This is a genomic window from Variovorax sp. FG153 (genome assembly GCF_057809595.1).
Window position 1 is genome coordinate 1 of the sequence record NZ_JBMDKG010000048.1, and the last position, 57,671, is coordinate 57,671.

At 69.7% G+C, this 57,671-nt stretch carries 45 protein-coding genes (1 of these 45 running past the window's edge); 22 read left to right on the forward strand and 23 right to left on the reverse strand.

Annotation, left to right across the window (positions count from 1 at the left end):
• On the forward strand, nucleotides 1-359 hold a 359-nt coding region (locus tag ACODT0_RS34205; RefSeq protein ID WP_489043300.1), incomplete at its 5' end, for a hypothetical protein.
• Nucleotides 360-474: 115 nt separating this feature from the next.
• Here ACODT0_RS34205 and ACODT0_RS34210 read toward each other — a convergent pair.
• From ACODT0_RS34210 to msrA, 4 genes are all read right to left on the reverse strand, one after another.
• Nucleotides 475-1,425 carry an AEC family transporter gene (locus ACODT0_RS34210; RefSeq protein WP_261214409.1) on the reverse strand — a complete coding sequence of 317 codons (951 nt, stop codon included), beginning with the start codon at nucleotides 1,423-1,425 and terminating at the stop codon, nucleotides 475-477.
• A 61-nt stretch (nucleotides 1,426-1,486) separates the two neighbouring features.
• A complete protein-coding gene (locus tag ACODT0_RS34215; RefSeq protein WP_261214407.1) occupies nucleotides 1,487-3,586 on the reverse strand; it encodes a TonB-dependent receptor in 2,100 nt (699 codons plus the stop codon).
• Between the two features lie 79 nt (nucleotides 3,587-3,665).
• Nucleotides 3,666-4,007, reverse strand: coding sequence for a hypothetical protein (locus ACODT0_RS34220; RefSeq protein ID WP_057596282.1), 342 nt, complete (start codon nucleotides 4,005-4,007; stop codon nucleotides 3,666-3,668).
• 102 nt (nucleotides 4,008-4,109) lie between these two features.
• Entirely contained in the window at nucleotides 4,110-4,661 is a 552-nt protein-coding gene (msrA, locus tag ACODT0_RS34225) for a peptide-methionine (S)-S-oxide reductase MsrA (RefSeq protein ID WP_057596283.1), read from the reverse strand.
• 99 nt (nucleotides 4,662-4,760) lie between these two features.
• On the opposite strand from msrA, the gene ACODT0_RS34230 reads away from it, so the two are divergent.
• Genes ACODT0_RS34230 through ACODT0_RS34245 form a run of 4 tightly spaced genes read left to right on the forward strand, consistent with a single transcriptional unit; the run spans nucleotide 4,761 to nucleotide 8,109 of the window.
• Nucleotides 4,761-5,474, forward strand: coding sequence for a TetR/AcrR family transcriptional regulator (locus ACODT0_RS34230; protein WP_057596284.1), 714 nt, complete (start codon nucleotides 4,761-4,763; stop codon nucleotides 5,472-5,474).
• Nucleotides 5,475-5,516: 42 nt separating this feature from the next.
• On the forward strand, nucleotides 5,517-6,194 hold the full coding sequence (locus ACODT0_RS34235; RefSeq protein WP_057596285.1) for a protein-L-isoaspartate O-methyltransferase family protein: 678 nt from the start codon (nucleotides 5,517-5,519) through the stop codon (nucleotides 6,192-6,194).
• Between the two features lie 14 nt (nucleotides 6,195-6,208).
• Nucleotides 6,209-6,547: a rhodanese-like domain-containing protein gene (locus ACODT0_RS34240; protein WP_057596286.1), complete on the forward strand. Its 339-nt coding sequence runs from the start codon at nucleotides 6,209-6,211 to the stop codon at nucleotides 6,545-6,547.
• Nucleotides 6,548-6,570: 23 nt separating this feature from the next.
• Nucleotides 6,571-8,109: a TolC family outer membrane protein gene (locus ACODT0_RS34245; protein WP_057596287.1), complete on the forward strand. Its 1,539-nt coding sequence runs from the start codon at nucleotides 6,571-6,573 to the stop codon at nucleotides 8,107-8,109.
• Nucleotides 8,110-8,113: 4 nt separating this feature from the next.
• Here the strand turns inward: ACODT0_RS34245 and ACODT0_RS34250 are convergent, their stop codons facing one another.
• Both ACODT0_RS34250 and ACODT0_RS34255 read right to left on the reverse strand, forming a co-directional pair.
• Nucleotides 8,114-9,544: a 3-deoxy-D-manno-octulosonic acid transferase gene (locus ACODT0_RS34250; protein WP_261214398.1), complete on the reverse strand. Its 1,431-nt coding sequence runs from the start codon at nucleotides 9,542-9,544 to the stop codon at nucleotides 8,114-8,116.
• A gap of 9 nt (nucleotides 9,545-9,553) precedes the next feature.
• Nucleotides 9,554-10,936, reverse strand: a complete 1,383-nt coding sequence (locus ACODT0_RS34255; protein WP_413762793.1) for a phosphomannomutase/phosphoglucomutase — start codon at nucleotides 10,934-10,936, stop codon at nucleotides 9,554-9,556.
• Nucleotides 10,937-11,047: 111 nt separating this feature from the next.
• On the opposite strand from ACODT0_RS34255, the gene ACODT0_RS34260 reads away from it, so the two are divergent.
• The 3 genes from ACODT0_RS34260 (at nucleotide 11,048) to ACODT0_RS34270 (ending at nucleotide 14,156) form a co-directional block, all read left to right on the forward strand.
• Entirely contained in the window at nucleotides 11,048-12,655 is a 1,608-nt protein-coding gene (locus ACODT0_RS34260) for a DNA-3-methyladenine glycosylase 2 family protein (RefSeq protein WP_489043301.1), read from the forward strand.
• Nucleotides 12,656-12,661: 6 nt separating this feature from the next.
• A complete protein-coding gene (locus ACODT0_RS34265) occupies nucleotides 12,662-13,159 on the forward strand; it encodes a methylated-DNA--[protein]-cysteine S-methyltransferase (protein ID WP_489043302.1) in 498 nt (165 codons plus the stop codon).
• Between the two features lie 64 nt (nucleotides 13,160-13,223).
• Nucleotides 13,224-14,156 carry a DMT family transporter gene (locus ACODT0_RS34270; RefSeq protein WP_057596291.1) on the forward strand — a complete coding sequence of 311 codons (933 nt, stop codon included), beginning with the start codon at nucleotides 13,224-13,226 and terminating at the stop codon, nucleotides 14,154-14,156.
• Nucleotides 14,157-14,163: 7 nt separating this feature from the next.
• Here ACODT0_RS34270 and ACODT0_RS34275 read toward each other — a convergent pair whose 3' ends face one another.
• On the reverse strand, nucleotides 14,164-14,826 hold the full coding sequence (locus ACODT0_RS34275) for a DUF1345 domain-containing protein (protein ID WP_057596292.1): 663 nt from the start codon (nucleotides 14,824-14,826) through the stop codon (nucleotides 14,164-14,166).
• A gap of 190 nt (nucleotides 14,827-15,016) precedes the next feature.
• On the opposite strand from ACODT0_RS34275, the gene ACODT0_RS34280 reads away from it, so the two are divergent.
• The 3 genes from ACODT0_RS34280 to ACODT0_RS34290 all read left to right on the forward strand — a co-directional run bounded on the left by ACODT0_RS34280 (nucleotide 15,017) and on the right by ACODT0_RS34290 (nucleotide 18,163).
• A complete protein-coding gene (locus ACODT0_RS34280) occupies nucleotides 15,017-15,766 on the forward strand; it encodes a c-type cytochrome (RefSeq protein ID WP_489043303.1) in 750 nt (249 codons plus the stop codon).
• Between the two features lie 10 nt (nucleotides 15,767-15,776).
• Entirely contained in the window at nucleotides 15,777-17,069 is a 1,293-nt protein-coding gene (locus tag ACODT0_RS34285) for a c-type cytochrome (RefSeq protein WP_261214388.1), read from the forward strand.
• Nucleotides 17,070-17,332: 263 nt separating this feature from the next.
• Nucleotides 17,333-18,163: a hypothetical protein gene (locus tag ACODT0_RS34290; protein WP_057596294.1), complete on the forward strand. Its 831-nt coding sequence runs from the start codon at nucleotides 17,333-17,335 to the stop codon at nucleotides 18,161-18,163.
• Nucleotides 18,164-18,208: 45 nt separating this feature from the next.
• On the opposite strand, the gene ACODT0_RS34295 is transcribed toward ACODT0_RS34290, so the two are convergent.
• Genes ACODT0_RS34295 through ACODT0_RS34305 form a run of 3 tightly spaced genes read right to left on the reverse strand, consistent with a single transcriptional unit; the run spans nucleotide 18,209 to nucleotide 21,763 of the window.
• On the reverse strand, nucleotides 18,209-19,762 hold the full coding sequence (locus ACODT0_RS34295) for an AMP-binding protein (protein WP_413762790.1): 1,554 nt from the start codon (nucleotides 19,760-19,762) through the stop codon (nucleotides 18,209-18,211).
• A 5-nt stretch (nucleotides 19,763-19,767) separates the two neighbouring features.
• Nucleotides 19,768-20,904, reverse strand: a complete 1,137-nt coding sequence (locus ACODT0_RS34300) for a DUF5938 domain-containing protein (protein WP_489043304.1) — start codon at nucleotides 20,902-20,904, stop codon at nucleotides 19,768-19,770.
• Nucleotides 20,905-20,959: 55 nt separating this feature from the next.
• Nucleotides 20,960-21,763, reverse strand: coding sequence for an SDR family NAD(P)-dependent oxidoreductase (locus tag ACODT0_RS34305; protein ID WP_057596297.1), 804 nt, complete (start codon nucleotides 21,761-21,763; stop codon nucleotides 20,960-20,962).
• Between the two features lie 213 nt (nucleotides 21,764-21,976).
• Between ACODT0_RS34305 and ACODT0_RS34310 the strand changes: the two genes are divergently transcribed.
• On the forward strand, nucleotides 21,977-22,660 hold the full coding sequence (locus ACODT0_RS34310) for a TetR/AcrR family transcriptional regulator (RefSeq protein WP_489043305.1): 684 nt from the start codon (nucleotides 21,977-21,979) through the stop codon (nucleotides 22,658-22,660).
• Nucleotide 22,661: 1 nt separating this feature from the next.
• On the opposite strand, the gene ACODT0_RS34315 is transcribed toward ACODT0_RS34310, so the two are convergent.
• From ACODT0_RS34315 to ACODT0_RS34330, 4 genes are all read right to left on the reverse strand, one after another.
• A complete protein-coding gene (locus ACODT0_RS34315) occupies nucleotides 22,662-23,624 on the reverse strand; it encodes a LysR substrate-binding domain-containing protein (protein WP_093340148.1) in 963 nt (320 codons plus the stop codon).
• Between the two features lie 92 nt (nucleotides 23,625-23,716).
• Entirely contained in the window at nucleotides 23,717-25,339 is a 1,623-nt protein-coding gene (locus ACODT0_RS34320) for a tannase/feruloyl esterase family alpha/beta hydrolase (RefSeq protein WP_489043306.1), read from the reverse strand.
• A gap of 35 nt (nucleotides 25,340-25,374) precedes the next feature.
• Nucleotides 25,375-26,790: an FAD-binding oxidoreductase gene (locus ACODT0_RS34325; protein ID WP_489043307.1), complete on the reverse strand. Its 1,416-nt coding sequence runs from the start codon at nucleotides 26,788-26,790 to the stop codon at nucleotides 25,375-25,377.
• 74 nt (nucleotides 26,791-26,864) lie between these two features.
• The gene (locus ACODT0_RS34330; protein ID WP_489043308.1) at nucleotides 26,865-28,181 is read right to left on the reverse strand and encodes an MFS transporter; all 1,317 of its coding nucleotides are present in this window, start codon (nucleotides 28,179-28,181) and stop codon (nucleotides 26,865-26,867) included.
• Nucleotides 28,182-28,378: 197 nt separating this feature from the next.
• Between ACODT0_RS34330 and ACODT0_RS34335 the strand changes: the two genes are divergently transcribed.
• Nucleotides 28,379-29,335 (forward strand): TIGR03571 family LLM class oxidoreductase, encoded by a 957-nt coding sequence (locus ACODT0_RS34335; protein ID WP_479670459.1) that lies wholly within the window; start codon nucleotides 28,379-28,381, stop codon nucleotides 29,333-29,335.
• A gap of 3 nt (nucleotides 29,336-29,338) precedes the next feature.
• Here the strand turns inward: ACODT0_RS34335 and ACODT0_RS34340 are convergent, their stop codons facing one another.
• Together ACODT0_RS34340 and ACODT0_RS34345 are read right to left on the reverse strand one after the other, a co-directional pair.
• Nucleotides 29,339-30,580, reverse strand: coding sequence for a glutamate carboxypeptidase (locus ACODT0_RS34340; protein ID WP_261214358.1), 1,242 nt, complete (start codon nucleotides 30,578-30,580; stop codon nucleotides 29,339-29,341).
• 115 nt (nucleotides 30,581-30,695) lie between these two features.
• Complete coding sequence (locus tag ACODT0_RS34345; RefSeq protein WP_261214349.1) at nucleotides 30,696-31,547, reverse strand: IclR family transcriptional regulator; 852 nt, start codon at nucleotides 31,545-31,547, stop codon at nucleotides 30,696-30,698.
• A 170-nt stretch (nucleotides 31,548-31,717) separates the two neighbouring features.
• Here ACODT0_RS34345 and ACODT0_RS34350 point away from each other — a divergent pair, with 170 nt between their 5' ends.
• The 8 genes from ACODT0_RS34350 (at nucleotide 31,718) to ACODT0_RS34385 (ending at nucleotide 46,480) form a co-directional block, all read left to right on the forward strand.
• Nucleotides 31,718-32,695, forward strand: coding sequence for a Bug family tripartite tricarboxylate transporter substrate binding protein (locus ACODT0_RS34350; protein WP_093340161.1), 978 nt, complete (start codon nucleotides 31,718-31,720; stop codon nucleotides 32,693-32,695).
• 26 nt (nucleotides 32,696-32,721) lie between these two features.
• Entirely contained in the window at nucleotides 32,722-35,079 is a 2,358-nt protein-coding gene (locus ACODT0_RS34355; protein WP_261214346.1) for a cytochrome P450/oxidoreductase, read from the forward strand.
• 221 nt (nucleotides 35,080-35,300) lie between these two features.
• Complete coding sequence (locus tag ACODT0_RS34360; protein WP_261214344.1) at nucleotides 35,301-37,520, forward strand: type I secretion system permease/ATPase; 2,220 nt, start codon at nucleotides 35,301-35,303, stop codon at nucleotides 37,518-37,520.
• On the forward strand, nucleotides 37,517-38,983 hold the full coding sequence (locus tag ACODT0_RS34365) for an HlyD family type I secretion periplasmic adaptor subunit (protein WP_261214342.1): 1,467 nt from the start codon (nucleotides 37,517-37,519) through the stop codon (nucleotides 38,981-38,983). Before ACODT0_RS34360 ends, ACODT0_RS34365 begins: the two co-directional genes overlap by 4 nt.
• Nucleotides 38,984-39,029: 46 nt before the next feature.
• Nucleotides 39,030-39,881, forward strand: coding sequence for a hypothetical protein (locus ACODT0_RS34370; RefSeq protein ID WP_261214340.1), 852 nt, complete (start codon nucleotides 39,030-39,032; stop codon nucleotides 39,879-39,881).
• Nucleotides 39,882-39,884: 3 nt separating this feature from the next.
• Nucleotides 39,885-45,845, forward strand: coding sequence for a calcium-binding protein (locus ACODT0_RS34375; protein ID WP_489043309.1), 5,961 nt, complete (start codon nucleotides 39,885-39,887; stop codon nucleotides 45,843-45,845).
• A gap of 43 nt (nucleotides 45,846-45,888) precedes the next feature.
• The gene (locus tag ACODT0_RS34380; protein ID WP_489043310.1) at nucleotides 45,889-46,023 is read left to right on the forward strand and encodes a hypothetical protein; all 135 of its coding nucleotides are present in this window, start codon (nucleotides 45,889-45,891) and stop codon (nucleotides 46,021-46,023) included.
• Between the two features lie 64 nt (nucleotides 46,024-46,087).
• A complete protein-coding gene (locus ACODT0_RS34385; RefSeq protein ID WP_489043311.1) occupies nucleotides 46,088-46,480 on the forward strand; it encodes a hypothetical protein in 393 nt (130 codons plus the stop codon).
• Nucleotides 46,481-46,490: 10 nt separating this feature from the next.
• Here the strand turns inward: ACODT0_RS34385 and ACODT0_RS34390 are convergent, their stop codons facing one another.
• The 7 genes from ACODT0_RS34390 to ACODT0_RS34420 all read right to left on the reverse strand — a co-directional run bounded on the left by ACODT0_RS34390 (nucleotide 46,491) and on the right by ACODT0_RS34420 (nucleotide 57,242).
• Nucleotides 46,491-48,986 (reverse strand): penicillin acylase family protein, encoded by a 2,496-nt coding sequence (locus ACODT0_RS34390; protein ID WP_261214332.1) that lies wholly within the window; start codon nucleotides 48,984-48,986, stop codon nucleotides 46,491-46,493.
• A gap of 88 nt (nucleotides 48,987-49,074) precedes the next feature.
• Nucleotides 49,075-49,317 (reverse strand): hypothetical protein, encoded by a 243-nt coding sequence (locus ACODT0_RS34395; RefSeq protein ID WP_057596710.1) that lies wholly within the window; start codon nucleotides 49,315-49,317, stop codon nucleotides 49,075-49,077.
• A gap of 71 nt (nucleotides 49,318-49,388) precedes the next feature.
• On the reverse strand, nucleotides 49,389-50,867 hold the full coding sequence (locus tag ACODT0_RS34400; protein ID WP_489043312.1) for an efflux transporter outer membrane subunit: 1,479 nt from the start codon (nucleotides 50,865-50,867) through the stop codon (nucleotides 49,389-49,391).
• Nucleotides 50,868-50,909: 42 nt separating this feature from the next.
• Nucleotides 50,910-52,865, reverse strand: a complete 1,956-nt coding sequence (locus tag ACODT0_RS34405; protein ID WP_261214328.1) for a MacB family efflux pump subunit — start codon at nucleotides 52,863-52,865, stop codon at nucleotides 50,910-50,912.
• Nucleotides 52,862-54,028: an efflux RND transporter periplasmic adaptor subunit gene (locus ACODT0_RS34410; protein WP_314733654.1), complete on the reverse strand. Its 1,167-nt coding sequence runs from the start codon at nucleotides 54,026-54,028 to the stop codon at nucleotides 52,862-52,864. The genes ACODT0_RS34405 and ACODT0_RS34410 overlap by 4 nt, the downstream gene beginning before the upstream one ends.
• A 180-nt stretch (nucleotides 54,029-54,208) precedes the next feature.
• Nucleotides 54,209-55,519, reverse strand: coding sequence for a lysine N(6)-hydroxylase/L-ornithine N(5)-oxygenase family protein (locus ACODT0_RS34415; protein ID WP_057596706.1), 1,311 nt, complete (start codon nucleotides 55,517-55,519; stop codon nucleotides 54,209-54,211).
• Nucleotides 55,503-57,242, reverse strand: a complete 1,740-nt coding sequence (locus tag ACODT0_RS34420; protein ID WP_261214325.1) for a cyclic peptide export ABC transporter — start codon at nucleotides 57,240-57,242, stop codon at nucleotides 55,503-55,505. Before ACODT0_RS34420 ends, ACODT0_RS34415 begins: the two co-directional genes overlap by 17 nt.
• A gap of 201 nt (nucleotides 57,243-57,443) precedes the next feature.
• On the opposite strand from ACODT0_RS34420, the gene fhuF reads away from it, so the two are divergent.
• Nucleotides 57,444-57,671 carry the start of a siderophore-iron reductase FhuF gene (gene fhuF, locus ACODT0_RS34425; RefSeq protein ID WP_261214323.1) on the forward strand. 549 nt of this gene lie beyond the right edge of the window, so the window shows 228 of its 777 coding nt (coding positions 1-228); it begins with the start codon at nucleotides 57,444-57,446; its stop codon lies beyond the right edge, outside the window.

Below are 57,671 nucleotides of genomic sequence, written 5' to 3' on the forward strand. Positions count from 1 at the left end.
TTTTTATCTCGGTGCAGCGCTTCGTCGGCGCCGGCCGGCGCGCGGGGGCGGGCCGGTCGGCCTCCTGTTCCGCCACGCGGGCCGGCGGCGCCTCGGCCGGCGCGCGCGGCTTCGGCGACGGCCGCGCGGCCGCCCTCTCGCTCGGCCGGTCGACCGCTGCCGGCGGCTTCGCCGGTTCGGGCGCCGGTTTTTCCTCCGGCCTGGGCACGGCGAGACAGGGCGTGCGGCATGGCTTGGCCTGCGCCGCCGCCGGAGTGGCCGCGCCCAGCAGCAGCCACGGCGCGATCGCCGTCGCGACCAGCACCATCGCAACAACGGGCATGGATCGCGTCTGGCAAATCATCAGCGGGGAAATGTAGAGCGGCGCGCGGCGCTCCACATCTCGCCAAACGGCCACCCTGCCGAACGGCATAGGGGGCACGAGGCGGCGAGAAAGATCGAAGGGCTACGGTTTCGCGTGGCCCGCGGCGGATGTCAGGGCAGCCACTGCACCCAGAGCATCACCAGCGTGAGCGTGACCAGCGCGAGCAGCGTGGAGACCGCGACGCTGGCGGTCACCAGGTCCTCGGCGCTGCGGTAGCGCTGCGAGAACAGGAACACGTTGGCGCCGATCGGCAGCGCGGCCGCGACCACCATCACCATGAGCGGAATGCCGCGCACGCCGAGCGCCCAGCCGATGATCGCCACCAGCAGCGGATGCAGCAGGTTCTTGACGCCGGCCTGCACCAGGGCACTGCGCCAGTGGCGCCCCACCGGCGTGAGCGCCAGCGTGATGCCCACCATCACCAGCGCCACCGGGCCGAAGGCCTGGCCCAGCAGCTCGATGGTGCGGTCGACCGGCTGCGGCATGACCCAGCCGCTCTGCGCGAACAGCAGGCCCGCGATGATCGGCAGCGGCACCGGATGGATGATGGCGTTGCGCAGCGCGCGCAGCACGGTGCGCAGCATCGAGCGCTTCTCGGTGCCGCCCAGCATTGCATGCTCGCGCGCCACCGCGAGCTCGAGCACCACGGTGGCGCTGGTCATCAGCACCAGCGAATGCAGCGAGATCAAGGTCAGCAGCACCACCATGCCGGCCTCGCCATAGGCCAGGCCGACCAGCACGATGCCGATCATCACGGTGTTGCTGTAGGTGTTGGCGAGCGCGAGCACCGCGCCCGTGCGGTTGAAGCCGCGCAGCGCCAAGGTGGCCGCGAACAGCAGCCCCGAGGCGATGAAGTAGGCCGCCACCGGCTTGAAGCGCAGTTCCTCGACATGCACGCCGCTCATCGCGCGGAACAGCAGCGCCGGCGCGAGCAGCAGGAAGATGAGATTGGAGAGGTCCTTGACCGCATTGCCGCCGATCCAGCGGCGCCTCCCGGCCAGGTAGCCCGCCGCGATCAGCAGCACGACGGGCAGGAGGGATGAGATGACGAACGAATTCACCGGTCGAGGATAGCCGAGCGATTGCCGCCCTCCCCCGCGGGAAAGGGCGGCACATGCACGCTCAGAAGGTCACGCGCACGCCCACCTTCAGCGAGCGTCCCGGCAGCGGCGCGGCCGGGTACACCGTCGTCGTCAGGATCGAGGTCGGGCTGTAGGCCAGCTTGTTGCCGATGTTGTCGATGCGCGCATACCAGGTGAGGTTGGCGCGCTGCACCTTCATGCGGTAGGCGATCGAGGCATTCCACAGCGTGTAGGCATCGGTCTCCCGCGCGCCGACGCCGGGCACGCGGTGCTGCGCGGCGTTGTAGTCGAAGCCGACGCGGCCGCTCCACGGGCCGTTGCCGTAAACCAGCGTGGCGCCCAGGCGCAGCGGCGCGATGCGCGGCAGCGGTTCGCCGGTGTCGGTGTTCTTCGCGCGCACCAGGTCGCCGCGCCACTCGAGGTCGAGCGTGCCGGCGTCCGCCATGCGCGCGAAGCCGTCGCTGCCCAGCAGGCGCAGGTTGCCGCTGGCCTCGATGCCGGTGAAGCGCGCGCGCACGCCGTTGTAGAGGTACTCGGCCAGCGTGTCGGTGACCTCGGGATCGGTCACGACCTGGCCCTCTCCGTCGAGCGTTCGGCCCGAGGCGGTCAGGCCGATGTAGTTGCGAAAGCGCGTGACGTAGGCGTTGACGCGTGCCGTGTTCGGCCCCGACTTCCATTGCGCGCCGAGGTCGAAGCCGGTCGATTGCTCCTTGCTGAGGTTCGGGTTGCCGACCTCCCACGCGGCCGTGGCCACGTGCGGGCCGTTGGCCAGCAGCTCGTAGTCCTTGGGCGCGCGCTCGGTGTAGGCGATGTTCGAGGTCAGCTGCCACTGCGGCGCGAGGTTGACCAGGGCGCCGAAGGCGGCGCTGTTCGGGTTGAAGGTGCGCTCGCCGATCGCGAAGCGGTCGATGCTCGGATCGTCGGGATAGCCGAGCGATCGCACGGTGACGCGCTCGGTGCGCGCGCCGAAGCTCAGCTTGCCCCACGAGGTCCCCATCTCCTCGTAGAGGAACAGCGCGCGCGAGCGCGTGCGGCTGTGCGGCGCGAAGGCCTCCTCGCCGTCGGCGGCGAAGCGGTTGGTCTCGGCGCTGAAGCCCATCAGACCTTCCAGCGGCCCGATCTTCTCGTGCCGCACCTCGACGCGCAGGTCGTTGCTCATGTTCGAGAAGGTGGTGCCGGCTTCGGCGCCCTCGAACTCGGTGTGGCGGTAGTTGGTGTGGCTGAGCTTGGCGTGGACGCTGCGGATGATGCCGCCCGGGCGCCACTCGCCCTCGATCGCGTAGCGGTCGGACTTCATCGCGATGGTCACGTCGTCCTCGGCCACGGTGCCGTAGTTGCTGCGGTAGGTGCTGGCCGAGGCGCCGATCCAGCCCTGGTCGAAGAACAGCGTGCCGCCGATCGCGCCGCCATGGGCCTCGTTGGCCGAGTTGCAGATCTTGCGCGCGCGCCAGGGCGAGCCGGGCTTCTCGCAGTTCAGGTCGATCGGCACCGAGACGTCGCTCGAGTCGCGCTTGAAGGCATCGGCATGCAGCGCGAAGCGGCCGTTGCCGCCCTCGAGCATCACGGCGCCGTTCTTCTCGCGGTTGCCGGTGGCGTAGCCGAGGTCGGCACGGCCGCCGAAGCCCTCGATCGGCTCGCTCGGGATGCGGTTGTCGATCAGGTTGACCACGCCGCCGACCGCGCTGCCGCCGTACTGCAGCGCCGACGGGCCGCGCAGCACCTCCACGCGCTCGGTGACCAGCGCGTCGACCGGCACCGCGTGGTCGTAGCTCAGCGCCGAGGCGTCGGGCGCGCCGCCGCCGTTCTGCAGGATGCGGATGCGGTCGCCGTCCTGGCCGCGGATGATCGGGCGGCTGGCATTGGGGCCGAAGTAGGTGCTGCTGACGCCGGGGATGTTGTCGAGCGTCTGGCCCAGCGTGGACTGCGAGCGCAGCAGCAGTTCATTGCCCGAGAGCGTGGTGGTGGGCGCGATCAGGTCGCTGGCGCCCAGCGGATTGCCGGTGACGGTGATCTCGCGCAGGCTGGTGGTGGGTTGCGGGTTCGGCGAGGGATCGGCGGGTGCGGTCTGGGCCAGGGCCGCGGCCGAAGCGAGCGAGAGGACGGCAGCGCCGATGGCGTTGCGACGGAATTGGGGGGTCATGAATGAAAACTCGTTGAATCGATGAACGACCGCCGGCCACCCGTGCGCGACGGGTGGCGGCGAATCGGAAACGGGGGATTCAGCGAGCCGGAGGCGGGCCGCGCGCGTCGAACAGCGCGACCCAGCGCGCCAGCGCCTCGCCCTGCAGCCAGGCAAAGGTGGCCGCGGGCAGCAGCACCGGCAGCACCACCAGCGGCACGCCGGGCGCGCTGGCGCCGTGCGCGAGCTGGTCGTAGAGCCGGCACTCGGCATCGGTGTGCAGCCCGAACAGGCTGGCGATGCCATGCGGATGCACATGGGCCTGCGCGGCGGGTGCCTGGACCGCGGCCGCCGGCGCGGGCAGGCCGGGCACGTGCAGCGTGCGGTGCATCAGCCCGAGCGTGCCGGACAGCCACAGCGCCACCGCCAGCACGACGAGCATCGCGCGGGCGGAAACGGGGACGGGACGGCGAAGCGTGTGCACGAGGGAAAAGCTGGCAGGAATCGGGCCAGGGCGGCCCGGAGCGGCAGGGTCAGTCCTTCTTCACTTCTTCACGCGCGCGGCGAAGGTCTTCTGGAACTTCTCGACCTTCGGTCCCACGACGAAGGCGCAGTAGCCCTGGTTCGGGTGGTTCAGGAAGTAATCCTGGTGGTAGGCCTCGGCGGTCGAGTAGTTGTCGAGCGGCTTGACCTCGGTCACCACCGGCGAGGCGTAGGTCTTGCCGGCCTCGATCTCGCGGATGACCTCCTCGGCCACCTGCTTCTGCGCCTCGGTCGTGTAGTAGATGCCGCTGCGGTACTGGGTGCCGACGTCGTTGCCCTGGCGGTTGAGCGTCGTGGGATCGTGCACCACGAAGAAGATCTCGAGGATCTCGCGCAGGCCGATCTGCGCCGGGTCGAAGCTCAGTTTCACGACCTCGTTGTGGCCGGTGCGGCCGGTGCAGACCTGCTCGTAGCTGGGGTTGACCGTCTGGCCGTTCGCATAGCCCGATTCCACGTCGACCACCCCCTGCACGCGGTCGAACACCGCCTCGGTGCACCAGAAGCAGCCGCCGCCGAGCACGATGGTTTCGGTGGTGGAAGGCGAAGAGGACATGGGAAGGCTCCTGAGGAACTGACAAGCGAACCCGATATTGTCGCGGCTTGACGCATCCGATGCGGCTCACTACATTACTAACCCGCGAGTCATTAAACAATGCCCACTCCCCGATTCCTTGCCGACAAGATCTGCCCGGTCCGCGCCAAGCGCGAACGGCGCAAGGAGGCGCGCCCCGGCGAACTGCTGGCGGCCGCCCTCGATCTGTTCGTCGAGAAGGGCTATGCCGCCACCCGCTCGGAGGAAGTGGCGGTGCGCGCCGGTGTCTCCAAGGGCACGCTGTTCCTCTATTTTCCGAGCAAGGAAGAGCTGTTCAAGGCCGTGGTCATCGAGAACCTCGGCGGCCGTTTCACGGAGTGGAACCAGGAATTCGAGACCTTCGAGGGCACCACGGCCCAGATGCTGCGCTACTGCATGCGCGTGTGGTGGGAGCGCGTGGGCCTGACCCAGGCCTCGGGCCTCACCAAGCTGATGATGAGCGAGGGCGCCAATTTCCCCGAACTGGCCGCTTTCTACCGCCAGGAGGTGGTGCAGCCGGGCCATGCGTTGCTCCGGCGCATCATCCAGCGCGGCATCGACCGCGGCGAATTCCGGCCGGTCGACGTCGACCACACCATCTACTCGGTGGTCGCGCCGATGATCTTCCTGATGCTCTGGAAGCACTCGGCCAACCTCTGCGTCGACGAGGGCGGCAACTTCGACCCCCTGCGCTACATCGAGGCGCAGGCCGACGCGGTGCTCTACGGCCTCAGCACCCGGCCGCGGGCGCAGGCCGAACCCGACGAAGCCGCTGGCCCGTCGGGTGCCGCCTAAAATTGAAGGTTTGTCCTGACCCGCCCCCCAGAAGGAAAACCCATGAGCACCGCCCCCACCCTCGAGCGCTTGCGCTTCAACATGATCGAACAGCAGATCCGCCCCTGGGATGTGCTGGATATGGAAATCCTCGACCTGCTCGCGGCCATCCGCCGCGAGGACTACGTGCCCGAGGCGCACCGCGCGCTGTCCTTCTTCGACATGGAGCTGCCGCTGCTCGACGGCTCGGTGCCCGGCGAATTCATGCTGTCGCCCAAGGTCGAGGCCCGCACGCTGCAGGACCTGCACGTGCAGAAGCACGAATCGGTGCTCGAGATCGGCACCGGCTCCGGCTTCATGGCCGCCCTGCTCGGCGCCCGCGCCGCCAAGGTGCTGTCGCTCGAAATCAACCCCGAGCTGGCCGCCCGCGCCGCCGAGACGCTGCGCCAGAACGGCGTGACCAACGTCGAGGTGCGCCATGCCGACGGCGCCGTGCCGCTGCCCAGCGGCCCGAGCTTCGACGTGATCGTGCTCAGCGGCTCGGTCGCGCGCATTCCGCAGAACCTGCTCGGCTCGCTCAAGGTCGGCGGCCGCCTGGCGGCGATCGTCGGCGACGAGCCCATGATGCGCGCCCACTTCGTGACCCGCACCAGCGAGAGCAAGTGGGACACGATCCAGCCCTGGGACACGGTGGCGCCGCGCCTCCTGAACTTCCCCGAGCCGTCGCGCTTCGCGTTCTGATCCGGGTCCACCGCATGATCGATCAAGTCCGCCCCGCCGACCTCGCCGCCTGGTTTGCACAGGACGCCGACGCACCCGCCGTGCTGCTCGACGTCCGCGAGCCCTGGGAGCTGCAGACCGCGAGCGTCGCCCCGGCGGGCTTCACGCTGCTGGCGATCCCGATGAACGAGATCCCCGCGCGCCTGTCCGAGCTCGACGAGAACCAGCGCATCGCCTGCCTGTGCCACCACGGCGCCCGCAGCCAGCGCGTGGCCGCCTTCCTGCACCAGAACGGCTTTGCGCAACTGGCCAACGTGGCCGGCGGCATCGACGCCTGGTCCGCGCAGCACGATCCCGCCGTGCCGCGCTACTGATTCTTCTCCCCCAAGGACTTTCAATGCCTCCCAGGCCCCGGCTCCTGCCTCTTTCCGCAGCCATCGCAAGCCTTCTTGCCACGCTGCTCGCATCGCCGGCCCAGGGCCAGACACTGAACGAACTCTATGAATCGGCGCGTGGCTTCGATGCCACCTACCAGGGCGCGCGCGCCCAGTACGACGCCACCGTGGCGCGCGCCGCGCAGGCCAGGGCCGGCATCCTGCCGGCCGTCGGGCTCAGCGCGGGCGTGAACCGCAACAACCTCGACATCGACGTCATCACGGGCAACCAGCAGGGCAGTTCCTCGCGCGACTTCACGCAGCAGAACATCGGCATCAACGCCACCCAGCCGCTGTACCGGCCCGCCAACTGGGCCACCTGGGAGCAGGGCAAGCGCCAGGCCGAGATCGCGCAGTCGGTGTTCACCATCGCCGAACAGGACCTGATCGTGCGCGTGAGCCAGGCCTACTTCGACGTGCTCGCGAGCCAGGACAGCCTGGCGCTGGTGCGCGCGCAGAAGGCGGCCGTGTCCGAGCAGCTCGCCTCGGCCAAGCGCAACTTCGAGGTCGGCACCTCCACCATCACCGACTCGCGCGAGGCCCAGGCCCGCTACGACCTCGTGGTGGCGCAGGAGATCGCGGCCGAGAACGACCTGCGCGTGAAGAAGATCGTGCTCGACCAGCTGGTGGGCCGCCCCGGCAGCGTGCCGGTGCCGCTGGCGGTGCCGGTGGTGCTGCCGACCGCGCAGCCGGCCGACATCGAGGCCTGGGTGGCGCAGGCCGACGCCGGGCATCCGGCGATCCGCCAGGCGCAGCTCGGCGTCGACGTGGCGGGCCTCGAGATCGAGAAGGCGCGCGCCGGCCACAAGCCCACGCTGGACGCCAACCTCGGCTACAACGTCACGCGCAACCCCAACGGCACCAGCACCAGCAGCGTGGGCACGCGCATCAACGCCGCCACGGTGGGCGTGACCTTCAACCTGCCGCTGTTCGCGGGCTTCGCGACCGAGAACCGCATCAAGGAAACGCTGGCCCTCGAGGACCAGTCGCGCAGCGTGCTCGACGGCACGCGCCGCAACGTGGCGCAGGCCACGCGCGCGGCCTACCTCGGGCTGGTCTCGGGCGCGGGCCAGGTCAAGGCGCTCGAGGCCGCCGAGGCCTCGAGCCAGAGCGCGCTCGACGCCAACCGCCTGGGTTACCAGGTGGGCGTGCGCATCAACATCGACGTGCTCAATTCGCAGAGCCAGCTCTACCAGACCAAGCGCGACCTCGCGCAGGCGCGCTACAACGTGCTGCTGGGCAACCTGAAGCTGCGCCAGGCCAACGGCACGCTGAGCGTGGCCGACATGGACGCCATCAACGCCACGCTGGCGAAGAACGGCAGCGTGCCCGCGGTGCCGGCCCCATCGACCGCGCCGGCCGATCCGAACGCCGTGGCCGTGCCGCCCGCGCGGCCCAGCGTGCCGGTGGTGCCGCCGGTGCCGGTGGCGCCGTTCAATCCGCCGCCGCCCGCGATCCCCGTGGCACCGCCTCCGCCGCCGGTGCTGAACCCGGGGCGCTGAAACCCTAATCGAGCGTCGGTTCCGCGCGCTCGCGCGGACCTTCCGGCGCGGGCTGCGCGGCCTGGACCGGCGGCTTCGCGGGCTCGTCGGCCAGCGCGGGCTCCACCGCTTCCTCGGGCTCGGCCGCCATCGCGATCGCGAGCACCGCAGCCGCCGTGCGCTCGGCCGCGCCGCGATTGGAGGACGAGAAAGCCTGCGCGGCCTGCGACATCGCCTCGCGGCGCTCGCGGTTCTCGACCAGCTTGAGCGCGCTGGTCACGGCCTGCTCCATGGTCTCCACGCGCAGCGAGGCACCGGCCGCGAGCGAGAGCTGCGCGGCTTCCGCGAAATTGAAGGTCGACGGCCCCATCACGACCGGGCAGCCGCAGGCCGCGGGCTCGATCAGGTTCTGGCCGCCCAGGGGCTCGAAACTGCCGCCGAGCAGCGCGACGTCGGCCAGGCCGTAGTACAGCGCCATCTCGCCGAGCGAGTCGCCGAGCCAGATCTCGGACTCCGACGGCTGGCCCGCGGCGCTGCGGCGCGCCACGGCGAAGCCCTCGGCCTCGATCAGCGCGGCCACCTCGTCGAAACGCTGCGGATGGCGCGGCACGATCATCCACTGCACGTCGTGCACCCGCTTCGAGATCGAGCGGACCGCGCCCTGCTCGGGCGGCACCGGCGCGGTGGCGCCGAAGCGGCGCAGCACCTCGAGCAGCAGGCGTTCCTCGCCGTCGCGCGAACTGGCCAGCACCACGATCGGCTTGGGCAGCGTGCCGCGCAGCCGGGCGGCTGCATGGAGCTGGCGCACGTCGGGCGTGGCGTCGAACTTGAGGTTGCCGTAGATGCCCGAGACCTTGGCGCCCAGCGACACCAGCCGGTGCGCGTCGGCCTCGGTCTGGGCCCAGACCGCGCTGAGCGCCGAATAGGCCGGCCGTGCCAGCCAGCCCAGCCGCTCGGCCGAAGCCAGCGATTTCTCGTTGAGCCGGGCATTGGCCAGCACCAGCGGGATGCGACGCTCGGCGCAGGCCGCGGCCATCTCGGGCCAGACCTCGGTTTCCATCAGCACGCCGATGCGCGGCTGGAAGCGGTCGAGGAAGCGCGCCACGGCGCCCGGCGTGTCCCAGGGCTGCCAGACCTGCGTGTCGCCCTCGCGCAGCAGCTTGGCGCCCTCCTCGCGGCCGGTGGCGGTGCCGTGCGTGAGCAGGATCGGAATCTCGGGGAACTGGCGCCGCAGCTCCTCGATGAGGATGGCGGCGGCGCGCGTCTCGCCGAGCGAGACCGCGTGCACCCAGCACTGGGCGTGGCCGGTGGTGGCGGTGTCGTAGTGGCCGAAGCGCTCCTCGACCGCCACCGCGTAGCCGGGCTCGGCCGCCGCGCGGCGCCGCAGCTTGCGGCGCACCAGGGGCTGGGCCAGGGTGGTGAAGGCGCCGTACAGGCGCAGCAGCAGCGAACGCACGGCCAAGGTCTAGTGCGCCGCTTCGGCGAGCGTGGCGTCGGGCTTTACGGTCTTGAGCAGCGCCAGCATGCGGGCCTCGATGCGCTCGAGCGCCGCCTGGGTCTGGCCCTCGAAGCGCAGCACCAGCACCGGCGTGGTGTTGGAGGCGCGGATCAGGCCGAAGCCGTCGGGCCAGTCCACGCGCAGGCCGTCGATGGTCGAGACCTTGGCCGGGGCCTCGAAGCTCGCCTCCTTCAGCAGCCGCTCGACCACCGCGTGCGGCTCGCCCTCGGCGCACTTCACGTTGAGCTCGGGCGTCGAGAAGCTCGTGGGCAGCGCGTTGAGCACGTCGCTGGCGTTCGGGCTCCTGCTCAGGATCTCGAGCATGCGGCAGCCCGCATAGGTGCCGTCGTCGAAGCCGAACCAGCGCTCCTTGAAGAAGATGTGGCCGCTCATCTCGCCGCCCAGCGGCGAATCGAGTTCCTTCATCTTCGCCTTGATCAGCGAGTGGCCGGTCTTGAAGATCAGCGGCTGGCCGCCCGCGGCCTCGATGGCCGGGCCCAGGCGCTGCGAGCACTTCACGTCGTAGACGATGGTGCCGCCCGGCACGCGCGACAGCACGTCCTGCGCGAACAGCTGCATCTGGCGGTCGGGGAAGATGTTCTGGCCATCCTTGGTGACGATGCCCAGGCGGTCGCCGTCGCCGTCGAAGGCCAGGCCCAGTTCGGCGTCGCCCCGCTCCAGCGCGGCGATCAGGTCCTTGAGGTTCTCGGGCTTGCTGGGATCGGGGTGGTGGTTCGGGAAGTCGCCGTCGACCTCGCTGAACAGCTCCGTCACCTCGCAGCCCAGGGCGCGGAAGATCGCCGGGGCCGAGGCGCCGGCGATGCCGTTGCCCGAATCGACCACGATCTTCATCGGCCGGGCGAGCCGCACGTCGCCCACGATGCGCTGCGTGTAGGCCTCGGTCACGTCGACCTGGCGCACCGAACCGCCCGCGGCGAGCGTCGCGCTGCCGTCCTCCATGGTGCGGCGCAGCGCCTGGATCTCGTCGCCATAGATCGCGCGGCCGGCCAGCACCATCTTGAAGCCGTTGTAGTCCTTGGGGTTGTGGCTGCCCGTGACCTGGATTCCGCTGGTGGCGAGCGTGTGGGCCGCGAAATAGAGCATGGGCGTGGTGACCGCGCCCACGTCGATCACTTCGACGCCGGTGGCCACCAGGCCGCGGATCAGCGCTTCGGACAGCGAAGGCCCCGACAGGCGCCCGTCGCGCCCCACGGCCACCGACTTCTCGCCGGCGGCCCGCGCCGCGCTGCCGAAGGCCCGGCCCAGGGCTTCCGCCACCTCGGGGTTCAACGTGGAGGGCACCACGCCGCGAATGTCGTAGGCCTTGAAGATCGACGCGCTGAGCTGCATGAAAAAGGATTCCCTGTGATTCGTGGACCGGGGGATTGTAGGCACCCGCCATGGGGCGCACATGTCCGAAAACGGCCAGTCGAAACGCCTCGAAACCTTAATATTTGGCCCATGACGAACGCCAATGCCTCCCCCGAAGAGCTCGAGAGCGATGCCTGCTACCTGGCGCTGAAGACGCACGACGCGCGCTTCGACGGCTCGTTCTTCACCGCCGTGACCTCCACCGGCATCTACTGCCGGCCGGTCTGCCGCGTGAAGCTGCCGCGGCGCGAGAACTGCCGCTTCTTCCGCCACGCGGCGCAGGCCGAGGCCGAAGGCTTCCGCCCCTGCCTGCGCTGCCGGCCCGAACTGGCGCCGCGCCCCATGGGCACGGCCAACTGGTCGACCGAGGACGCCTCGCGCATCCTCGCGCAGCAGGCGGCGCGGCTGATCGACGAGCCCGACGCCTGGACCGACGAGGGCCCGGGCGCCGCGCAGATCGCGGCCCGGCTCGGCGTCAGCGACCGCCACCTGCGCCGCATCTTCGAGGCCCAGTTCGGCGTCTCGCCGCTGCAGTACCTGCAGACGCGCCGCCTGCTCGCGGCCAAGCAGCTGATCGCCGACACCCGCCTGCCGATGACGCAGGTGGCGCTGGCCAGCGGCTTCGCGAGCGTGCGCCGCTTCAACGCGGCCTTCGTCGAGCACTACGGGCTCAATCCGAGCGCCTTGCGGCGCGCCGGCGGCACCGAGGGCGGCGACGGCCGCGCGATCGAGGTGCGGCTGGGCTTTCGCCCGCCCTACGACCCGAGCGCGATGCTGGGCTTCTTCGCGCGGCGCGCGCTGCGCGGGGTCGAGCGCGTGACGGCCGAGGACGGCAAGGTGCCGGCGGTGGGCAAGAACACCCGGGCCCCGGCCTTCACGCGGCTGGCGCGCACGCTGCGCGTGCAGCACGGCGCGCAGGTGCATGCGGGCTGGCTGCAGCTGCGCTTCGACATGGCGCGCGAACAGATGCTGTTGTCGGTCAGCGATTCGCTGGCGCCGGTGCTGCCGGTGGTGATCAGCCGCGCCCGCGCCATGCTCGACATCGACGCCGACCCGATGGCCATCAATGCCGCGCTGCACGACGCCTTTCCGCATGGCGACGGGCTGCGCGTGCCCGGCACGGTCGACGGCTTCGAGCTCGCGGTGCGCGCGGTGCTGGGCCAGCAGATCACGGTGGCCGCGGCGCGCACGCTGGGCTCGCGGCTGGTCGAGGCCTTCGGCGAACCGATCGCCACGCCCGTCGACGGGCTCGACCGCCTGTTTCCCACGCCCGCCGCCATCGCGGCCGCCAGCGGCGACGCCCTGGGCCAGCTCGGCATCGTGCGCCAGCGCCAGGCCGCGCTGCATGCGCTGGCGCGCGCCGTGGCAGAAGGCCGGCTGCCGCTGCATGCGGGCGCCGACGTGCCCTCGACCATCGCCGCGCTGCAGGAGCTGCCGGGCATCGGCGCCTGGACCGCGCAGTACATCGCGATGCGCGCGCTGCGCTGGCCCGATGCCTTCCCGGCCGGCGATGTCGCGCTGCAGAAGGCGCTGGGCGTGAGCACCGCGCGCGCCGCGAGCGAGGCCTCGCAGGCCTGGCGCCCGTGGCGCAGCTATGCCGTGCTGCGCGCCTGGCACGCACCCGTCCCTTCCACGCCGTCCGCCGAGCCAGCCGCCGCGGACATCCCCTCCACTCCCACGGCAGGCCTCACCGCCTGAGAAGCCATGAAGTTCAAGAAGACCGTCATCTACACCTCGCACTACGACAGCCCGCTCGGCGGCATCACCATGGCCGCCACCGACGCCGGCCTGGCCGGTGTCTGGTTCGACCAGCAGCGCCACTGGCCCGACACCACGGGCTGGCAGACGCGCGACGACCACCCGGTGTTCGTCGAAACGACCGCGCAGCTGCGCGACTATTTCGCCGGCAAGCGCGACCGCTTCGAACTGCCGCTCGACCTGTCGCACGGCACGGCGTTCCAGCAGAGCGTGTGGCAGGCACTGCTCGCGATCCCCGCGGGCGCCACCACCAGCTACGGCGCGCTGAGCGCGAACGTCGGCAACCCGGCCGCGGTGCGCGCGGTGGGCGCGGCCGTGGGCCGCAACCCGATCAGCGTGATCGTGCCCTGCCACCGCGTGCTCGGCGCCGACGGCTCGCTGACCGGCTATGCCGGCGGGCTCGAGCGCAAGAGCGCGCTGCTCGAGCTCGAAGGCGTGCGTTAGGCTCGCGGGTCGGGAACGCCTGGCCCACGGCCAGGCGCAAGAGAACACACAACGACAACACCGCATGACCACCTCCACCACCACCGCCGCCGGCGCGCCCAAGCCCAAGGGCTGGCTCGTCGACCTCGTGCTGCTCGGCGCGCTCTGGGGCGCCTCCTTCCTGTTCATGCGCATCGGCGCCGCCGAGTTCGGCGCGCTGCCGACCGCGGCGGTGCGCGTGAGCATCGCCGCGCTGTTCCTGCTGCCGATCGCGCTGCTGCGCGGCCAGGGGCCCGCGCTCGCGCGCCACTGGAAGCCCAGCTTCTCGGTCGGCGTCTTCAACTCGGGCCTGCCCTTCGCGCTGTTCAGCTTCGCGGTGCTCAGCATCAACAGCAGCCTCGCGGCCGTGCTCAACGCGGCCACGCCGATGTTCGGCGCACTGGTGGCCTGGGCCTGGTTCCGCGAGCGGCCCGACGGCTCGCGGCTGGTCGGCCTCGTGATCGGCTTCATCGGCGTCGCCATGCTCGCCAGCGGCGGCGCGGGCCTGCACACCGGCGCCAGCAACCTCGCGGCGCTGTGGGCCATGCTGGCCTGCCTCGCGGCCTGCCTGTGCTACGGCATCTCGGCCAGCGCCACGCGGCGCTTCCTCACCGGCGTGCCGCCGCTGGCCACCGCCACCGGCAGCCAGATCGGCGCCTCGCTGTTCCTCGCGCTGCCGGCCGTCTGGCTCTGGCCCGCGCAGATGCCGGGCCTGCGCGCCTGGCTCGCGCTGCTCGCGCTCGGCATCGCCTGCACCGGCGTGGCCTACATCCTGTTCTTCCGGCTGATCGAGCGTGCCGGCCCGGCGCGCGCGCTGACCGTGACCTTCCTGGTGCCGGTGTTCGCGGCCTTCTACGGCGCCGTGTTCCTCGGCGAGACCATCACGCAGTGGATGCTGACCTGCGCCGCGGTGATCGTCTGCGGCGTGGCGCTGTCGACCGGCCTCGTCAAGCTCGGGCCGCGCGCCGCGAAGGCCTGATCCGCGATCAGATCGCGCCGGCCACCACGTTGACCGACAGCGCGAGCACCAGCATGTTGAAGGCGAAGGCCAGCACGCTGTGGATCAGCGTGATGCGCCGCATCTCGCGCGAGGTGGCCTGCACGTCCGACACCTGCGAGGTCATGCCGATCACGTAGGCGTAGTAGAGGAAGTCGAAGTAGTCGGGGTCTTCCTTGCCCGGGAAGTCCAGCCCGCCCGCATCGGGCCCGCGGTGCTTCTCGTCGTTGTAGTAGCGGTGCGCGTAGTGGAAGGCGTAGATGGAATGCATCATCAGCCACGAGCCCGCGAGCGCCACCAGCCCGAGTCCGATGTGGACCGCGCGCTCGATGCCGCTCAGCTGCTTGACCTGCTGCAGCAGCATCGCGATCGCCACCACGCTCGCGCCCACCACCACCAGCATCGACACCAGGATCATCAGGTTCGGCTGGTCGAGCGACTGCGCGCGCTCGCGCGTGCGCTGGGCATCGAAGGTGTCGGCCAGCCACCAGGTCAGCACCTGGTAGACCAGCACGGCCGCGCACCAGCCGGCCAGCCCGCGCGCCATCAGGCCCAGCGGCCAGGGGATCGCCGCGACGGCGACGCCGACAATGCCGCCATACAGCAGGCGCTGCGGACCGGTGGTGGTGGACAGGGGATGGAGCGTGGACATGGGGCGCAGCTTAGCGCCGTGGCCACGGCGCTGCGCGGTGCGGCGCGAGCGATGGGACTTTTTGTCCCAGCGCACGCCGCCGCGCGCGGGCGCTGGTATGGTCACGACGTCCCCGGGGCACCGCGCCGGGCCCGACGACGTTTTCCCACGAAGCAACGACGTGCGGCCGATGCAGCCGCGCCCTTCCGCCATGAGACACGTGCGACTTCCTTCGCGACCCCTGCACCACGGGCTGCGCGCCACGCTGGCGGCACTGGCCGTCGCGACCTTCGGCCTGCTCGGCCTCCAGTCCGCGCGCGCGGCCGAACCGGCCGGCGTTCCCGACACCATCGAGCAGCGCGTGGCCGCCTGCATCGCCTGCCATGGCCGCCAGGGCTCGACCGGCAACGCGGCCTTCTTCCCGCGGCTGGCCGGCAAGCCCGCGGGCTACCTGTTCAACCAGCTGCGCAGCTTCCGCGACGGCCGGCGCTCCAACACCGACATGAACTACATGGTGCGCCACATGTCCGACGCCTACCTGCAGGAGATCGCGGACTACTTCGCCGGCCTCGACCTGCCCTATGCCGCGGTCTCGCCGACCAGCGACGCGGCTCCCGCGCAGCTCGCGCGCGGCCGCCAGCTCGCGCTCGAGGGCGACGCCGCGCGCAGGATCCCGGCCTGCGTGCACTGCCACGGCGCCGCGCTCACGGGCGTGCAGCCCGCCATCCCGGGCCTGCTGGGACTGCCGCGTCTCTACGTCTTCTCGCAACTCGGCGCCTGGCTCACCAACGAGCGCCATGCGCTCGCGCCCGACTGCATGGCCGAGATCGGAGGCCGCATGACCACCGCCGACATCAACGCCGTCGCGAGCTGGCTCGCGGTGCAGCCGATGCCCGCCAACCCCAAGCCGGTGTCCGCGCCGGCCGCGCCGCTGCCGATGGCCTGCGGCGGCATGCAGTGAGGCCGCGACGATGACCGCGCTCAAACGCCTCTGCTGGACCCTGCTCGTGCTCGTGCTGCTGCTGGCCGCCGTGGCCGGCGGCGTGGTCGCGCTCAACCTGCGCGGCGAGGCCGCCATCCCCGAGCAGGCCGAGGCCTTCGAGGCCACGCCGCAGCGCATCGAGCGCGGCCGCTACCTCGCGCTGGCCGGCAACTGCGCGGGCTGCCACACCACGCGCGGCGGCCAGGCCTACGCGGGCGGCCTGCCGATCGAGACGCCCTTCGGCACCATCCACTCGACCAACCTCACGCCCGATGCGCAGCACGGCATCGGCGGCTGGAGCAGCGCGCACTTCTGGCGCGCGATGCACAACGGCCGCTCGAAGGACGGCCGGCTGCTCTATCCCGCCTTCCCCTATCCGAGCTTCACGCGCGTCACGCGCGAGGACTCCGACGCCATCTACGCCTACCTGCGCAGCCTGCCCGCGGCCGACACGCCGAACCGGCCGCACCGGCTGCGCTTCCCCTACGACACGCAGGCCGCGCTCGGCGTCTGGCGCGCCCTCTTCTTCACGCCGCAGACCTTCGTCGCCGACGCGGGCAAGCCGGCCGAATGGAACCGCGGCGCCTACCTGGTCGACGGCCTGGGCCACTGCATCGCCTGCCACGGCAGCCGCAATGCCTTCGGCGCCACCGAGACGCAGCGCGGCCTCTCGGGTGGCCTGATCGCGGTGCAGAACTGGTATGCGCCCTCGCTGGCCGATCCGCGCGAGGCCGGCGTGTCCGGCTGGCCCGCCACCGAGGTGGTGGCGCTGCTGAAGAACGGCAGCGCGCCGCGCGGTTCGGTGATGGGCCCGATGGCCGACGTGGTGTTCGAGAGCACGCAGCACCTGTCCGAGGCCGACCTCTCGGCGATGGCCGCCTACCTCAAGGACCTGCCGGCCGTCGCGCAGGAGGCCGGCGACGCCAAGCCCGCGCGCCCCGCCACCTACCGGCGCGATGCCGGCGAGATGGCGCGCGGCAACCGCATCTACGACCAGCGCTGCGCCTACTGCCATGGCGACCAGGGCCAGGGCGCGCCGGGCGCCTACCCGCCGCTCGCGGGCAGCCGCGCCGTCAACATGGCGCGGCCCGTCAACCTGATCCAGGTCGTGAGCCATGGCGGCTTCCTGCCGACCACCGCGGGCAATCCGCGCCCCTACGGCATGCCGCCCTTCGGCGAGACGCTCGACGGCACCGACCTCGCGGCCGTGCTGACCTACATCCGCGGCTCGTGGGGCAACGACAGCGCGCCGGTCACGCAGCTCGACATCGCGCGGCGCTGAGGCGCGAACCGCGCCGCGCCCTAGGCCGGCGCGCGGCACATTACCGTCGGCTGAAGGCGAACGCGGGCATGGCGAATCTCCTACAGGCGCTGGCGGCTTCGACGCATACGCGCTATGGGCCGCACCTAATAACTTGGGGGTCAACAACAGGGAGCAGCGCCCCGGACACCGAGCGACACCGCAGGCCGGCACCGGCCTTCGCGGTACGGCGATCGAAGGTCCGAGGGTTCCATTTTTTGCCTCTTCTTCGAAGGACCTTCTTCATGCCCTTGCCCCGCTCGCGCGCCCGCGGCCACGCCACCCTCGTCGCCGCCCTGGCCGGTGGCGGCCTGCTCGCAGCCGCCACGCCCGCCCTCGCCGACCCGTCGCCGGCGCTCGACCGCTTCAGCCTTTCCGTCGGTGCCTATGGCGCCGACCCCAAGTTCGACGCCTCGGTGGGCACGCCCTATGGCGCGCTGCGCACCGGCGACATCAAGCCCGGCCGCGTGACCATGCCGCGCATCACGGCCGACGTGCTGCTCGGCGACACGCAGGGCCTCTCGTTCGACTACTTCCGCTACAAGCGCGACTACTTCGGCGGCCTCTCGGGCGGCACCTCGCTCGGCGGCTTCGGCACCATCGCGGCCTTCGGCAATGCCAACGTCGACACGCAGGTCGACTTCGCCAAGCTCTCGTACAAGTGGTGGATCGGCTCGGGCAACACGGTGCTGGGCCTCGGTGCCGGCGCGGCCTACTACCGCATCAAGCTCGGCGTGAGCGCGCTCGCGGGCGTCAACGGCCAGTTCGGCACGCTCAGCGAAAGCTCGAGCCGCGATGCGATCGCGCCGCTGCTCGAGATCGGCGTGCGCCACGCGATCACGCCCGACCTGCGGCTGTTCGCCGACGCCTCGGGCGTGTGGAAGAACGGCGGCAGCTCGCACGGCAACATCTACAACGCAGCGGCCGGCGTGGAGTGGTTCCCGGTCAAGAACGTGGGCCTGGTGCTGGCCTACAACGTGACCAACATCGACATCACGCGCGACAGCGGCTTCGCCGACGCGCGGCTGAAGATCCGCCTGCAGGGCCCGACGGCCTCGCTCAAGGCGCGCTTCTGATCGGAGGCCCACCGGCGGCAGCGCACCGCCGCCGGTCGGCCGCCCCTATTCGCCCGGCTCGCGCGTCAGCGCCGCGAGCAGGATGGTGCGCACGTCCTTCTTGAGCACCTTCCCCACCTTCGATCGCGGCAGGTCGGCCCACACCTCCACCTGCTTGGGTGCCTTCACACTGCCGATGCGCGCCTTGACGAAGGCCTTGATCGCCTCGGCGTCGATGCTGCGGCCCGCCTGCGGCTGCAGCACCGCCACCACGCGCTCGCCCCACTTCTCGTCGGGCAGGCCGATCACCGCGCTGTCCTGCACGTCGGGGTGCTGCATCAGCGCCTGCTCGACCTCGGCCGAATAGACGTTGAAGCCGCCCGAGATGATCATGTCCTTGGCGCGGTCGACGATGTAGAGGAAGCCGTCGTCGTCGAGCCGGCCGATGTCGCCCGTGTGGTGCCAGCCGAAGCGCGAGGCCTCCTGCGTGGCCTTCGGGTCCTTGTAGTAGCCCTGCATCACGAGCGAGCCGCGCACCACGATCTCGCCGCTCTCGCCCACGGGCAGCAGCTCGCCTTCGGCGTTCATCACGCCCACCTGCACCAGCGGCCCGGGCCGTCCCGCCGAGGCGAGGCGGTGCTTCGCCACCGAGCCGTCGGCATTGAAGTGCTCGCGCGGCGACATCATCGAGATCATCATCGGCGCCTCGGTCTGGCCGAAGAGCTGGGCCATCACCGGGCCGATCTTCGTGAGCGCCTCCTCGAGCCGCGCGGCCGACATCGGCGCCGCGCCATACCAGAAGCACTGCAGCGAATCGCGCTTCGTCGCCGCGAGTTCCGGATGCTGCAGCAGCATGTAGATCAGCGTCGGCGGCAGGAAGGCGTGGGTGATGCGGTGGCGCTCGATCAGCGCGAGGAACTCGCCGAGGTCGGGCTTGGGCATGATGACCACGCGCCCGCCGAGCGCCATCACCGGCAGGCACAGCACGCCGGCCGCGTGCGTGAGCGGCGCGAGCGCGAGGTAGGCGGGCCGGCCCTCGAAGGGATAGCCCATCAGCGTGAGCGCCGACATCGCCTCGAGGTTGCGCCCCGTGAGCATCACGCCCTTGGGCTGGCCCGTGGTGCCGCCGGTGCCCGCGATCATCGCCACGTCGTCGGGCGGCGCGATGTCGAGCGGCGCGTCGTCCAGGCCCTCGAGCCAGTCGTCCATCGACGGCGCGAAGGGTTGCCGCGCATCGAGGCAGACCAGCGCGCGCAGCTTGGGCAGCTGCGAACGCATCTGCTCGACCATGGGCGCGTAGTTGCCGTGGAACACCAGGCAGGCGCAGTCGAAGGCATCGAGCACGAAGGCGTTCTCGCTCGCTTCGTTGCGCGGGTTGATCGGGCACCACACGCCGCCCGCGCGCGAGATGCCGAACACCGTGGCGAAGGCCATCGCATCGTTGCTCGAGAGCACGGCCACCTTGTCGCCCGGCTGCAGGCCCGCGCGCTGCAGGCCGCGCGCCACGCGCCAGCTGATGCGCTGCACCTGGGCGTAGCTGAGGTCGGCCTCGCCCAGGGTCAGGCAGGGCGCATCGGCGCCCAGCTGGGCGCCCTTGTCGAGGTAGTCGACGAGACGCATCGGGGTCAGCCCATGCGCGTGATCACGGGCTCCTGCACCAGGCCGAAGCCGCGCAGCGCACCCAGCAGCTCGCGATGGCCGAAGGCCTGGCAGCCCGAGGCGAAGCCCGCGCGGCGCGGCGGCTGCTGCAGCAGCGAGGCCGCCGCATAGGCCTGCAGCAGGCCGGTCTGCTTGTAGTTGCAGTTGCCGAAGATCACGCAGTGCACGCGGCCCAGCGGACCCGAGGCATGCACCGAGTCGACCGACTTGTTGATGCGCGGGTTCTCGCGCGGCGGCATGGTGTTCATCACGCTCGACGCGGTCTTGGCCAGCGCCTCGTAGCGATCCTCCTCGTTCATGCCCTCGGTGGCCTTGAGCGCGGCCGCCACGATCTGCGGCACGCCCATCATCAGCGGCTTGTTGAAGACGCCGCCGAGCACCTTCACGTTGGCCACGCGCGGATCGCGCTTGAACCACACCGGGTGCGAGGTGCCGCCCCAGGGCAGCGCGAGCGCGGCCTCGTGCTGGCCCGGGATCGACAGGTGGTAGAGGCCCGCGTCGGGTTGCCATTCCACGTACTCGTTCTGCTCGAGGTAGTAGGCCTTCGAGGTGGCGGCGTTGACCAGGATGGTCTGCGTCGACGCGATGGTCGGGCTGCCGCCCCAGAACACGGCGATGTCGAGCGTGTCGAGCCCGGGGGTCTCGAGGCACAGCTGCGCCCCGATCTCGCCCGTGGTGTACATGTGGGCCAGGCCCGGCGACAGCAGCAGCCCCGCGGCGGCGAACCTGGCGCCCCATTGCTGGTCGAGAGTGATCAGCCAGTCCTGCTCGCCCGTGGTGTCGGTGTAGTGGCAGCCGGCGTTGAGGCAGGCCTCGACCACCTCGGGGCCGAACTTGGCGAACGGCCCCACGGTGTTGAGCACCACCGAGGCGCCGGTGAAGAGCTCGGTGAGCGCCTCCACCGAATGCGCCACCTCCACCACCTCGTAGCGCGCGGTCTCGATGCCGGGCACGTTCGATTGCATCGCGGCGTCGAGCTTCTCCTGGCTGCGGCCCGCGGCGATGAACGGGATGTTGTACTCGCGCAGGTACTCGCAGACCAGGCGCCCGGTGTAGCCCGAGGCGCCGTACACGATGACCGGCTTCTTGTTCTTGCTGCTCATGTCGTCTCTCCTTTTTCTTGCCTGATGTGTGACTCGTTCTGTTCGCGCATGGCCTTCACATGCCCATGCCGCCGTCCACCGCGATGCCGGCGCCGGTGATGAACCGGGCCGCGTCGGAGCAGAGGAAGACCACCACGTCGGCCATGTCGCCGACCTCGCCGAGCCGGCCCAGCGGCGTCTGGCCGATCACGTCGCCGACGGCCGCTTCCACGCTGGGCGCGAGGCCCGCGGCGACGATGTCGTTCGCGAGCTTCATGCCCATGTCGGTCGGCACCAGCCCCGGGTAGATGCAGTTGACGCGCACGCCGTAGCCCAGCTTGCCGGACTCCATCGCGGCCACGCGGGTCGCGCGGTCGACCGCCGACTTGGTGGCCGAATAGCCCGCGATGGCGGGGAAGGCGATGGTCGCGGCGACCGAGGCGATGTTGACCACCGCGCCGCCCGCGCCCGCGGCGCCGCCCGGGCGCATCGCGCGGAACGCGTGCTTCATGCCCAGCAGGGTGCCGGCCACGTTCACGTCGAGCATGCGGCGCAGGTCCTCGGCCTGCACGTCGACCACCAGCGAGGTGATCTCGATGCCCGCGTTGTTGACCACGATGTCGAGCCCGCCGAGTTCCTTCACCGTGGTCTCGACGGCCGCGGCCCAGGCCGCGTCGTCGGTGACGTCGAGCGGCACGAAGCCGGCCTTCGCCCCGCCGCTCGAGAGGCGCTGGGCGGTCGCTCGCCCCACGTCGGCGAGCACGTCGCCGATCATCACCGCCGCGCCGGCCTCGGTCAGCGCCTGCGCAATGCTGGCGCCGATGCCGCGCGCGCCACCCGTCACGAGCGCCTTGCGCCCCTTCAGATCGAACTGTCCCATCGCTTGTCTCCTGTGGTCTGGTTGTGAGATGGAGCGGCCATCCTAGAAATCGTCTTGACGAGTGTCAAGAATTTCTTTGACGAGTGTCCAGATTTTTTAGAATGGGGTCCGGCACGGGCTGGAACGCCGTTCCGCACGGGCGTGCCATGCGTGCTATGGTTTGCAGATCAACGGACAACGAGAGCGGCTCGCGCATCGCGCGGCGCGGTGGAAATGACGACACGACAGCAGGAACAACCGTCGACGGCCCGGGTGCCGAAGGCCAGGGTCGACAAGTTCGAGGAGCGGCGCGCCGAGCTCGGCGAGGCCGCGCTGACCACGCTCGCCACGCTCGGCTACGCGCGCACCAGCCTGCGCGAGATCGCGCAGAACACCGAGTTCTCGCACGGCGTGCTGCACTACTACTTCACCGACAAGGTCGACCTGATCGTCTGCAGCGTGAAGCAGTACAAGGCGCGCTGCGTCAAGCGCTACGACCATGCGGTCGACAGCGCCACCACCTTCGACGAACTGACGGAGGGCTTCCTGCAGAGCCTGGCCGACACGCTGCGCGACGAGGGCCACATGCACCGCCTGTGGTACGACCTGCGCTCGCAGGCGCTGTTCGAGGCCGCCTTCCGCGACGACGTGACCGAGATCGACAAGAGTCTCGAGGCGATGATCTGGCGCATCATGGTCCGCTTCGAGGAGCTCGCGGGCGTGCCCACGGGCCTGCCGCCCGCCGCGGCCTATTCCCTGTTCGACGGCCTGTTCCAGCAGGCGCTGCTGCGCCACCTGTCGGGCGAGGCCGATGCGGCCGAGCGCATGAAGGACGACGTGCGCGCGGCGATCCTGCGCCTGTTCCCGAGGCCCGCCGAGCTCCGCAAGCCGGCGGTCGCGCGCAAGCGTCGCGCCTGACTCAGGCCTTCGTTTTCTTCGCGGCCTGCACCGCCCGCGCGCCGGCCCATTCGCCCGACGCGCACAGGCCCTGCATCACCTCGGCGATCAGCGCGCAGATGGCGCGCTTGGCATTGCCGGTCGGCAGGTGCACCGACACGCACAGCCCCAGCGTGCGGAACATCGCGCCGGAGGCGATGCGGTGCGCCGCGAGCCGCCCTTCGCTGACTTCGCGCTGCGCGAGCCCCAGCGGCATGATGGTCGGCCCGAGCCCCGCCTCGACCGCGGCCTTGAGCGTGTAGACGGAATTGATCTCGGCCGCCACGCGCGCGGCCGGCTGGCCCGCGGCCTCGAGCACCGCGTCGACCAGCCAGCGCGTGCAGTGCCCGTGCGCATTGGCGGGCCACACCAGCGGCCGCGCGGTCGCCTGTTCGATGCTCACCTCGCCCTCGGGCAGCGCATGCGGGCTCTGCGGCGATTCGAGGAACACGAAGTCTTCTTCCACCAGCGGCGTGAAGGCCACGTCCTCGGCGGGCATGGTCGGCGAGAACACGGCCACGTCGACGCGGCCGCGCGTGAGCTGGTCGGCCATGTTGCCCGTGAGCTCCTCGTTGAGGTGCAGCACCACGTCGGGATAGCGGCGCGCGGCCGCGCGCATCAGCGGCAGCGCGATCATCGGCGACACGCTCTGCGGCAGCGCCGCCACCACCGAGCCCACCACCGAGTCGGCCGCCACGTGCACCGCGGCGCGCGCGTCGCTGACCTGCTTGGTGATGCCCTGCGCGTATTCGTAGAACACCTTGCCGGCCTCGGTCATCGCCACGCCGTTGCGGCTGCGCAGCAGCAGCTGGGTGTCGAGCTCGGCCTCGAGTTCGGCCATCTGCTTGCTCAGCGCGGACTGCGCCACGTAGAGCTGCTGCGCGGCGCGCGAGAGGCTGCCGCAGTCGACGATGGCAACGAAATACTTGAACTGGCGCAGTTCCATCGGCGGGGGGTCTCCGGCCATTCGCCACAGGGTTGCGGGAACGGCCGGCCATTCTAGGCCGCGCGTTCGCGGCCCATGGGTCGGACAAGGCCTCAGTTCACGCAGTCGAAGCTCGTCGCATCCTTCGTGTCGCCCGCGCCCTTGTAGCGCGGGTACGCGGGGTACTTGCACATCGGCCGCGCGAGCGCGGTGGCGCCCGTGGCCGCGTCGAGCTTGCGTTGCACCAGGCCCTGGGCCGACGCGGGCACGCCCTGCTCGACCCAGGTCGCCATCGCCTTCAGCAGGTCGACCTTGTCGGCGCCCGGGCCGCCCGCGCAATGGCCCACGCCCGGCGCGAGGAACAGTTCGACGGTCTGGTCGGCCTTGGGCTGCCCCAGCTTGCCGACCACCTGGTCGTAGTAGCGCGAGGTGTCGCGCGCGCTCACCGAGGTGTCGTTGGTGCCGTTCCACAGGATCAGCTTCGCACCGCGCGCATGCAGCCGCTCCAGGTCGGGATCGGCCGCGCTGAACAGGCCGCCGACCACGCCCATGCGCGCGAGCCACTGGTCGGGGTTCCAGGCCAGCGTGTCGAAGGCCGGGTCCTGCGTGATGAACGAGCGCACGAAGCCGTCCGAGAACATGCCCTGGATCGAGTTGCCGCCGAGCGCCGCCTGCGGCCAGATGTACGAGCCCCAGCCATCGGCCGTGTTCTCGAGGCCGAAGTTGTAGCCCGGGTGCGACCAGGCGCCGTCCGAGGTGGCGACCGGCGAGGTGATGGTCTTCACCGTGGCGATCTGCGCGTCCGACAGGCAGGCATCGCCGGTGTCGGCGCCGCCCGCGCAGCGCAAGGGCGCAGGGTCGTAGTTGCAGGCCGCGGGCTTCGAGACGATGCCGTCGGCCACGCCGTCGAGCGCATCGCACTGCGCGAGCACCGCGTTGGCCAGCAGGGTCTGCTTGGCCGGGTTCAGCGTGTTGGCCGGCACGCGCACCTGCTTCGAGATGCGGTTGAACTGCACGAACAGGCCCATGATGTTGCCGGCCGGGGCGCGCGCCACGATGCCGTCGAAGTCGTCCGGGAAGCGCTGCGCGAGCATCAGCGCGTCGTGGCCGCCCATCGAGCAGCCCTCGAAGTAGCTGCGCGCGGGGCCGCTGCCGAAGAAGGCCGCGATCAGTTCCTTGCCCGGCGGCAGCGCGCGGTGCTCCGACTGCTGCGTGAAGTCGAGCAGCTTCGCGGGATCGGCCGCGAAGCGCGCCGCGAAGTAGCCGGCGTCGCGCACGCCGGGATAGTCGTAGCCGCCGTTGGTGCCGATCGTGGCGTAGCGCTCGCTGAAGATCGAGGCGCTGAACTGCGGATCGGCCGCGCTGGGCAGCGTGCCGTCGAAGCCACCACCGCCGATGAAGGCCAGCTTGCCGTTCCAGCCCGAGGTCGGCAGCCGCGCCTCGAAGCGCAGGCTCGAGCCCTGGAAGCTCGCGGTGAGCACGCAGTACTCGGGCTGCACGCCGGTGGCGGCGACCAGCTTCGCATCGTCGACGCGCACCGCGCCTTCGGCAACGGCGCGGCCCTTGAACGCGGGGCATTTCTCGGCCAGCGACTGCGCGGGCGGCGGCGGCGCCGGTGGCGCGCTCGCCGGCGGCACCAGCGGCACGAAGCCGGATCCACCGCCTCCGCCACCACATCCCGCGATCAACGCTGCCACCGCCATCGCGACCCATGCCTGTCTGTGCGAACGCTTCATCGTCCTGTCTCCTGTGTTGTCGTATTCGGGGGTACTCAGACCGCGGCGTGGCCCACGACCTTGCCGGGATTGAAGATGTCGTGCGGATCGAGCGCGCGCTTGATCGCGCGCATCAGCCCCACCGCCTGCGCGCCGTGCTCCTCGACCAGGTACTGCATCTTGTGCAGCCCCACGCCGTGCTCGCCGGTGGAGGTGCCGCCATGGCGCAGCGCGCGCTGCACCAGCCGGTGGCTGAAGGCCTCGGCGGCGGCGTTCTGCGCGGCATCGTCGGGGTCGACCAGCACCAGGCAATGGAAGTTGCCGTCGCCCACATGGCCGAACACCGGCGCCAGCAGCCCATGCTCGGCGATGTCGGCCTGGGTCTCGTCGATGCACTGCGCGAGCGCCGACAGCGGCACGCAGGCATCGGTCGTGAGGCTGCGGCAGCCGGCCTGGAGCTGCAGGCAGGCGAAGTAGGCGTGGTGGCGCGGCGTCCACAGCCGCGAACGCTCTTCCTGCCGCAGCGCCCACTGGAAGGCACCGCCGCCATGGCCGGCCACGATCTCGCGCACCAGCGCGGCCTGTTCGTCGATCTGCGCCTTGCTCGCGCCGAACTCGAGGAACAGCGTCGGCTGCTCGGCCAGCGTGGTGCGGCTGTGGGCATTCACGGCGCGGATGGTGAGCGCGTCCAGCATCTCGGCGCGCGCGAGCGGCACGCCGAGCTGGATCGCCTCGATCACCACGTCGACCGCCGCGCGCACCGAGGGGAAATGCACCACCGCCGCCGCATGCGCCTCGGGATGCGGATGCAGCCGCACCGTGACCTCGGTGATCAGCCCCAGCGTGCCTTCGGAACCGCAATAGAGCTGCGTGAGGTTGTAGCCGGCCGAGCTCTTGCGCGCCTGCGTCGCGGTGCGCACCACTTCGCCCTCGGCCGTCACCACCGTGAGGTTCACGAGGTTGTCGCGCATGGTGCCGTAGCGCACGGTGTTCGTGCCCGAGGCGGCGGTGGCGACCATGCCGCCGATCGAGGCGTCGGCGCCGGGGTCGACCGAGAAGAAGAAGCCGGTGTCGGCAAGCGCCGCGTTGAGCTGGCCGCGCGTCACACCGGCCTCGACCGTGGCCGTGAGGTCGCCGCCGCGGATCGCGAGCACGCGGTTCATGCGCGAGAAGTCGATGCACACGCCGCCCTGCACCGCGAGCAGATGGCCTTCGACCGACGAGCCCACGCCGAAGCCGATCACCGGCACGCGCTCTCGTGCGCAGGCGCGCACCACGAAGGCGACCTCGTCGGTGCTCTGCACGAACACCACCGCGTCGGGCGGCTGCGGCGCATAGGCCGATTCGTCGGTGCCGTGCTGCAGCAGCACGGCCTGGCTGGTCGACAGGCGCTCCTCGAAACGCCGTTGCAGGAGCGCGAGCAGTTCGGCCGAGGGCGAACGACGCGCAGGGGAGATCACGACCGCATCCATGGGGTGGGACTTTCTGTGGGGAACCGGGAACGAAGCGCCGCGGGCGAACGCCGCGGCGCGAAAAAGACGAAGACTCAGCGCCGCGCGGCGGCCGGCTTGGCCAGCAGCACCAGCACCGCGCCCCCCACCAGCAGGCCCGCGAGCATGTGCAGGCCCGCGTCGGTGCTCTGCGTCGCGTCCTTGATCAGGCCGATGAGGAAGGGCGCGCTGAAGCCCGAGAGGTTGCCGAAGGAGTTGATCAACGCGATGCCCGCGGCCGCGGCGGCACCACCGAGGAAGGCCGTCGGCATGCCCCAGAAGATCGGCAGGGTCGACATGATGCCCATGGTGGCCAGCGTGAGCCCGGCCATCGCGAGCACCGCGTTGCCGTGGAAGGCCACGCTGAGCACCAGCCCGATCGCGCCCACGATCGCGGCCAGCGCGCTGTGCCAGCGGTACTCGAGCCGGCGGTCGGCGCTGCGCGCCATCAGGTACATCGCGATCACGCCGAAGGTCCACGGGATGGCGCTCAAGAGGCCGATGTCGAGCGCGCCCTTCACGCCGATCGCCTTGATGATGCTCGGCAGCCAGAACGAGATGCCGTACAGGCCCGAGGTGTAGGCGAAGTACACCAGCGCCAGCAGCCAGACGCGGCCGTTGCCCAGCACCTCGAGGATGCGCGGCTCGGCCTTGCCCTGGTTCTCGGCCGCGATGTCGCGCGCGATCAGCTCGCGCTCGGCGGTGCTGAGCCACTGCGCGTCCTTCACGCGGTCGTCGAGGTAGCGCCACACGACCAGGCCCAGCGCCACGGTCGGCAGGCCCTGCAGCAGAAAGAGCCATTGCCAGCCGGCCCAGCCGTTCACGCCGCCCATGCCCTGCAGGATCCAGCCCGAGATCGGACCGCCGAGGATGCCCGCGAACGGGATCGCCGCGAGGAACAGCGAGGTCGCCTTGCTGCGCCGCGCGGCCGGGTACCAGTAGGTCAGGTACAGGATGATCCCGGGGAAGAAGCCCGCCTCGGCCGCGCCCAGCAGGAAGCGGATCACGTAGAAGGACATCGGCGAGCTCACGAACATCGTGGCGGCCGACAGCAGGCCCCAGGTGATCATGATCCGCGCGATCCAGCGGCGCGCGCCCACGCGGTGCAGGATCACGTTGCTCGGCACCTCGAACAGGAAGTAGCCGATGAAGAAGATGCCCGCGCCCAGGCCGTACACCGCCTCGCTGAACTGCAGGTCGCCCTGCATCTGCAGCTTGGCGAAGCCGACGTTGACGCGGTCGAGGTAGGCCACGATATAGCAGACGAAGAGCAGCGGGATGAGCCGCCAGCCGACCTTGCGGTAGACGGCATCGGCGCCGCCGTCCTCATGCGCCGCCGCTGCCCGGGGCCGTGTGATCGCGCTCGTGTTCATGGAGTGGGTGTCTCGCTGTGCTGGTGATTCGGTGCGCCGATGGTCGCGGCGGCACGCGAAGGCGCCGCAGCGGGTTTACGCGCAAGATTCATATGGATTGAAGATCGGCGCATCTCCGATCGAGATGCTCGCCATGCCCCCATGGCGCGCCGGGCGGCATGCGCATGCGATCATTTCCTTCGCCTCATCCTGCCGCCATGCCCTCCTTCAACCGCGCCTACCAGCAGACCCTCCAGGCCGGCCGACTCACGCTCGGCCTCATGACACCGATCGCGCGCCCCGACGAGGCGATGGCCGACCTCGCCGTCGAGCGCGATCTCGCGCAGCGTGCCGACGCACTGGGCTTCGCAGCGCTGTGGACGCGCGACGTGCCGGTGCTCGCGCCGCAGGGCGAGCGGATGATGCCGACGGCCCCGCTCGACGAGCCCTTCCTCTGGCTCGCCACGCTGGCCGCGGCCACGCAGCGCATCGCGCTCGGCACGGCCGCCGCGGTGCTGCCGCTGCGCCAGCCGCTGCACCTGGCCAAGGCCGCGCTGTCGCTGAACCGGCTGTCGGGCGAACGCTTCATCCTCGGGCTCGGCTCGGGCGACCGCGAGGCCGAGTTCGCGATCTTCGGCGAGGACATCGCGCGGCGCGCCGAGACCTTCCGCGAGCGCTGGACGCTGGTGCGCTCGGCCCTCTCGCCGCTGGCTGCCGAACGCGCCGCGCTGCGCGAGGCCACGGCCGGCCATGAGCTGATGGCGGCGCCGGCCGAACGCATCGGCATGGTGGTGGTGGGGTCGGCGCGGCAGTCGCTGCAATGGACCGCGTCCCATGCCGACGGCTGGGCCACCTACCACCGCGACGAGGCGCGGCAGCAGGGCCGCATCGGCCTGTGGCAGACCGCGCTGCGCGAGCGCGCGGGCGGCGAGGCCAAGCCCTTCATCCAGTCGCTGCAGCTCGAATTGCTCGAGCGTGCCGACGCGCCGGCCGAGCCGATCGAGCTGGGGCTGCGCACCGGGCGCGACGCGCTGGTGGCCTACCTCGACCGGCTGGAGGACGCGGGCGTGGCCCACGTGCTGATGAATATCGCGCGTGGACCGCGCGACGCGCGCGAGATCGTGGAAGAACTCGGGCGCGAGGTGCTGCCGCGTCTGAAGAGCGCAGCGGCCTGAACCTCAGTTCGCGCTCAACGCCATCAGCATCCGCGACAGCAGGTACAGCCGCGGCACGATGCTCTCGACCTCGGCGTACTCCTCGGGCGTGTGGATGCCGCCGCCCACGATGCCGAAGCCGTCGAGCACCGGCACGCCGACGCCGGCCACCAGGCTCGCATCGGCCGCGCCGCCGCTGCTCTCGATGGTGAGCTTCTTGCCGATCTCGGCATAGATGCCCTCGGCAGTCGCCACCAGCTTGTCGGAGGCGGGCGAACGCGGCATCGGCGGCAGGCCGCGGATCAGGCGCACCTTGACCTCGGTGTCGGGGATCAGCTTGTTCTGCGAGATGCGCTGCAGGTCCTTCTCGACGCGATCGAGCTCCTCGGGCGTGGCGGCGCGCACATCGCCGCGCGCGCTCGCGGTGGCGGGGATCACGTTGGTCGGGCCGTTGGCGGTCAGCACCGTGAAGTTGACGGTGGTCTTCTTCGCGGCATCGGCGGTCTTCGACAGCTGCAGCACCTGGTGCGCCACCTCCATCGCGGCATTGCGGCCGGCCTCGGGCGCCACGCCCGCATGCGCGGCCAGGCCCTTGACCTCGATCAGCGCGGTGGCCGAGCCCTTGCGCTCCACCACCAGGCCGTCGGCCGGGCGGCCCGGCTCGAGGTTCAGCGCCACATCGTGCTGCTTCGCCACGCGCTCGATCAGCGCGCTGGTGCCGACCGAGCCGGTCTCCTCGTTGGTGTCGATCAGGAAGGTGAGCTGGCCGTAGTCCTTGAAGCCCAGCTGCTGCAGGATCTTCAGCGCCTGCAGGCCTGCGACCACGCCGCCCTTGTTGTCCATCACGCCCGGGCCGTAGGCGCGGCCGTCCTTCACGTAGAAGGGCTTGGCGGCGGCGGTGCCGTCCTTGAACACGGTATCGATGTGGGCCAGGATCAGGATCTTCTTCTTGCCGGTGCCGGTGAAGGTCGCGACCACGTTGCTGCCCGGATGCGGCTCGGCCGGGAAGGTCTCGATGCGCGCGCCGAGCTGGCGCAGTTCGTCCACCACCAGCGTGCGGACCTTCTCGAGGCCCTCGGCATTGGTCGAGCCCGAGTCGATGTTGACCAGGCGCTCGAGCAGCTTGAGCGTCTCTTCCTTCTTCTGCGTGGCGGCGTCGAGCACGGCCTGGTTCGGCTGCTGCGCCGAGGCGGCACCCGCGAACGCGAGCGCGCAGGCCAGCGCGATGGCCGGGGTGCGAAGGAAGGGGAAGGCGAAAGTCTTCATAAGTCTTGTTGTCCGTTCTTTGACGATGGCTGGTGGCTCCGCGAGGAGGCGCGGCACTCCCTTGCGCCGCGCGGGCGCAGCCTATCGCCGGGATCGCGCGCGGGTCAAGCGCGGTTCAGCATTCCTTCGCCGCGACATGGCCCAGCACCTCGCTGGTGGCCGCCGCCTCGCGCAGCACCGCGGTCGCGATCTCGCCATCGGCCGAGGGATCGAAGCCGCCGCTCGCGCCCAGCGCGGTGATGACCGCGCACACGCGCCCCGTGAAGTCGTAGACCGGCGCCGCCACCGCGCTGATGCCGCGCAGGTAGGTGTCGCGCACCACCGCGCAGCGCAGCGCGCGCACCTCGGCGCGCAGGGCCTCGATCGGCTGCTTCGCGTCGAGCTGCGCGCGCATCTCGCGCGGCGCCGCGGCGAGCTCCTGCTCGGCCAGCTCGCGCACGCGCCGCTCGTTGAGCAGGCCGAGGAAGGCGCGGCCCGTGGCCGACCACAGCATCGACATCACCGAGCCCGCGCGCACGTTGACCGTGACCGGCAGGCCCGGCTCCTCGAAGCGCATCACGGTCGGGCCCTTGTTGCCCATCACGGCGACGAAGCAGGTGACCTCGAGCCCTTCGCGCAGCCGCACCAGCGCGGGCTCGGCCGCGCGCACCGGGTCGGACTGGCGCATCGCGGCCAGCCCGATGTTGATGGCTTCGGGGCCGAGCCGGTAGCGCTGCGAATCGACGTCCTGCGCCACCAGCCCTTCCTGCACCAGGCTCGCGAGATAGCGGTGCACCTTGGCCGGGCTCTCGCCCACGTGCGCCGCGAGGCCCGACAGGCCCGCGTTGCCGCCCATGCGCGCCAGGCCCTTGAGCACCGCCATGCCGGTCTCGGCCGACTGCACGCGCTGGCGCCGCTCGCGCGGCGCGGGCGTGGCGGGCAGCTTGGCGGCGGCGGCGGGCGCTTTCTTCTTCGGGGTGGAAGCCATGTGCTGATCGTCTCGTTCTCGAAAAAAGTGGGGGCACCCGATGGTAAGTACGGTGGCACCAGGGCTTGCCTCGCGATTTACGCTATGCGTACAATCATTACGCAAAACTCGCCGTCGCGGATTTTGACCCCGGATTGCGCTTCCCAGAACCCTAGAAACCAGGAGACACGATGAAGAAGTTCCTGGCCGGCTGCCTGCTGGCCCTCCCCGCGCTCGCCGTCACGAGCACCGCCTTCGCCCAGGCCGCTGCCTACCCCGCCAAACCCATCCGCTGGCTCGTGCCCTACGCCGCGGGCGGCGGTTCCGACTTCCTCGCGCGCACCATCGGCCAGACGCTGTCGACGCAGGCCGGCCAGCCGGTGCTGGTGGACAACAAGCCCGGCGGCAACACCGCCATCGCGGCCGCGGAGACCGCGCGCTCGGCGGCCGACGGCTACACCGTGCTGTCGGCCGACAACGGCACCATGGTGTTCAACCCCTCGCTCTACAAGTCGCTGTCGTACAGCCCCACCAAGGACCTCGCGCCGGTCACGCTGATGGGCCGCTTCCCGATGATCCTGGTGGTCAATCCGGCCAGCGGCATCGCCGACGCCAAGACCTTCATCGCCCAGGCCAAGGCCAAGCCCGGCAGCTTCTCGTACGCATCGGCCGGCGCGGGCAGCCCGCACCACCTGGCGATGGAACTGCTCAAGACCGAAGCCGGCCTGTTCATGGTGCACGTGCCCTACCGCGGCGCGGCACCGGCCCTCACCGACGTGGCCGGCGGCCAGGTGCAGGCCATGATGGTCGACCTCGCCGCGGGCGCGGGCTTCATCAAGGGCGGCAAGGTCAAGGCCATCGCCGTGGCCAACGCCACGCGGCTGCCGCAGCTGCCCGACGTGCCCACCTTCGCCGAGCTCGGCCACAAGGGCGTGGAAGCCGCCGCGCTGGTCGGCATGGTGGTGCCCGCCGCCACGCCGCCCGAGGTGGTGAACGCGCTCAACAAGCGCGTGGTCGCGGCCATCAACGAACCCACGGTGCGCAAGCGCCTCGAGGACTTCGGCGTCGAACCCGTGGGCAACACGCCCGCGCAGTTCGGCGAACTGCTGCGCAGCGAGACCGTGCGCTGGCAGAAGCTGATCCGCGACCTGAAGATCACCCTGGACTGACGCGCCGCGCGGAAGGAGCCTTCTCGATGTCCACCGTTTCCGAAGCCGCCGCCGCGCGCACCGGGGGTTGCCCCGTGGCGCACGGCGACCTGTCCGCCGAACGCTCGCCCACCGGCTGCCCGGTGAGCCGGCGCGCCGCCGACTTCGATCCCTTCGAGGACGGCTACCAGCAGGACCCGCCCGAATACGTGCGCTGGGCGCGCGAGCAGGAGCCGGTGTTCTACAGCCCGAAGCTCGGCTACTGGGTGGTCACGCGCTTCGAGGACATCAAGGCGATCTTCCGCGACAACCTCACCTTCAGCCCCTCGATCGCGCTCGAGAAGATCACGCCCACCGGTCCCGAGGCCAACGCGGTGCTCGCGAGCTACGGCTTCGCGCTCAACCGCACGCTGGTCAACGAGGACGAGCCGGCCCACATGCCGCGGCGCCGCGTGCTGATGGACCCGTTCACGCCCGAGGCGCTCAAGCACCACGAGCCGATGGTGCGCCAGCTCGCGCGCGAGTACGTCGACCGCTTCATCGACGACGGCCGCGCCGACCTGGTCGACCAGATGCTGTGGGAGGTGCCGCTGACCGTGGCCCTGCACTTCCTCGGCGTGCCCGAGGAGGACATGGACACGCTGCGCCAGTACTCGATCGCCCACACCGTCAACACCTGGGGCCGCCCCAAGCCCGAGGAGCAGGTGGCGGTGGCGCATGCGGTCGGCAACTTCTGGCAGTTCGCGGGCAAGGTGCTCGACAAGATGCGCCTGAACCCCGACGCGCCGGGCTGGATGCCCTACGGCCTGCGCAAGCAGAAGGAGCATCCCGAGGTCGTGACCGACTCCTACCTGCACTCGATGATGATGGCCGGCATCGTGGCCGCGCACGAGACCACCGCCAACGCCACGGCCAATGCGATGAAGCTGCTGCTGCAGCATCCGCAGGCCTGGCGCGATATCTGCGAGGACCCGGGCCTGATCTCGAGCGCGGTGGAGGAATGCCTGCGCCACAACGGCTCGGTCGCGGCCTGGCGCCGTCTCGCGACCAGGGACGTGCAGGTCGGCGGCATCGACATTCCCGCCGGCTCGAAGCTCCTGATCGTCACCTCCTCGGCCAACCACGACGAGGCGCATTTCGCCGATGCCGACCTGTTCGACATCCGGCGCGACAACGCCAGCGACCACCTGACCTTCGGCTACGGTTCGCACCAGTGCATGGGCAAGAACCTCGCGCGCATGGAGATGCAGATCTTCCTCGAGGAGTTCACGCGCCGCCTGCCGCACATGAAGCTGGCCGAGCAGCAGTTCAGCTACGTGCCCAACACCTCGTTCCGCGGCCCCGAGCACCTGTGGGTCGAATGGGACCCGTCCCGGAACCCCGAGCGTCGCGATGCCGCGCTGCTGCAGCAGCAGGTGCCCGTGCGCATCGGCGAGCCCTCGAAGCATGCGATCTCGCGCCAGATGGTGGTGCAGACCGTGACCCCGGTCGCCGAGGGCGTGGTGAAGCTGCGCCTCGCCACGCCCGACGGCCGCCCCGTGCCGCGCTGGACGCCGGGTTCGCACATCGACATCGAATGCGGCTCGCCCGAGCGCTCGCGCCAGTACTCGCTGTGCGGCGACCCGGCCGAGGCCGACGTGCTCGAGATCGCGGTGCTGCGCGAGGAAGAAGGCCGCGGCGGCTCGGCCTGGGTGCATGCCAACGTGCGCCCCGGCGACAAGCTCAAGGTGCGCGGCCCGCGCAACCACTTCCACCTCGACGAGAGCCGCCAGCGGCTGATCCTGATCGCCGGCGGCATCGGCATCACGCCCATCGCCGCGATGGCGCGCCGCGCCAAGGCCCTGGGCCTGGCCTACGAGATCCACTACAGCGGCCGCAGCCGCGCGCGCATGGCCTTCGTCGACGAGCTGGCGGCGCTGCATGGCGAGCGCCTGCACGTCTACGCGAAGGAGGAAGGCCGGCGCTGCGACCTCGCCGCCCTGCTCGCCACGCCGCGCGAAGGCACCCAGGTCTATGCCTGCGGCCCCGCGCGCATGCTCGACGCCCTCGAGGCCTGCTGCGCCGCCTGGCCCGAGGATTCGCTGCGCGTGGAGCACTTCGAATCGAAGCTCGGCACGCTCGATCCGTCGAAGGAGCATGCCTTCGAGGTCGAGCTCAAGGACTCGGGCATCGTCGTGCCCGTGCCCGCCGACCGCACCGTGCTCGACGCACTGCGCGCCGCCAACATCGACGTGCAGAGCGACTGCGAGGAAGGCCTGTGCGGCTCATGCGAAGTGCGCGTGCTGGCCGGCAGGGTCGACCACCGCGACGTGGTGCTGACGCGCTCGGAGCGGGAGGCGAATGGACGGATGATGACTTGCTGCTCGCGGGCTTGTGCGGGGGAGCGGTTGGTGTTGGAGCTTTGACCGAGGATCGATAGTTCTCAGGCTCTAGGACCTTGCCGACGGGCCTTTACAGGACACTTGTCAAAAGCTCCGGAGCTTTTGTCATTGAACTGTCGTTGTAGTTCGATCCATCTTCCGCTACCGTCCCCGGCACAAGAATGTGCAGGGAGTGAAAAGTGGGAGAACTGGGCCAAACGGGTGCCAGATCGGCATCGGCCGTGGACAGCGCGGCCATATCCAGCATGGAGGATGAGGTGCGATCCGAGGCATCGCCGTCTCTGGCGATGCTGTGCACGCTCGCGCGCTTCCACCAGATCGCAGCAGACCCTGCCCTGCTGGCCCACCAACTGGGCCTGGCCTCTTCGGAAGCCGTCGACACCGCAACACTGTTGCGTGCCGCCCGCCACCTGGGCCTGAAGGCCAAATCCAGCCGCAGCGGCATCGAGCGCCTGGCCCACACGCCCCTGCCCGCCCTTGCAGCACTGCGTGATCCCGACGGCAGCGAACGCTTCGTCATCCTCGCCCAGTGCGACGGCCAGCGCGTCCTGCTGCAAGACCCGGCCTCGCCAGATCCGACACGTGCAGCGCGCCCCGTCATCGAACCCCTGGAAGTCTTCGCCACCCACTGGAGCGGCGAACTCATCCTCGTCACCAGCCGCGCCAGCCTCGTGGGCGAGCTCGCCAAATTCGACTTCTCCTGGTTCATCCCCAGCCTGGTGAAGCACCGGCGCCTGCTGGGCGAGGTGCTGTTCATCTCCTTCATGCTGCAGCTGTTCGCGCTGGTCAGCCCGCTGTTCTTCCAGGTCGTGATGGACAAGGTGCTCGTGCACCGCGGCCTCACCACGCTGGACGTGCTGGTCGTGGGCCTGGTGGTGGTGGTCATCTTCGAGTCGCTGCTCAACGGCCTGCGCAGCTACGTCTTCAGTCACACCACCAGCCGCATCGACGTGGAACTGGGCGCGCGGCTGTTCCGCCACCTCGTGCAACTGCCCCTGGCCTACTTCCAGGCCCGGCGCGTGGGCGACTCCGTGGCGCGCGTGCGCGAGCTCGAGAACATCCGCAGCTTCCTCACCGGCAACGCCCTGACCGTGCTGCTGGACGTCGTGTTCTCGGTCGTCTTCGTGGCCATCATGCTGTTCTACAGCGTGCCGCTCACGCTGATCGTGCTGGTGAGCCTGCCGCTGTACTTCGGCCTGAGCCTGGCGGTGGTGCCGATCCTGCGCCGGCGCCTGGACGAGAAGTTCGCGCGCGGCGCGGAGAACCAGGCCATGCTGGTGGAGACCGTGGGCGCCATCCAGACGGTCAAGGCCACCGCGCTGGAGCCGGCCTTCGCGCGGCGCTGGGACAACCAGCTCGCCGCCTACGTCAGCGCGAGCTTCCGCACCCAGAACCTCGCGAGCTGGGCCCACGAGGGCGTGAACCTGATCGGCAAGCTGGTCAATGCCGCCACCCTCTGGTACGGCGCCCACCTCGTGATGAACAACGACGCCACCGGTGCAGGTCTCACCGTGGGCCAGTTCGTCGCCTTCAACATGTTCGCCCAGCGCGTGTCGCAGCCCATCATGCGCATGGCGCAGCTGTGGACCGACTTCCAGCAGACCGGCATCTCCATGGCCCGGCTGGGGGACATCCTCAACACCCGCACCGAGGTGCCGCCGAGCACCGCGGCCCAACTGCCCGCGCTCAAGGGCCGCGTCACGCTGGAGGGGCTGACCTTCCGCTACCGCCCCGAGGCCCCGCCCGTGCTGCACGGCGTGAGCCTGGACGTGCGCCCGGGCGAAGTCATCGGCATCGTCGGGCGCTCGGGCTCGGGCAAGAGCACGCTGACCAAGCTCGTCCAGCGGCTGTACACGCCCGAGCAGGGGCGACTGCTGGTCGACGGCATCGACATCGGCCTGATCGACGCGGCGCAGCTACGCCGGCAGGTGGGCGTGGTGCTGCAGGAGAACACCCTGTTCAACCGCAGCGTGCGCGAGAACATCGCGATCGCCGACCCGGCCGCACCGCTGGAGGCGGTGCTGCATGCGGCGCGACTGGCGGGTGCGCACGAATTCATCAGTGAGCTGCCCGAAGGCTACGACACCGTGGTGGGTGAACAGGGCGCGAGCCTGTCGGGCGGCCAGCGCCAGCGCATCGCCATCGCGCGGGCGCTGTTCACGCAACCGCGCATCCTGATCTTCGACGAGGCCACCAGCGCGCTGGATTACGAGAGCGAGGCCATCGTGCAGCGCAACATGGCGCACATCTGCAAGGGGCGCACGGTCTTCATCATCGCCCACCGCCTGAGCGCCGTGCGCCATGCCGACCGGATCATCGTGATGGAGAAGGGGCGCATCGTGGAGGGCGGCACGCACGAGGCGCTGCTGAATCGGCCCAAGGGGATCTATGCCTACCTGTGGAACATGCAGGGTGGTGGGCACATGGAGGGCAGCAAGCCCGCGGGCATGGAGGTGCCGGCATGACCTCCTCCGTCCAGCGTACCGACGCGGCAAACCAGCCGAGCGTGCGCCATCCGGTGGTCGAGCTGCTCGGGCGTTATGGCGCAGTCTTCCAGGCCGCCTGGCGCCATCGCCATGAACTGGCCGGCCCGAAGCGCCTGAGCGACGAAGCCGCCTTCCTGCCGGCGGCGCTGAGCCTGCAGGACACGCCCGTGCACCCCGCACCGAGGCGACTGGCCTTCGCGCTGATCGCACTGTTCCTGATCGCGCTGGTGTGGTCCATCGTCGGGCAGGTGGACATCGTGGCGGTGGCGCCGGGCAAGATCGTGGTGAGCGAGCGCACCAAGCTGATCCAGCCGCTGGAGGTCAGCGTGGTCAAGCGGGTGCTGGTGAAGGATGGGGACCATGTGGAAGCCGGGCAGGCTTTGGTCGAGCTCGATCCGACCAGCGCCAATGCAGACAAGACCAGCATCGACGAACAGCTGAAGTCGGCGCAGTCGGAGGTGCTAAGAACACGGGCCTTGCTGCAGGCGCTCAATGCCTCATCCCCCCGCACTCCCGAGCTGGGCACGAACCTGCCGGCGTGGAGCGAGGTGGACGTCGCCGCGGCAAAGCTCCAGCTGAGCGACGAATGGAGCGACATCACCGCCAAGCTCGCGAAGGCGGCGGCCGAGCTGCAGCGCCGCCAGGCCGAGATCGCCACCGTGCGCGAGATGGTGGCCAAGCTCGAGACCACGTTGCCGATTGCGAAGCAGAGAGAGGCCGACTTCCATCAGCTGGCCAACCAGGGCTTCATGTCCAGCCATGCGAACCAGGACCGCACGCGCGAGCGCATCGAGCTGGAGCGCGACCTCGCCACCCAGCGCGCGCGGCTGGCCGAGGCGAACGCGACGCTGCGCGAGAGCGAGAACACCAGGGCCTCCTACATCGCCGAGACCCGCAATGCACTGCGCACCAGGGAAGCCGCGGCCGAGCTCAAGCGCCAGCAGGGCACGCAGGAACTCGCCAAGGCGGGGCAACGAGAGCGCCTGACGACCTTGAAGGCGCCGGTGGCCGGCACGGTGCAGCAGCTGGTGACGCACACCGAGGGTGGCGTGGTGACCGAGGCGCAGCCGCTGATGGTGATCGTGCCGCACGACGCGCAGGTCACGGCCGAGGTGACGCTGGAGAACAAGGACATCGGCTTCGTGAGCCCGACGCAGGAAGCGCGCATCAAGCTGGAGACCTTCCCGTACACGCGTTACGGAACGGTGGATGCGACGGTGAAGACGGTGACGGCCGATGCGGTCAACGACGAGAAGCGCGGGGCGATCTTCCCGGTGACGCTGAACCTCAACGCCACCAGCATCGATGTGGATGGCAAGCCGATCAAGCTCTCTCCGGGGATGAATCTGACGGCGGAGATCAAGACGGGGAAGAGGCGGGTTATTGAGTTCCTGCTCAGTCCGGTGGAGAAAGCGACTAGCGAGAGCTTGCGGGAAAGATAGCAAAGTGAAAAACATCCGAACAGAACGCAATTGAATAGAAAGGCCGATGGATATGGAAGAAGTTTTTGCGATTCAACGCCGCCTCACTCGGGCAACGGCCGTCCTGGTGCTGGTCGTGAAGACCACTTCCGTGATGGCAGCCATGGCACTGGTGGTGGCGTTTACGCCCGTGGCGCAAGCGCTGGCGGCGACCCCGGGTGCTGCTGAGCCCTCCGCTCAGGCAGCCACGCCCGCACCACCCCTGCCGATGCCGCCCACACGGCTGATACCGCAACCCGAAGGCACACCGCTGCCGCCGCAGGACCCCACCATCGCCGACACCTGGCCGCCCGAGTTCAAGCAACTGATCGACAACATGATCACGTTGTTTCCGAAGAACATGGTCGATCCCGCCCCCAATGTTGAGGAAGTTCAGCGAAGGATGGGAATAACTCTTGTCGAACAGCAGCTCGAGAATTTCTGGGATCGACGGACTTGGCACAAGCGATTCGAGGTCCGTGGGACGCGTTATGTGGATCCTACCGAGCATTACTTTTCTCAAGTTTTTCGATCCTTCTATGGAATCTCAAGTCTCCAGGCCGAGAATGGCGAAAGAATACAGACATTGCGTCTGGAGATCGCCCCCAAGTTGAGTGGCTTTTGCCTTAATCCCTACGACCTGGCGGTTTATACCGGCTGGAGCTTTGTCAATGCAGACACTTCGCCACATGCCAATGTTCGCTATTGGCCCCCTGCCTATGTCTGGGGCATGTTCGCATGGAGTAACACCGGCCGGTACGGTGGGCCAGGCTCCTCCATTGCGATTGGAATAGACAAAGACGAAAGCACTCAGAAAACTATTCGTGTAGGTTGCGTATATTCATTAACGGTATTTGGTCGTTACCCCAAGGAGGAATGATTCATGACTAACATCAACGCAGAGATGTTCGTTGGTTTGAAAGGTGCCAACACCTCCCTCATCAACGAAGTTGTCAGAATACTGAATGATGCTCGCTTTACGCTGGCGGAGCCACTGCGGCAGATTCTTTCGCAAAAAACCTACGACTTGCGAATCGCCACGCCTGAAGACAAGTTGAGCCCCAGCGCGGGTGGGATGTTTGTGGACCCGATACGAGATTCGGCTGGCAATGTTATCAAGCGCGGCCAGATCGTCATCAGCCCGAACTATGTCTCCGAAAACCGTTCATTCAGCGCCATCAATCTCATTGATACCATAATTCATGAGGTTTTAGGTCATGGCAACAATAAAAATATTGAAACTCGACTTCAAGCATTTAATATTTTAAGAACTCCCAGCGACATTCTGACGTCGACGCAGCGCGGCGATCAATTCGTCCAGGCATGGCTCGACGATGAAACCAACGCACGCTATCAAGCCTACTTGGCACTGGATCAAATGGCGCAGCTCCAGATATCGGAGCCGGGGAAGATCAAGTTTTTTCTTCAGGGGAATCCGCTCTATGCGCAGTTCCAGCGTTTGGAGTCGGAAGCGGCAGCCAAGAACCTGACGGGGGACAATAAAACCGCTTTCATCATCGCAGGAGCACGCCCTGTAATGGGCGGCTACAACGCGCGCGAGTACGTCAAGCAGTACACGGGAATGGCCTTAGGCCAGCTCAGACTGCCTGCGGGCTCGCCAGAGGCCAAGGCATTCGAGGAACTTATTCAACGCTCTTACAACGTCATGGGATTTGCCCCTCGGGATTTCGTGATGCGCGACGATGGCTCCTTCAGTGGAAGCATTGTTTTCGACAATGGCAACAGGACGGATCTGATTTTTGACTCCTCGGGCAACCTTTTCAGGAGCACAGAAACAATCCCCGGCAATGCGGAAACGGGGCGGGCCACGATCATCAGTACCTATTCTCCTGGTTCAGACTATCCTGATCGAATCGAAGTGCAGGAGGTTGGCGCGAATGGGCAGGTTTCATCCATCTACGTCCAGGACGCTAACGGTAACTGGAGGCCTAGCTCCTGGACTCAGGACGGCCAGACCTACACCGGAGACGATTTGGGCACGTTCATCGCGAACCTCCAGAGCAATTCCGACGCAGCAGACCTGAGCAGCAGCGAATCCGCGACCTATGGCCGCTACGACCAGCAATTCGCCAACTCCGGGGGCGACAACGCCGCCGGTGTGAGTAACGCCAAGGACACCGGTGCATCCCTGGACACGCTGGCCAGACGCCTCGGAATGCCAGGGGTCAGCGATAAATGGGCGCCGAATGTCCTCGGAGCCGGAATTCCCTCCACGCTGATGCTGTCCAGCGGAATGGACGCAGCTGTCAGACAGGCATTGGGCATCTTGTCGCAAAGCCGCGTCAGCACATTGCGCCAGCAGACGCCCTCGTACTTCACGGTCCGTGTGCTTGGCTTTGGCAACATGCCTCCCCCACCTACATCGCCACCATCGCCGCCTCGCGCGGCATCTGCCAACCTTTCGCTGCCGCTGGTGCTCGATCTCGGCGACGACGGGCTTGAACTGACGGCACTGGACCGCAGCAACGCCACATTCGACGTCGATGCGAATGGCCAGGTCAAAACAGTGGGCTGGGTAGGACGCAAGGAAGGCATCCTCGTGTTCGACAAGAACGCCAATGGCGTTGTCGACGATGCCAGCGAATGGTTCGGTCAGCAGTTCGCTGCCTCGGGCACACCGCCGGCGAACCAGGACGGCTTCAAGGCCCTGGCCACGCTGGCCAACGCCGGAGCGACGTCCTTTTCGGCAACCACCTCCAAGATCAACCCAGCCACTGGCAAACGCTACTTCGACGAACTGCAAGTCTGGATCGATGCCGACCAGGACGGCAAGACCGATGCGGGCGAACTCCGCACCCTCGCAAGCCTGGGCATCACCTCCATTGATTTGAATCCTCAGGCAGTCAATCGCAACAACGACGGCAACGCCATCCTGAGCAAGGCGAGCTACACCACGGCCGACGGCAAGCGCCACACGATCAACGATGTGGGATTGGCCACGGAACTGACAACACTCACGGACGGCGTGCGGCCAGTATCGGCCGCCGCGCTGGCCTTCGCGGAGTATGCGGGCAAGGGCTACGCCGCGATGGCAGCTGGTCAGGCCAAGGCGACCGCCATCCTCGCAATGAGCCGCCAGGCCAACGAGCAGTCGGCGATCTCGGCACTGCAGCGCACGTTTGGGATACCCCCGGGTACACCGCCTCTCGGTTCGGCCATGATCGAGTACCGTATCAAGGCGAGCTGGTCCCAGCAGGCAGGCCTGGGCCCGACGGGGCTGAACGACAAGATCACGTATTACTTTGCTCCGCCGGGGAGCGATCTGACGAGGATCGACCCCGCATTCCGGCGCATCAATAGCGCTCCAGCGGATATCGTCAATGTGCTCAACGGCATTGCCTCGCTGCGCCAGGGAGAGATCAAAGCAGCGCAGGCCATCGAATGGGCCGGAAACAAGCAAGCCGAGGCGCAGCGCAAGGCGCAGGTGGCCAATGCCACGCAGACAAGCGGTGCACGAAATGATGCCTCCGCAGCCGCACGGGTCGTCGCCGAGGCCTGGGATAACTCCATCGTCAACTACCTGGACGTGAGGGACCAGATCGAGGCCATGACGGCCCGGCTGCCAGACATCCAGAACAAGCTCAACGAACTGGTGCCGCAGAACCTCAATGCCAACGGACATCTGCCCAATGGGTGGACCTTCTTGACGCGCGCGGATGCCACGATGGCAGCCGAGGCGTTCCGGGCGTACGCGGCGGCGTTGCAACCGATGGCAGAGCTGAAGATCCTCGGCGACCAGATGCTCGGTGCGATCGCGCAGTCCAACGGCTACTCCAAGGCCTACGTTGGCAAGGACGGTCAGACCACCACGGTGGACAACGGCTACAACCTGTTGATCGCCAACCGGGGCAACCAGACCTTCGTTCTCAACTCGGGCGTGGACAACGTCGCGGTGACCAACGTGTCCGGTCACATCACGGTCAGCGGCTTCCAGACAGGGGCCAAGGGTGATCAGATTCAGTTCATCAACAGGCGAAACCCGTGGGACTACATCACCGTCACTGAAGATGGCCGAGGAAACACAGTTTTGTACTTCAACGGCCAACCCAAGGTAACCTTGTTGGGAGTGGATGCGGCAAAACTTGATCTGTATGCCAATCTGACAGGAGTTAACAATGTCACATACCGAACGTCTCGAAGTGGCATGCGTAGCCTGCGCGGCGAGAACACATTCGACGGGCAAACACATGTCACCTCGATCACCGCGTCCGAGTACGGCGATACGTTGATCGGTGGCGATCGTGATACCGAGCTGCAGGGTGGAAGCGGCAACGATATCTTCGTTATGACCGGACTAGGCACACGCGTGAAGGGTATGGGAGGCAACGATACAGTGTCCTACGGTGAACTCAACGCTGGCGTTGACGTGAAGGGCAAGCGGGAATTGGCGTGGGGAGAGGACCTGACTCCCTTCTATATAGATACCATGGTTGACTCGATGGGCAGTCAGATCGAGGGTGTGAGGGATGTGATTGGCACGCGGTTCAATGACCGGATCACGACGAATGATCTTGACAATGTAATCAATGGCGGCGCGGGCAATGATGTCCTGGATGGCGGTGTTGGCAACGACACGTTGATCGGGGGCACCGGCAACGACACCTTTGTGGTAGACAGAGCGGGTGACGTGGTCACCGAACTGGTCAACGAGGGAACGGACTTGGTGCAAAGCGCCATCAGTTATTCGCTGGGCGCGAACGTCGAGAATCTAACCCTCACGGGTACCGCCGCCATCAACGGTACCGGCAATGCCCTCGACAACTTGATCATTGGCAACGCCACCAACAACACCCTGACCGGCGGTGGCGGTAACGACACTCTCATCGGAGGCGCCGGAACGGACACGTTGATCGGGGGGGCGGGCAACGACATCTATGTAATCGACGTCGCGGGCGACGTGGTCACCGAGCTTGTCAACGAAGGTACCGACTTGGTCCAGAGTGCCATCAGCTACACGCTCAGCGCCAACGTCGAGAATCTCCATTTGACCGGCACCGCGGCGATCAACGGCACGGGCAATGCGGCGAACAATGTTCTCTTCTCGGGCGCCGGCAACAACGTGCTCAATGGCCTCGGCGGAATCGATACGGCCTCCTATCAGTACGCGCTCTCCGGCGTGACGGCCAGCCTGGCCCTGACCACAGCACAAGCCACGGGCGGCTCCGGCAGCGACACGCTGCTGGAGATCGAGAACCTCACAGGCAGCGCGTTCAACGACAAATTGACAGGCAACGCGGCGGCCAACGTGCTCGATGGAGGGGCCGGCACGGACACGCTGATCGGCGGCGCAGGCAACGATGTCTATGTCGTCGATGTCGCCGACGACGTGGTCACCGAATTCGCCAACGAGGGCACCGATCTCGTCCAGAGCGCCATCACCTACACGCTCGGCGCCAACGTCGAGAATCTGACCTTGACGGGCGGCGCTGCGATCAACGGTACAGGCAACGCCCTGAACAACGTGCTCGTGGGCAACGCGGCGAACAACACGCTTGCCGGTGGGGCGGGCGACGATTCGCTCAACGGCGCAGCCGGCATCGACACCATGCTCGGCGGTGCCGGCAACGACACCTACTACGTCGACAACACCGGCGACACGGTCACGGAACTCGCCAACGAGGGAACCGACATCGTCTACGCCTACGTCAGCCACACGCTCGCCGCCAACGTGGAGAACATCCGCCTGCACACCACCGGCAACATCGACGCCACCGGCAATGCGCTGAACAACATCCTGTACGCGGGCGACGGCAACAACGTGCTGAATGGCGGCGACGGCATCGACACGGTGTCGTATGCCTATGCAGCCTCGGCCGTCACGGCCAGCCTGGCCATCACCACGGCTCAGGCCACCGGCGGCTCCGGCAGCGACACGATCCTCAACGTCGAAAGCCTCGTCGGCAGCAACTTCAACGACAAGCTCACCGGCAATGCCGCAGCCAACAGCCTGAACGGCGGTGCCGGCGCGGACACGATGATCGGCGGCCTGGGCAACGACGGCTACTACGTCGACAACATCGGCGACGTCGTGACCGAACTGGCCAACGAAGGCATCGACACCGTCTACAGCACGATCAGCTACACGCTGGGCGCCAACCTCGAGAACCTCTACATCAACACCACCGGTGCGGTGAATGCCACGGGCAATGCGCTCGCCAACGTGCTGTATGCCGGCGCGGGCAACAACGTGATCGACGGACTGGACGGCTCCGACACGGTGTCGTACGCCTATGCCGCCTCGGGCGTCACGGTCAGCCTCGCCAGTACCGCGGCGCAAGCCACCGGCGGCTCGGGCACCGATACGCTGCTCAACATCGAAAACCTGGTCGGCGGCAGCTACAACGACATCCTGATCGGCAACGCCGGTGCCAATGGCTTGACCGGCGGCGCGGGCAACGACACGCTCAACGGAGGCGCCGGCGCGGACACGCTGGCAGGCGGTGTCGGCAACGACACCTACGTGCTTGGCCGCGGCTACGGCATCGACACCATCACGGAGAACGATGCCACGGCGGGCAACACCGATGTGGCGCAGTTCGCCGCCGATATCGCCATCGATCAGCTCTGGTTCCAGAAGGTCGGCAACAACCTGGAAGTCAGCGTCATCGGCTCCACCGACAAGTTCACGCTGAGCAACTGGTATCTGGGCGACCAATACCAGGTCGAGCAGTTCAAGGCCGGTGGCAAGACCCTGTTGGACAGCCAGGTGCAGAACCTCGTGCAGGCGATGGCGGGATTCGCACCGCCGGCAGCCGGGCAAACGACCCTCCCGGCCAACTACCAGAGCAGCCTGGCACCGGTGCTGGCAGCCAACTGGCAGTGAGTGCGATGCCTGTGCACGCCGACCTCGTTCCGAGACAACCGCGATGAATGTGGTCCTGGTGCACGGCATCTTCGACGACGGCGCGATCTTCCGGCGCCTCGAGCGCAGCCTGCGCGACACCGGCCATCGCTGCTGGGTACGCGCTCAAGCCGGCGGATGGACGCCGCGGCATCCATGACCTTGCCTGCAAGCTGAAGGCCTACGTCGACGAGCAGCTCGGCCCGACCGAGCCGATCGCCATCGTGGGCTTCAGCATGGGCTGCATCGTCTCGCGCCACTACCTGCAGCTGCTCGACGGGCATTCGCGCTGCGAGGCCCTGTTCGCGGTCTCGGCGCCGCACCGGGGAACGCTGCTGGCCTACCTCTATCCGGGAAAGGGCGCCCGCGACATGCGGCCCGGCAGCCCGGTGCTCGAGGAGCTTCGGCGCACCGAGCATCGGCTCGCGCGGATGGCGGTGTTCGGGTACTGGACGTCTTTCGACGTGACGGTGTTCCCGGCCCGAAGCTCCCACTGGCCTCGTGCATCGAGCAGCCTCGATGCCCGGGCCCTGCTGCATCGGTTCATGCCGGGCAACGAACGCGTCTGCGCGGACATCGTCCAGCGGATGAGCACCCTGAACGCACCGCGCGCCTGAAACGCGTCGTTCAGGGCCGCAGCGTCTCCCGCACCAGCAACGGATCGCGCGCGATCTCCTCCTCGCGGAACGGAAAGCGCAGCCAGTCCTTGCGCGCATAGCGCAGCACCGGCGCGGCGCCCGCGCCATTCGTCACCGCGGTCTCGCGCTCGCCATGCGCGAGCAGCGTGCGGGCCTGCACGCCGCGTGCGTCGAAATGGACGATCTGCAGGTAGGTGTTGCCGTGCGAAAGCTCGCCCATCGTGTAGTCGCCGTCGCGCGCGCAGGCCACGGTGAAGTAGCCCTCGGCATCGCAGCCGCCGTAGAGCGGCACGGCGCGGCCCTCGCTGCGCGCGAAGCGTTGCGCGCCCAGCGGGGTGTCGAGCGGCCAGCCCCTGGCCGCCATGTCCTCGACCGCGCCCGCGAGCGCGCGCGCCACGCGCGGGTCCGACGCCCGGATGGCGTCCGGCGTCGTCAGCGGCGACCGCGGCGAGAACGGCGTGGCATAGAGCTCGGCCGGCGGGATCTTCTGCACGCGGGCCCAGAAGAAGTCCCACAGCAGCGCACCGCGGTCCTGCGCATCCGCGCGGTCGGACCAGCGGCGCAGCACCTCGCAGGCCGGCTGGATGTCGACCGAGCGCGCGGCGGCCACGGCCTGGCCCGGGGCGGTATCGCCGGCGCCGAGCGCCACGCTGCCGGCCGGGCAGATGCCGTCGAGCAACGGCGTCTTGAAACGCTCGGCGCTGTAGGCGCGCGCTTCGAGCACCTTGGCGGCCACGCGGTCCGCGAGGGAGCGGGCCGAGCGCGAGCCGGCGCCCGCCAGTTCGCCCGCGATGCCGAGGCCCTCGAGCGCGCGCAGCGACAGCGCCGCTTCGCCACCGCCGAGGTTGCTGGCGAAGCCCGTGAGCGGTTGCGCCGGATTGGCCAGCCAGTGGCTGTTGTTCATGTTGGCGACGAAATCCCGGCGCAGCAGGCCGGGCATGCGCGCGACGGGTGTCGCGCCCTGCTGGACGGCGGCGCCATCGCCTTGCCAATCGCAGACCGAGCGGCTGCCGTCGAGCACCGGCGTGGCCGCGTCGAAGGCCGCGAAGGCCTGCGACAGCGGCGTGGCGCAGGCGGCTCGCAACGCATCGGGCACGTTCGGCGCGGCGCCGATGTCGGCATACCAGGCACGGTCGTCGCCGCGCCCGATGGCCGCGGTGTTGACCCAGGGCATCGCGGCCTCCTCGCGCTGGATGGCGATGAACTCGTCGAGCGAGCGGGCCTGGTTCCAGCGGAAGAAGTTGCGGAAGATGCGGTGGTTGTCGGCATTGACGTCGCGCAGCGCGACCGCCTTGCGCGCGCTCCAGCCGAGCGCCGGGTGGCGCGCGCCGAGATCGGCCACCGGCCCGAAGCGGGTGCTGTAGAGGGTGCGGCGCTCGATGGCGGTCGAACCGTCGGGCCGCCGTACCTCGACGGCCAGCGGCCGCGCCCGCATCGGCTGCGAGACGCCATCGACCATGTAGCGCGTGGGATCGGCCGGGTCGAGCGTGAGGTCGAACAGGCCGAAGCGCCGCGCGGCCGACACGGTGTGGCTCCAGGCCACGTCGTTGTTGAAGCCGATCATCACCACCGGGATGCCGAGGAAGGACACGCCCGCCACGTCGAGCCGGCCCGGCAGCGTGAGGTGCGACTGGTAGAAGCGGTCGGGCCCGCCCCAGTACCAGTGCGGATTGCCGAACAGCACCCCGCCCCGCCCGCCGGTGGCCTGGCCGCCGAAGGCCAGCACGTTGCTGCCGACGCCGATAGCGTCGCCGACCGGGATGGCCAGGCGCGAGGACAGCGAGAGCCGGTCGGGCGACACGGGCGGCGCATCGGCCGCGGGCCGGGCCTTCACGATCTCGGCGAGGAAGGGGAGGTAGCCGCCCACGAGGGCCGCGGCCACCATCCGCCGGTAGACGTCGTCGGCGCCGATGGGCTGCACCCAGGGCGCATCGGCGCAGGCCGGCCTCGCGGCGCCCCGGGGCCGCGGCTTGTCCAGCGTCGCCAGGTAGCGGTTGTAGCCCTCGGCGTAGCCCGCGATCAGCGCATCGAGCGCCGCGGGCTGCTCGCGCTTGAGCGCCTCGATGGCCGGCGCATCGGCGAAGGCCTTGAAGAAGAAATCGAGGTCGAGGTTGGCGGGCGTGCCGAAGGTCGATCTCGTCGCGGGCTTGCTGTCGGGACCGAAATAGAACGAACGCTGGCCGCGGTAGGTGACGAAGGCATCGGCCAGCGTGCACAGGGCATCCTGTGCCTGTGCATAGCCTTGCCCGATGCCCAGGCCGCGCCAGTCCGATGCGCGCACGTGCGGCATGCCGTCGGCGGTGCGGCGGATGTCGATCGCGGAGGCGGACACGCGCTCGCGAACGGGCTCGCCGGGCTCGCGCGCGCCGGCGGGCGGGCCCGCCAGCAGCGCCAGCACGAACGCCATGCCCAGGGCACGCGTGGCGCGCGCCGTCGGTTGCCGGCCCGATGCCGCCGGGGCACCTGCCATCGAAGAAAAGATCACGCGCGACTCCGCCTGGTTGCGGCAACACAGCCCGATCGGTAGCCGAGGGCCGTTGCTCCTCCGGAAGACGGCGGTGGCGCCGCCTTGTTCACTGCAGCCCGGTGCGCGGGACGGTGGCGTCGTCGCCGCACGCGGGCCGCGACAGCGCCGCGCCGGCCAGTGCCCACAGCGTGAGGGCATCGTCGAGCGCGCGCACATGCAGCGGGTCCTCGCCGAGCCAGGTCACCAGCCTGTGGGCATGGGCGCGCGAAGGCTCGTCGTGCAGGCGGCTGAAGAGCGTCCAGGCAGTCGCGACGGCAGCTTCGGAACGCGTGAGAGAAGAGTTTTTCATCGTCGACTGCCTTGCGAATGTGCCGAAGCGTTGTCTGCGTCTTCGTACTGACGCACGACCCTGGCCTATGTTCATTCCGGGCCGCTCCGGGAAAGCAGGCGCTCACCCGGGCGCGCGGCGCGAAGGCCTCGGCCGCCCGGCGGCGCCTCGCGCCATCCCCCGCCGAGCGCCCGATAGAGCGCCACGCGCGCCTGCAGGCGCGACTGCAGCAGCTGCACCTGCTGGTCGCGTGCGCCGTAGAGCGTGCGCTGCGCATCGAGCAGCGCGAGCAGCGTCTCGGCACCGGCGCGGTAGCGCGACTCCGAGAGCTCGGCGGCACGGCGGGCCTGCAGCAGTTCCTCGGCCTGGATCTCGGCCTGGGCGTCGAGACCGGCCAGGCCGTTGAGGGCGGTCTCCGTGTCGGCGAAAGCGGCGGCGATGCTGCGGCGGTAGGCCTGCAGCAGTTCTTCGCGGCGCGCCTCGGCCAGCGCCTGCTCGCCGCGCAGCCGTCCACCATCGAAGACCGGTGCCGCGAGGCCCGCCACGAGGCCGTAGGCCGGGTTGTCGAACGGGTTGCCCGCGCCGCTGCCGCCGCGCCATCCGAGCGTGGCGCTCAACGACACGCTCGGCAGCAGCGCGGCGCGCGCGGCCTGCACGTTCGCATCGGCCGCCGCCAGGCGTGCCTCCGCGAAGGCGATGTCGGGCCGGCGTGCCAGCAGTTCGGACGGCAGGCCGGCGTCGATCGCGGGCACGCGCAGGGCCTCGAGGCGCGCGTCGCCGGCCGGCACCCCGCCCTGCGCCGACGACGGCAGGCCGAACAGCAGGGCCAGCGCCGTCTGGGCGTCGGCGGCCTGCTGCCCCAGCGCGAGAAGCTCGCGCTGGCGCGCCGCCACCAGCCCGCGCTGCTGCGCGAGCTCGAGCGGCGTGGCGGCACCGGCGGCATGGCGCGACGCCACGAGCCGCAGCACGCGCCGTGCGTTGTCGAGGTTGTCGCGCGCGATGGTTTCGCGCTCGCGCAGCGCCGCCCGCTGCAGCCATGCCGAGGCCACCTGGGCATTCAGTCCGAGGCGCGCGGCATCGCGGTCGAATTCGCTGGCGCGCAGCCCCTGCAGCGCCTCGCGCCGCGAGGCTTCGAGGCGGCCCCAGAGGTCGAGTTCGTAGCGTGCCGCGAAGCCCAGGAAGTTCGAGTCGCCGCCTTGGCCGCCGCGGCCGCCAAGGCGCGCGTCGCGGCTGGCATCGACGGTACCGGCCAGCGTGGGCAGCAAGGCCGCGCCCGCGATGCGCGCCTGCGCGCGGGCCGCCTGCACGCGCGCGGCCGAGATCGCGAGGTCATGGTTGCCGGCCTGCGCCCGTTCGATCAGCTCGTCGAGCTCGGCGCTGCCGAAGCCACGCCACCACTGCGCATCGGCGGCGCCGGCCTGCGCGGCGGCCGGCGCCGCGGAGCGCCACGCGGCGGGCAGGACCACCGCGCGGTCGGCGTCGGCCGGCGGCGTGGCGCATCCCGCCAGCAACAGGGCACCGAGCGCCAGCGGGAGCCACGGCGCGCGAGGGAACGGGGAAGTCAGCGGCATGGCGTCGGAAGGCTGGGGACGAAAAGGGCGCACGGTCGCTGCCTACTGGGATGCGAGGGCCACCACGGGATCGAGGCGGGCCGCGCTGCGCGCCGGCATGAAGCCGAAGACCAGGCCGGTCAGCACGGCGCAGCCGAAGGCGCCGAGCGTGGCGGCGAGCGAGAACACCACGGGCACGCTCGCGAGCATCAGGCCCGCGACGATCAGCAGCCCGGCCACCACGCCGACGGTGCCGCCCACCGAGGTGACCAGCACGGCCTCGGTCATGAACTGGCGCAGGATGTCGGTCTGGCGCGCGCCGGTCGCCATGCGGATGCCGACCTCGCGCGTGCGCTCGCGCACCGTCATCAGCATCACGTTCATCACGCCGATGCCGCCGACCACCAGCGAGATCGCGGCGATCAGGCCGAGCATCACGGTCATGGCGCGCGCGGTGGCCGACTGCACGCGGATCGCCTCGACGCGGTTCCACACGCGCACGTCGCGCACGCGGCGGCGCTCGGCGAGCGCCGTCTCGATCGCCTCGGCGGTCTGCGTGGCCTGCTCGAGGTCGCGCACCTGCACGCCGATCCAGGTCGGGTTGCGGTGGCCGAACAGCCGCGCGGCGGCCGAGGAGAACGGCACGATGACGCGTTCGTCCTGGTCCTCGCCGTCGGTGGAGCCCTTGGCCGCGAGCACGCCCACGACCTGGAACGGCACCTTGTCGATCAGGATGTCCTGCCCGACCGGATCGCTGCCGTCGGCGAACAGCGCACGGCGCACGGTCTGGCCGATCACCGCCACCTTGGCCACGCGCCGCTCGTCGAGCGCGTCGAACATCTGGCCCTCGCTCACGCCCCAGCCGAGCACGCGCGCGAAGCCCGGCGTGGTGCCGCCGCCCTCGGTGGCATGGTCGACGTTGCCGCGGCGCGCGACCACGCGGTCCTCGATGTAGGGCGCGACGTCCTCGACGTTGGGCACGCCGGCCACGATCTCGGCATCCTCGAAGGTCAGCGGCGCCACGGGCGAGCGCACGCTGCCCTCGCGCGCGGCGAGGAACATGGTGCGCACGCCGAAGGTCTCGAACTGCGCCATGACCTGCCGCTGCGAGCCGCCACCGACCGCGAGCATCGCGATCACCGAGGCCACGCCGATCACGATGCCCAGCAGCGTGAGCCCGGTGCGGAAGCGATGGGCCCACATCACGCGCCAGGCGGCGCGCGCGGCCTCGTGCAGGTCGGCGGCGAGCGAGGCCTGCGAGCGCGGGCCCGCGCGCCTCGAGGCGGCGGCATGCGCCGGCGGCGGCGCATCGGTCGCGACGGCGCCGGAATCCGCCACGATCTCGCCGTCGCGGATCTCGATCACGCGCCGTGCCTGCGCCGCGACCTGCCGGTCGTGGGTGATCAGGATGACGGTGTGGCCCGCGTCCGCGAGTTCGCGCAGGAGCGTCATGACCTCGGCGCCGCTGCGGCTGTCGAGGGCCCCCGTGGGTTCGTCGGCCAGCAGGATGCGCCCGCCGTTCATCAGCGCGCGCGCGATCGCCACGCGCTGCTGCTGGCCGCCCGAGAGCTGGTTCGGCCGATGGTCGAGCCGCGCGCCCATGTCCAGCCGCCGCAGCAGCGCGGTGGCGCGTTCGCGGCGCTCGGCCTCGGGCATGCCGGCGTACAGGGCCGGGATTTCGACGTTCTCGCGCGCCGACTCGGTCGGCACCAGGTGATAGCCCTGGAACACGAAGCCGAAGGCCTCGCGGCGCAGCCAGGCCAGCGCGTCGGCATCGAAGCCGGCCACGTCCTCGCCCTCGAACAGGTAGCGGCCGCCGCTGGGCCGGTCGAGGCAGCCCAGGATGTGCATCAGCGTGGACTTGCCCGAGCCCGAGGCACCGACGATCGCGACGAACTCGCCGGCATGGATGTCCAGCGAGATGCCGCGCAGCACCTGTGTGGCGGGACTGTCGGGGTCGCCCTCGCGGCCGTAGGACTTGCGGATGTCCCGCAGCGAGATCAGCGCCGCCGCGCTCACGGCTTGGGCGCCCCCGGCACCAGCGCGCCGACCACGACGCGGTCGCCGGGCACCAGGCCCTCGAGCACCTGCGCGCTCACGCGGTTGCGCACGCCGATGCGGATCGCCCGGGTCTCGATCGAGCCGTCGGCGCGCAGCAGCCGCACCGAGGGCCGGTCCGCGGCGCCCGCCCCTGCCGGCAGCAGCGCCGCCGCGGGCACCGCGACGACGTCCTTCGCCGAAGCCTCGACGAAGGCGACCTGCGCGGTCATCTGCGGCATCAGTTCGCCGTCGGCGTTGTCGACGTCGAACAGCGCGGTGTAGACCACCACCTTGCTCGGCGCGCCGGTCGGCGTGGCGCCGCTCTCCGTGCTGCCGGTCTTCGAGGCGGGCGTGGGCGGCGCGGGCAGCAGCTGGCGCACGGTGCCGCTCCAGCGGCGCTGGTCGGCGGCGCCGAGCGTCGTGAAGTAGACCGCCATGCCGGGCTTGACGCGCCGCACGTCGGCCTCCGAGACCTCGGACCAGACGGTCATCGAGGACAGGTCGGCGATGCGCAGCACGTTCGGCGTCTGGTAGGTGGCATTGAGGGTCTGGCCTTCGCGCGCGTCGACCGAGACCACGGTGCCGGCCATGGGCGCGAAGATGCGCGTGTAGCCCAGGCGCGCCTCGTCGGCCTGCAGCGTGGCCTGGGTCTGGGCGATCTGCGCGGCGAGGTTGTCGATGCGCGCCGCGGCCGAGGCCAGCGTCGCCTCGGCCGATTGCACGTCCTCCTCGCGGGTCGCGTTGTCGGCGGCCATCCTGCGCTGCCGCGCATGCTGCTGCCCGGCCCAGCGGTGCTGGGCGCGCTGGTCGGCGAGTTGCGCGCGCAGGCCCGCGAGCGAGGCGCGCCCGGCATCGACCGTCGCGCGCTGCACGCTCGGATCGATCTCCACCAGCAGTTGCCCCTTCTGCACCCGGTCGCCGGGCTGTACCGCCAGCCGCAGGATCTGTCCCGAGACCTGGGCGCCGACATCGACGTAGCGCCGCGGCTGCAGCGTGCCGACGGCGGTCACGCTCGATTCGATGTCCGCGCGCGCGATCGCGACCGAGGCCGCGGGCGCCGCGGGCCGGCTCGTCCAGAGATAGCCGGCCCCGACGGTGGCCGAGACAAACACGAGGAACAGGGGAAGGACGAATCTGCGCATGGAGGAGGAACGGGGCATTCGGCGGAAGCGGGCGATGGAGGACGTCGCTCGCGCCCGGCGCGCGGGACACCGGGGGAAAAAGGCGGCGCACATGGCGGGACGCGGACCGGCGCCGGCCGCGCATGACCGCACGGGACGACGGTCCGCGCCGCCGCGCCGGCGGCGACGCGGGCCCGGTGCCTAGAGCTGCGCCACCCGGACGTCCTCGCGCGCCGCGCTGCGCATGCGCGGCAGCGCGGCGAGCAGCGCGTTGCCGATCTCGCCGGTGCGCACGGAGGTCACCGACAGCAGCGTGTCGCTGATGCCATGGCTGTCCTCGCAGGCGCCCTGCAGGAAGATGCCCGGCTGGAAATCGGGCGTGGCCTCGAGGCGGTAGTGGCGGTCGACCGAGAAGTCGCCGAGGTACGGCGCCAGCGGCTGCAGCAGACCCTTGTGCTGCTCGCGTTCGTAGCCGGTGGCGAGCACCACGGCGTCGTAGCGCACCGTGCTTTCCACGCCCGCGTCCTGGTCGCGCAGCTGCAGGTGGATGCCGTCGGCCGAGGCGCGCGCCGCGCGCACCTCGTGCTGGCGCAGCATGCGCAGGCGCTCGCCGCGCGCCACCTTCTGGTCGTAGAAGACCTTGTAGATCTGCTGGATCAGGTCGAGGTCGGCCACCGCGTAGTTGGTCTGCGCGACTTCCTCGAGCAGCGCGGCGCGCTCCTCGCTCGGGCGGCTGTAGACATAGTCGGTGAAATCGACGTTGAAGACCTCGTTGACGAACGGACTGTCGTCCGACGGCCGGATCGAGCGGGCCCGCATCACGAAGTCGACCCGCGGCGCGCCCGGGCGGCCCTGCAGGTCCATGAAGATCTCGGCCGCGCTCTGGCCCGCGCCGACGATCGCGATGCGCCGGCCCGCGCCGCCATCGAGCACCTTGGCGATGTCGCGCAGGTAGCCGCTCGAATGCAGCACGCGCCCGTCGCCGCGCAGCGGCCGGAAGCACTCGGGAATGCGCGGCGTGCCGCCGATGCTCACCACCAGGTTGCGCGCGAGCCGCTCCTGCACGCCGCCGCCCTCGCGCCGCGAGCGCACGCGCAGCAGCGGCACTTCGGCGCCCTGCTTCTCGGGCAGCACCTCGAACACCTCCTCGCCGTAGGCGCAGGCATCGTCGAACTGGCGCGCGGCCCAGCCCAGGTAGTCGTTGAACTCGTGGCGGCTCGGGAAGAAGCTCTTGAGGTTGATGAAGTCGGGCAGGCGCCCGCTCTCGTGCAGGTAGTTGATGAAGGTGAAGCGGCTGGTGGGATTGCGCAGCGTCGCGAGGTCCTTGAGGAACGAGATCTGCATGTGGGCCTGCTCCAGCAGCATGTGCGGATGCCAGGCGAAGCTGGGCTGCCGCTCGATGAACAGCGCGTCCGCCGGCCGGCCGCCATGGCGCTTCTCCTCGAGCGCGATCGCCAGCGCGATGTTCGACGGGCCGAATCCGACGCCGATCAGGTCATGGATGTGCTGCATGAATCTCAACTCCTGTCTGTTGGGTGTGGGCGTGCGCGGGCCGCGCCTCAGGCCGCGAGGCTGCCGGGCGCGCGCGGTCCTCGGCGATGCGTCCCGCGCGCATCGTGATGACGCGGTCGGCGACGTGGAAGTAGCGGTCGTCGTGCGAGATGACCACCAGCATGTGGCCCTTGGCGCGCAGTTCGGGCAGCAGCTCGGTGTAGAAGAGATGACGGAAGGCCGGGTCCTGGTCGGCCGCCCACTCGTCGAACACCAGCACCGGTCGGCCCTCGAGGTAGGCATGCACCAGCGCGAGCCGCTTGCGCTGGCCGGTCGAGAGGTCGACGGTGCTGAAGGCGCCGTCCTTCACGCTCACCTTGTGCGCGATCTCCAGCCGCTGCAGGTAGGGCAGCGCCGCCTGCGGCAGCGCGTGCGCGGCGGCCTCGCCCTTCTCGCGCGACACCAGGTCCTCGAACAGGTAGAAATCGGAGAACACGGTGGTGAAGAGCTGGCGGTAGTCGTCGCGCGACTGCGGCGTGACGGCGGCGCCGTCGAGCAGCACCTCGCCCTGCTGCGGCGCGTACAGGCCCAGCAGCAGCTTGATCAGCGTGGTCTTGCCCGAGCCGTTGTCGCCCACCACGAAGACCATCTCGCCGCGGCGCAGCTCGAGGTCGATCGGGCCGAGCACGAACGGCGCCTCGCCCTCGGGCGCGTCGAAGGCATAGCGCACGCCGCGCATGCCGATGCCCTGCGCCATCGCGGCGCCGCCGCCGGCGCGCTCCAGGTGCAGATGCGGCTCGGGCGTGGCGAAGCGCGCGGACAGGTCGGCGATGCGCTTGAAAGCGACCTTGGCGCGCCCGACGTTCGGCAGCGTGCCCGCGATGATGTCGATCGGCCCCTTGATGAACAGCAGCACCAGCACGAAGCCGCTGAGCACCGCGGGCTCGGTGCTGCGGAACGCGGCCCAGCCGAGGATCAGCGCGATCAGCAGGAAGAACAGCGCCGAGCCGAAGGCGGTGGCCATGACGTGGATGTTGATCGCGCGGCCGTTGACGCGGCGGATGTCGTCGACGATGCGCTCGATCTGGCCGCCGAAGATGCCGACGCGGCGCTCGCGGTGCATGCGCAGTTCCTTGGCGCCCTCGCTGATCTGGCGATAGGCCTTGTGCAACTGGTCCTCGTGCTCGCGCGCCTTCCAGAAGCCGGCCTCGGCGCGGGTCTGGGCCACGATCTGCGCCGTCGCGCCGAGCACCAGCGCCACCATCAGCAGGCAGAACAGCGGCAGCGACAGCACCGCCAGGTAGGTCAGGCAGCCGAGCGCGACCGCCAGCGCGATCAGCGTGGACGAGAGCACGAAGGCCGCGTCGCTGATCATGTCGACGTCCTGCGACAGCACCGGCATCAGGCGATGGGTGCGGTAGCGCTCGAGCGCGTCGATCGGCGCGGCGAGGATCTTCTGCGCCAGGCTCTTGCGCACCTGCGCCACCAGCCGCTGGCCGACGAAGTTGGTCGACACGTCGGAGGCCATGCGCCCGAACAGCGCGACCAGGCACAGGCCGATGAAGGTGAACAGCAGGCCCCCGGCCATGCCGCCCTGCTGGTTGAGCACCTCGTTGATGGTGCGCAGCAGGAACACGGTGGCCACGCCGGCGCACACGCCGGTGATCGCGGACAGCGCGATCCAGGGCAGGAAGGGTCGCAGCAGGCGCAGGGCCTCGGAGCGGTGGCCGCCAGGGGATGTCATTCGAAGACTCTTTCCGCCACGAGGGGCGATTGCACGGCCCCGCAGGGCACGGATTGCCGGCGGCACGACGCCGCTTGCGGGGTAGACGCGCCAGCGGCGCCGATGTTCATCGCGCAGCCGGCGATGAACATGCGGCGTGGCCGAACGTCCTTGCGTGATGTACCGCCCCATCCGTTGCCCGTGTCGCGGGCGAGCCCAACCATGCTCGCGCTGCTGAAGCCGTTCTTCCAGGGCCAGTTCGCGCCGATGGGCGAACGCCTCCAGTGCGCGGACGCGATCCCGCCCGGTGCACTGCGGGTCGACAGCCTGCTGCACGGCGACGTGCTGCGCGCCCTGATGCAGCGCCAGGCCGCGGTGCGGCAGGTGGCCGGCCCCGACCTGCGCGCGGTCGCCTCGGCCTGGGTGCTGGACTACCTGGGCGCGCTGCTG

Bases quoted from the DNA above. Each gene is read 5' to 3' on its own strand.
- ACODT0_RS34215 (WP_261214407.1), bottom strand. From the start codon at position 3,586: ATGACCCCCCAATTCCGTCGCAACGCCATCGGCGCTGCCGTCCTCTCG.
- ACODT0_RS34220 (WP_057596282.1), bottom strand. From the start codon at position 4,007: ATGCTCGTCGTGCTGGCGGTGGCGCTGTGGCTGTCCGGCACGCTCGGG.
- msrA (WP_057596283.1), bottom strand. From the start codon at position 4,661: ATGTCCTCTTCGCCTTCCACCACCGAAACCATCGTGCTCGGCGGCGGC.
- ACODT0_RS34230 (WP_057596284.1), top strand. From the start codon at position 4,761: ATGCCCACTCCCCGATTCCTTGCCGACAAGATCTGCCCGGTCCGCGCC.
- ACODT0_RS34235 (WP_057596285.1), top strand. From the start codon at position 5,517: ATGAGCACCGCCCCCACCCTCGAGCGCTTGCGCTTCAACATGATCGAA.
- ACODT0_RS34240 (WP_057596286.1), top strand. From the start codon at position 6,209: ATGATCGATCAAGTCCGCCCCGCCGACCTCGCCGCCTGGTTTGCACAG.
- ACODT0_RS34245 (WP_057596287.1), top strand. From the start codon at position 6,571: ATGCCTCCCAGGCCCCGGCTCCTGCCTCTTTCCGCAGCCATCGCAAGC.
- ACODT0_RS34255 (WP_413762793.1), bottom strand. From the start codon at position 10,936: ATGCAGCTCAGCGCGTCGATCTTCAAGGCCTACGACATTCGCGGCGTG.
- ACODT0_RS34260 (WP_489043301.1), top strand. From the start codon at position 11,048: ATGACGAACGCCAATGCCTCCCCCGAAGAGCTCGAGAGCGATGCCTGC.
- ACODT0_RS34265 (WP_489043302.1), top strand. From the start codon at position 12,662: ATGAAGTTCAAGAAGACCGTCATCTACACCTCGCACTACGACAGCCCG.
- ACODT0_RS34270 (WP_057596291.1), top strand. From the start codon at position 13,224: ATGACCACCTCCACCACCACCGCCGCCGGCGCGCCCAAGCCCAAGGGC.
- ACODT0_RS34275 (WP_057596292.1), bottom strand. From the start codon at position 14,826: ATGTCCACGCTCCATCCCCTGTCCACCACCACCGGTCCGCAGCGCCTG.
- ACODT0_RS34280 (WP_489043303.1), top strand. From the start codon at position 15,017: ATGAGACACGTGCGACTTCCTTCGCGACCCCTGCACCACGGGCTGCGC.
- ACODT0_RS34285 (WP_261214388.1), top strand. From the start codon at position 15,777: ATGACCGCGCTCAAACGCCTCTGCTGGACCCTGCTCGTGCTCGTGCTG.
- ACODT0_RS34290 (WP_057596294.1), top strand. From the start codon at position 17,333: ATGCCCTTGCCCCGCTCGCGCGCCCGCGGCCACGCCACCCTCGTCGCC.
- ACODT0_RS34295 (WP_413762790.1), bottom strand. From the start codon at position 19,762: ATGCGTCTCGTCGACTACCTCGACAAGGGCGCCCAGCTGGGCGCCGAT.
- ACODT0_RS34300 (WP_489043304.1), bottom strand. From the start codon at position 20,904: ATGAGCAGCAAGAACAAGAAGCCGGTCATCGTGTACGGCGCCTCGGGC.
- ACODT0_RS34305 (WP_057596297.1), bottom strand. From the start codon at position 21,763: ATGGGACAGTTCGATCTGAAGGGGCGCAAGGCGCTCGTGACGGGTGGC.
- ACODT0_RS34310 (WP_489043305.1), top strand. From the start codon at position 21,977: ATGACGACACGACAGCAGGAACAACCGTCGACGGCCCGGGTGCCGAAG.
- ACODT0_RS34315 (WP_093340148.1), bottom strand. From the start codon at position 23,624: ATGGAACTGCGCCAGTTCAAGTATTTCGTTGCCATCGTCGACTGCGGC.
- ACODT0_RS34320 (WP_489043306.1), bottom strand. From the start codon at position 25,339: ATGAAGCGTTCGCACAGACAGGCATGGGTCGCGATGGCGGTGGCAGCG.
- ACODT0_RS34325 (WP_489043307.1), bottom strand. From the start codon at position 26,790: ATGGATGCGGTCGTGATCTCCCCTGCGCGTCGTTCGCCCTCGGCCGAA.
- ACODT0_RS34330 (WP_489043308.1), bottom strand. From the start codon at position 28,181: ATGAACACGAGCGCGATCACACGGCCCCGGGCAGCGGCGGCGCATGAG.
- ACODT0_RS34335 (WP_479670459.1), top strand. From the start codon at position 28,379: ATGCCCTCCTTCAACCGCGCCTACCAGCAGACCCTCCAGGCCGGCCGA.
- ACODT0_RS34340 (WP_261214358.1), bottom strand. From the start codon at position 30,580: ATGAAGACTTTCGCCTTCCCCTTCCTTCGCACCCCGGCCATCGCGCTG.
- ACODT0_RS34345 (WP_261214349.1), bottom strand. From the start codon at position 31,547: ATGGCTTCCACCCCGAAGAAGAAAGCGCCCGCCGCCGCCGCCAAGCTG.
- ACODT0_RS34350 (WP_093340161.1), top strand. From the start codon at position 31,718: ATGAAGAAGTTCCTGGCCGGCTGCCTGCTGGCCCTCCCCGCGCTCGCC.
- ACODT0_RS34355 (WP_261214346.1), top strand. From the start codon at position 32,722: ATGTCCACCGTTTCCGAAGCCGCCGCCGCGCGCACCGGGGGTTGCCCC.
- ACODT0_RS34360 (WP_261214344.1), top strand. From the start codon at position 35,301: ATGGAGGATGAGGTGCGATCCGAGGCATCGCCGTCTCTGGCGATGCTG.
- ACODT0_RS34365 (WP_261214342.1), top strand. From the start codon at position 37,517: ATGACCTCCTCCGTCCAGCGTACCGACGCGGCAAACCAGCCGAGCGTG.
- ACODT0_RS34370 (WP_261214340.1), top strand. From the start codon at position 39,030: ATGGATATGGAAGAAGTTTTTGCGATTCAACGCCGCCTCACTCGGGCA.
- ACODT0_RS34375 (WP_489043309.1), top strand. From the start codon at position 39,885: ATGACTAACATCAACGCAGAGATGTTCGTTGGTTTGAAAGGTGCCAAC.
- ACODT0_RS34380 (WP_489043310.1), top strand. From the start codon at position 45,889: ATGAATGTGGTCCTGGTGCACGGCATCTTCGACGACGGCGCGATCTTC.
- ACODT0_RS34395 (WP_057596710.1), bottom strand. From the start codon at position 49,317: ATGAAAAACTCTTCTCTCACGCGTTCCGAAGCTGCCGTCGCGACTGCC.
- ACODT0_RS34400 (WP_489043312.1), bottom strand. From the start codon at position 50,867: ATGCCGCTGACTTCCCCGTTCCCTCGCGCGCCGTGGCTCCCGCTGGCG.
- ACODT0_RS34410 (WP_314733654.1), bottom strand. From the start codon at position 54,028: ATGCGCAGATTCGTCCTTCCCCTGTTCCTCGTGTTTGTCTCGGCCACC.
- ACODT0_RS34415 (WP_057596706.1), bottom strand. From the start codon at position 55,519: ATGCAGCACATCCATGACCTGATCGGCGTCGGATTCGGCCCGTCGAAC.
- ACODT0_RS34420 (WP_261214325.1), bottom strand. From the start codon at position 57,242: ATGACATCCCCTGGCGGCCACCGCTCCGAGGCCCTGCGCCTGCTGCGA.